This is a genomic window from Thermodesulfobacteriota bacterium (assembly GCA_035559815.1).
GTDB lineage: Bacteria > Desulfobacterota_D > UBA1144 > Nemesobacterales > CSP1-2 > DATMAT01.
In genome coordinates this window covers 1-57,671 of sequence record DATMAT010000020.1, presented here as the reverse complement: position 1 = coordinate 57,671, position 57,671 = coordinate 1, and the positions used below count along the sequence as shown (strand labels likewise).

56 protein-coding genes and 2 tRNA genes (1 of these 58 running past the window's edge) are annotated in these 57,671 nt (G+C 46.3%); 22 read left to right on the top strand and 36 right to left on the bottom strand.

Going from position 1 to position 57,671, the window contains the following annotated elements; genetic code table 11:
- A protein-coding gene (locus tag VNN20_04880; protein ID HWP91513.1) for an MFS transporter crosses the window boundary here: on the top strand, positions 1-1,247 show its 3' portion. It extends 10 nt beyond the left edge of the window; 1,247 of the gene's 1,257 nt are visible here — the last part of the coding sequence; its start codon lies beyond the left edge, outside the window; it ends in the stop codon at positions 1,245-1,247.
- 269 nt (positions 1,248-1,516) lie between these two features.
- Complete coding sequence (locus VNN20_04875; GenBank protein ID HWP91512.1) at positions 1,517-3,013, top strand: hypothetical protein; 1,497 nt, start codon at positions 1,517-1,519, stop codon at positions 3,011-3,013.
- On the opposite strand, the gene VNN20_04870 is transcribed toward VNN20_04875, so the two are convergent.
- On the bottom strand, positions 2,982-3,284 hold the full coding sequence (locus VNN20_04870; protein HWP91511.1) for a DUF202 domain-containing protein: 303 nt from the start codon (positions 3,282-3,284) through the stop codon (positions 2,982-2,984). The two genes, VNN20_04875 and VNN20_04870, sit on opposite strands and share 32 nt — an antisense overlap.
- 285 nt (positions 3,285-3,569) lie before the next feature.
- Here VNN20_04870 and VNN20_04865 point away from each other — a divergent pair, with 285 nt between their 5' ends.
- Complete coding sequence (locus VNN20_04865) at positions 3,570-4,406, top strand: hypothetical protein (GenBank protein ID HWP91510.1); 837 nt, start codon at positions 3,570-3,572, stop codon at positions 4,404-4,406.
- Between the two features lie 114 nt (positions 4,407-4,520).
- Here VNN20_04865 and VNN20_04860 read toward each other — a convergent pair whose 3' ends face one another.
- The gene (locus VNN20_04860) at positions 4,521-5,516 is read right to left on the bottom strand and encodes a zinc-binding dehydrogenase (protein ID HWP91509.1); all 996 of its coding nucleotides are present in this window, start codon (positions 5,514-5,516) and stop codon (positions 4,521-4,523) included.
- A 197-nt stretch (positions 5,517-5,713) separates the two neighbouring features.
- Here VNN20_04860 and tatB point away from each other — a divergent pair, with 197 nt between their 5' ends.
- The 4 genes from tatB (at position 5,714) to VNN20_04840 (ending at position 10,115) form a co-directional block, all read left to right on the top strand.
- The gene (gene tatB / locus VNN20_04855) at positions 5,714-5,977 is read left to right on the top strand and encodes a Sec-independent protein translocase protein TatB (protein ID HWP91508.1); all 264 of its coding nucleotides are present in this window, start codon (positions 5,714-5,716) and stop codon (positions 5,975-5,977) included.
- A 210-nt stretch (positions 5,978-6,187) separates the two neighbouring features.
- Positions 6,188-7,774, top strand: a complete 1,587-nt coding sequence (locus tag VNN20_04850; GenBank protein ID HWP91507.1) for a molybdopterin-dependent oxidoreductase — start codon at positions 6,188-6,190, stop codon at positions 7,772-7,774.
- A 171-nt stretch (positions 7,775-7,945) separates the two neighbouring features.
- Complete coding sequence (nuoH, locus tag VNN20_04845) at positions 7,946-8,995, top strand: NADH-quinone oxidoreductase subunit NuoH (protein HWP91506.1); 1,050 nt, start codon at positions 7,946-7,948, stop codon at positions 8,993-8,995.
- A gap of 835 nt (positions 8,996-9,830) precedes the next feature.
- The gene (locus tag VNN20_04840; GenBank protein HWP91505.1) at positions 9,831-10,115 is read left to right on the top strand and encodes a hypothetical protein; all 285 of its coding nucleotides are present in this window, start codon (positions 9,831-9,833) and stop codon (positions 10,113-10,115) included.
- Positions 10,116-10,538: 423 nt separating this feature from the next.
- Here VNN20_04840 and VNN20_04835 read toward each other — a convergent pair whose 3' ends face one another.
- The 10 genes from VNN20_04835 to VNN20_04790 all read right to left on the bottom strand — a co-directional run bounded on the left by VNN20_04835 (position 10,539) and on the right by VNN20_04790 (position 21,355).
- Positions 10,539-11,714 (bottom strand): ABC transporter permease, encoded by a 1,176-nt coding sequence (locus VNN20_04835; GenBank protein HWP91504.1) that lies wholly within the window; start codon positions 11,712-11,714, stop codon positions 10,539-10,541.
- 135 nt (positions 11,715-11,849) lie between these two features.
- Positions 11,850-13,016, bottom strand: coding sequence for an ABC transporter permease (locus VNN20_04830; protein ID HWP91503.1), 1,167 nt, complete (start codon positions 13,014-13,016; stop codon positions 11,850-11,852).
- 68 nt (positions 13,017-13,084) lie between these two features.
- Positions 13,085-13,279, bottom strand: coding sequence for a hypothetical protein (locus VNN20_04825; GenBank protein HWP91502.1), 195 nt, complete (start codon positions 13,277-13,279; stop codon positions 13,085-13,087).
- A 15-nt stretch (positions 13,280-13,294) separates the two neighbouring features.
- Positions 13,295-14,050: an ABC transporter ATP-binding protein gene (locus tag VNN20_04820; protein ID HWP91501.1), complete on the bottom strand. Its 756-nt coding sequence runs from the start codon at positions 14,048-14,050 to the stop codon at positions 13,295-13,297.
- A 4-nt stretch (positions 14,051-14,054) separates the two neighbouring features.
- A complete protein-coding gene (locus VNN20_04815) occupies positions 14,055-15,209 on the bottom strand; it encodes an efflux RND transporter periplasmic adaptor subunit (protein ID HWP91500.1) in 1,155 nt (384 codons plus the stop codon).
- Positions 15,210-15,808: 599 nt separating this feature from the next.
- Positions 15,809-18,274 carry a DNA topoisomerase (ATP-hydrolyzing) subunit B gene (gyrB, locus tag VNN20_04810; GenBank protein ID HWP91499.1) on the bottom strand — a complete coding sequence of 822 codons (2,466 nt, stop codon included), beginning with the start codon at positions 18,272-18,274 and terminating at the stop codon, positions 15,809-15,811.
- Between the two features lie 161 nt (positions 18,275-18,435).
- The gene (gene dcd, locus VNN20_04805) at positions 18,436-18,990 is read right to left on the bottom strand and encodes a dCTP deaminase (protein HWP91498.1); all 555 of its coding nucleotides are present in this window, start codon (positions 18,988-18,990) and stop codon (positions 18,436-18,438) included.
- 136 nt (positions 18,991-19,126) lie between these two features.
- The gene (locus tag VNN20_04800; GenBank protein ID HWP91497.1) at positions 19,127-19,996 is read right to left on the bottom strand and encodes a DUF6602 domain-containing protein; all 870 of its coding nucleotides are present in this window, start codon (positions 19,994-19,996) and stop codon (positions 19,127-19,129) included.
- A 386-nt stretch (positions 19,997-20,382) separates the two neighbouring features.
- On the bottom strand, positions 20,383-20,616 hold the full coding sequence (locus tag VNN20_04795) for a hypothetical protein (GenBank protein ID HWP91496.1): 234 nt from the start codon (positions 20,614-20,616) through the stop codon (positions 20,383-20,385).
- Between the two features lie 211 nt (positions 20,617-20,827).
- Positions 20,828-21,355: a GNAT family N-acetyltransferase gene (locus tag VNN20_04790; GenBank protein HWP91495.1), complete on the bottom strand. Its 528-nt coding sequence runs from the start codon at positions 21,353-21,355 to the stop codon at positions 20,828-20,830.
- A gap of 778 nt (positions 21,356-22,133) precedes the next feature.
- Here VNN20_04790 and VNN20_04785 point away from each other — a divergent pair.
- From VNN20_04785 to guaA, 4 genes are all read left to right on the top strand, one after another.
- On the top strand, positions 22,134-24,134 hold the full coding sequence (locus VNN20_04785; protein ID HWP91494.1) for a protein meaA: 2,001 nt from the start codon (positions 22,134-22,136) through the stop codon (positions 24,132-24,134).
- Between the two features lie 422 nt (positions 24,135-24,556).
- Positions 24,557-24,928: a hypothetical protein gene (locus VNN20_04780; protein ID HWP91493.1), complete on the top strand. Its 372-nt coding sequence runs from the start codon at positions 24,557-24,559 to the stop codon at positions 24,926-24,928.
- 6 nt (positions 24,929-24,934) lie between these two features.
- A complete protein-coding gene (gene guaB / locus VNN20_04775; protein HWP91492.1) occupies positions 24,935-26,401 on the top strand; it encodes an IMP dehydrogenase in 1,467 nt (488 codons plus the stop codon).
- Between the two features lie 77 nt (positions 26,402-26,478).
- Positions 26,479-28,011 carry a glutamine-hydrolyzing GMP synthase gene (gene guaA / locus VNN20_04770; GenBank protein ID HWP91491.1) on the top strand — a complete coding sequence of 511 codons (1,533 nt, stop codon included), beginning with the start codon at positions 26,479-26,481 and terminating at the stop codon, positions 28,009-28,011.
- Positions 28,012-28,040: 29 nt separating this feature from the next.
- On the opposite strand, the gene VNN20_04765 is transcribed toward guaA, so the two are convergent.
- From VNN20_04765 to VNN20_04740, 6 genes are all read right to left on the bottom strand, one after another.
- Positions 28,041-28,790: a hypothetical protein gene (locus VNN20_04765; GenBank protein HWP91490.1), complete on the bottom strand. Its 750-nt coding sequence runs from the start codon at positions 28,788-28,790 to the stop codon at positions 28,041-28,043.
- Between the two features lie 86 nt (positions 28,791-28,876).
- On the bottom strand, positions 28,877-29,086 hold the full coding sequence (locus VNN20_04760; protein ID HWP91489.1) for a DUF4177 domain-containing protein: 210 nt from the start codon (positions 29,084-29,086) through the stop codon (positions 28,877-28,879).
- A complete protein-coding gene (locus VNN20_04755; GenBank protein HWP91488.1) occupies positions 29,083-29,292 on the bottom strand; it encodes a hypothetical protein in 210 nt (69 codons plus the stop codon). Before VNN20_04755 ends, VNN20_04760 begins: the two co-directional genes overlap by 4 nt.
- Positions 29,293-29,362: 70 nt before the next feature.
- On the bottom strand, positions 29,363-30,349 hold the full coding sequence (locus VNN20_04750; GenBank protein HWP91487.1) for a methyltransferase: 987 nt from the start codon (positions 30,347-30,349) through the stop codon (positions 29,363-29,365).
- A 57-nt stretch (positions 30,350-30,406) separates the two neighbouring features.
- Entirely contained in the window at positions 30,407-31,327 is a 921-nt protein-coding gene (locus VNN20_04745) for an NAD-dependent epimerase/dehydratase family protein (protein HWP91486.1), read from the bottom strand.
- A 226-nt stretch (positions 31,328-31,553) separates the two neighbouring features.
- The gene (locus VNN20_04740; protein ID HWP91485.1) at positions 31,554-31,754 is read right to left on the bottom strand and encodes a hypothetical protein; all 201 of its coding nucleotides are present in this window, start codon (positions 31,752-31,754) and stop codon (positions 31,554-31,556) included.
- 286 nt (positions 31,755-32,040) lie between these two features.
- Here VNN20_04740 and VNN20_04735 point away from each other — a divergent pair, with 286 nt between their 5' ends.
- From VNN20_04735 to VNN20_04710, 6 genes are all read left to right on the top strand, one after another.
- Entirely contained in the window at positions 32,041-32,448 is a 408-nt protein-coding gene (locus VNN20_04735; protein ID HWP91484.1) for an iron-sulfur cluster assembly protein, read from the top strand.
- A gap of 20 nt (positions 32,449-32,468) precedes the next feature.
- Complete coding sequence (locus VNN20_04730; protein HWP91483.1) at positions 32,469-33,530, top strand: Mrp/NBP35 family ATP-binding protein; 1,062 nt, start codon at positions 32,469-32,471, stop codon at positions 33,528-33,530.
- 95 nt (positions 33,531-33,625) lie between these two features.
- The gene (locus VNN20_04725; GenBank protein HWP91482.1) at positions 33,626-34,081 is read left to right on the top strand and encodes an Hsp20/alpha crystallin family protein; all 456 of its coding nucleotides are present in this window, start codon (positions 33,626-33,628) and stop codon (positions 34,079-34,081) included.
- A 48-nt stretch (positions 34,082-34,129) separates the two neighbouring features.
- Positions 34,130-35,077, top strand: coding sequence for a DnaJ C-terminal domain-containing protein (locus VNN20_04720; protein ID HWP91481.1), 948 nt, complete (start codon positions 34,130-34,132; stop codon positions 35,075-35,077).
- Positions 35,074-35,376 carry a chaperone modulator CbpM gene (locus tag VNN20_04715; protein HWP91480.1) on the top strand — a complete coding sequence of 101 codons (303 nt, stop codon included), beginning with the start codon at positions 35,074-35,076 and terminating at the stop codon, positions 35,374-35,376. The genes VNN20_04720 and VNN20_04715 overlap by 4 nt, the downstream gene beginning before the upstream one ends.
- Positions 35,377-35,382: 6 nt before the next feature.
- Positions 35,383-35,679 carry a DUF1844 domain-containing protein gene (locus VNN20_04710; protein HWP91479.1) on the top strand — a complete coding sequence of 99 codons (297 nt, stop codon included), beginning with the start codon at positions 35,383-35,385 and terminating at the stop codon, positions 35,677-35,679.
- Between the two features lie 37 nt (positions 35,680-35,716).
- Here VNN20_04710 and VNN20_04705 read toward each other — a convergent pair whose 3' ends face one another.
- Positions 35,717-36,454, bottom strand: coding sequence for a CpsB/CapC family capsule biosynthesis tyrosine phosphatase (locus VNN20_04705; GenBank protein HWP91478.1), 738 nt, complete (start codon positions 36,452-36,454; stop codon positions 35,717-35,719).
- A gap of 94 nt (positions 36,455-36,548) precedes the next feature.
- Between VNN20_04705 and rfaE1 the strand changes: the two genes are divergently transcribed.
- Complete coding sequence (gene rfaE1, locus VNN20_04700; protein HWP91477.1) at positions 36,549-38,006, top strand: D-glycero-beta-D-manno-heptose-7-phosphate kinase; 1,458 nt, start codon at positions 36,549-36,551, stop codon at positions 38,004-38,006.
- Here the strand turns inward: rfaE1 and VNN20_04695 are convergent.
- The 12 genes from VNN20_04695 to VNN20_04640 form a co-directional block, all read right to left on the bottom strand.
- Entirely contained in the window at positions 38,003-38,296 is a 294-nt protein-coding gene (locus VNN20_04695; protein HWP91476.1) for a hypothetical protein, read from the bottom strand. The genes rfaE1 and VNN20_04695 overlap by 4 nt on opposite strands.
- A 20-nt stretch (positions 38,297-38,316) precedes the next feature.
- On the bottom strand, positions 38,317-38,991 hold the full coding sequence (locus tag VNN20_04690) for a tetratricopeptide repeat protein (protein ID HWP91475.1): 675 nt from the start codon (positions 38,989-38,991) through the stop codon (positions 38,317-38,319).
- Positions 38,992-39,082: 91 nt separating this feature from the next.
- Positions 39,083-39,985 carry a PfkB family carbohydrate kinase gene (locus VNN20_04685; GenBank protein ID HWP91474.1) on the bottom strand — a complete coding sequence of 301 codons (903 nt, stop codon included), beginning with the start codon at positions 39,983-39,985 and terminating at the stop codon, positions 39,083-39,085.
- On the bottom strand, positions 39,982-40,839 hold the full coding sequence (gene mtnP / locus VNN20_04680) for an S-methyl-5'-thioadenosine phosphorylase (protein HWP91473.1): 858 nt from the start codon (positions 40,837-40,839) through the stop codon (positions 39,982-39,984). Before mtnP ends, VNN20_04685 begins: the two co-directional genes overlap by 4 nt.
- A 183-nt stretch (positions 40,840-41,022) precedes the next feature.
- The gene (locus VNN20_04675) at positions 41,023-41,721 is read right to left on the bottom strand and encodes a hypothetical protein (protein HWP91472.1); all 699 of its coding nucleotides are present in this window, start codon (positions 41,719-41,721) and stop codon (positions 41,023-41,025) included.
- Between the two features lie 256 nt (positions 41,722-41,977).
- Entirely contained in the window at positions 41,978-44,038 is a 2,061-nt protein-coding gene (locus VNN20_04670) for a choice-of-anchor P family protein (GenBank protein ID HWP91471.1), read from the bottom strand.
- Positions 44,039-44,293: 255 nt separating this feature from the next.
- Positions 44,294-44,944, bottom strand: coding sequence for a 16S rRNA (guanine(527)-N(7))-methyltransferase RsmG (gene rsmG, locus VNN20_04665; protein HWP91470.1), 651 nt, complete (start codon positions 44,942-44,944; stop codon positions 44,294-44,296).
- Positions 44,941-45,627, bottom strand: a complete 687-nt coding sequence (locus tag VNN20_04660) for a thermonuclease family protein (GenBank protein ID HWP91469.1) — start codon at positions 45,625-45,627, stop codon at positions 44,941-44,943. The genes rsmG and VNN20_04660 overlap by 4 nt, the downstream gene beginning before the upstream one ends.
- Positions 45,628-45,805: 178 nt before the next feature.
- A complete protein-coding gene (locus VNN20_04655) occupies positions 45,806-47,008 on the bottom strand; it encodes a peptide chain release factor 1 (GenBank protein HWP91468.1) in 1,203 nt (400 codons plus the stop codon).
- 58 nt (positions 47,009-47,066) lie between these two features.
- Complete coding sequence (gene truD, locus VNN20_04650) at positions 47,067-48,263, bottom strand: tRNA pseudouridine(13) synthase TruD (protein ID HWP91467.1); 1,197 nt, start codon at positions 48,261-48,263, stop codon at positions 47,067-47,069.
- A gap of 207 nt (positions 48,264-48,470) precedes the next feature.
- Positions 48,471-49,340 (bottom strand): tRNA (adenine-N1)-methyltransferase, encoded by an 870-nt coding sequence (locus tag VNN20_04645; GenBank protein ID HWP91466.1) that lies wholly within the window; start codon positions 49,338-49,340, stop codon positions 48,471-48,473.
- A 139-nt stretch (positions 49,341-49,479) separates the two neighbouring features.
- A complete protein-coding gene (locus VNN20_04640) occupies positions 49,480-50,673 on the bottom strand; it encodes an MFS transporter (GenBank protein ID HWP91465.1) in 1,194 nt (397 codons plus the stop codon).
- A 128-nt stretch (positions 50,674-50,801) separates the two neighbouring features.
- Between VNN20_04640 and VNN20_04635 the strand changes: the two genes are divergently transcribed.
- The 4 genes from VNN20_04635 to VNN20_04620 all read left to right on the top strand — a co-directional run bounded on the left by VNN20_04635 (position 50,802) and on the right by VNN20_04620 (position 54,304).
- Positions 50,802-50,875: transfer RNA gene (locus VNN20_04635), tRNA-Lys, on the top strand.
- 82 nt (positions 50,876-50,957) lie between these two features.
- A tRNA-Glu gene (locus tag VNN20_04630) sits at positions 50,958-51,035 on the top strand.
- Positions 51,036-51,481: 446 nt separating this feature from the next.
- Positions 51,482-52,360 carry a hypothetical protein gene (locus VNN20_04625; protein ID HWP91464.1) on the top strand — a complete coding sequence of 293 codons (879 nt, stop codon included), beginning with the start codon at positions 51,482-51,484 and terminating at the stop codon, positions 52,358-52,360.
- 324 nt (positions 52,361-52,684) lie between these two features.
- Entirely contained in the window at positions 52,685-54,304 is a 1,620-nt protein-coding gene (locus tag VNN20_04620) for a BON domain-containing protein (protein HWP91463.1), read from the top strand.
- A gap of 7 nt (positions 54,305-54,311) precedes the next feature.
- Here VNN20_04620 and VNN20_04615 read toward each other — a convergent pair whose 3' ends face one another.
- The 5 genes from VNN20_04615 to VNN20_04595 form a co-directional block, all read right to left on the bottom strand.
- A complete protein-coding gene (locus tag VNN20_04615) occupies positions 54,312-54,932 on the bottom strand; it encodes a cytochrome c3 family protein (protein HWP91462.1) in 621 nt (206 codons plus the stop codon).
- Positions 54,933-55,022: 90 nt separating this feature from the next.
- Positions 55,023-56,621, bottom strand: a complete 1,599-nt coding sequence (gene ctaD, locus VNN20_04610) for a cytochrome c oxidase subunit I (GenBank protein ID HWP91461.1) — start codon at positions 56,619-56,621, stop codon at positions 55,023-55,025.
- Positions 56,622-56,686: 65 nt separating this feature from the next.
- On the bottom strand, positions 56,687-57,196 hold the full coding sequence (locus tag VNN20_04605; GenBank protein HWP91460.1) for an MgtC/SapB family protein: 510 nt from the start codon (positions 57,194-57,196) through the stop codon (positions 56,687-56,689).
- 36 nt (positions 57,197-57,232) lie between these two features.
- Entirely contained in the window at positions 57,233-57,448 is a 216-nt protein-coding gene (locus tag VNN20_04600; GenBank protein ID HWP91459.1) for a hypothetical protein, read from the bottom strand.
- Between the two features lie 46 nt (positions 57,449-57,494).
- Positions 57,495-57,629, bottom strand: a complete 135-nt coding sequence (locus VNN20_04595) for a DUF3096 domain-containing protein (GenBank protein HWP91458.1) — start codon at positions 57,627-57,629, stop codon at positions 57,495-57,497.
- Positions 57,630-57,671: the final 42 nt, after the last annotated feature.

Genomic DNA, 57,671 nt, shown 5'->3' with positions numbered 1-57,671 from the left:
GAAAAATTTTCTACGGCTGGTACATTGTAGCCGCTTCTCTAATTTTAATCATTCTTGACGGCGTCCTTCTTTATTCCTTTGGCGTGTTCCTGCCTTACCTAAACGAGGAATTCGGTTTTTCCCGAGCTATGGGGTCTTCCCTGTTTTCCTTTAGGTCATTCGTGCTTGCCTTCTCCCTAACCTTAGCCGGCCGCTTGGTAGATAAGTACGACCCTAGGGCGGTGGTATTTGGCGGAGGAGCTATCGCCGCACTGGGAGTGTTTCTATCCGGACTGGTTACTGAAGGGTGGCAACTGTACGTGACCTATGGATTTATCATCGGACTAGGTGACGGGGTACTTTACATCACCTGCGTTGCACTGGTGAGTAGGTGGTTCATAAAGAAGAGAACCTTGGCTATCGGCATCATTACTACCGGTATTCCATTGAGCGGGCTGATTACGAACCCGCTCACCGCATGGCTCATCTCCTCATTCGGGTTAAGAAATGCCTTCTTTGCCCTTGCCGGTATTATAATGGTCTCCGTTCTCTCCGCCCTCGTGCTCAGGGGATATCCCCAGGACAAAAACCTGAAGCCCTACGGCGCGGAAGAAGAGGAGGAACCGAACGCTTCGCAAAAGAGATCAAATGGCAATAACGACTGGAAAGCGCTCGAGGCAATAGCCACGCCCACCTTCTGGCTACTTTACCTGATGTATTTTCTCGCCTTCACCACCTTTTTAATAGTAGTGGTCCACCTTTTTAACTTTGCCATAGACTTGGGAATTCCACCCCTAGTTGCAGCGGGTGCCCCCGCGGCCATAGGATTGGGGAGCCTATTCGGAAGAGTGATTCTTTCGGCGCTTCTTACCGAGGTTATAGAGAGTCGGAAGGTTCTATTCATCTGCTTCCTCCTTCAAGGAAGCTCTATTTTTCTTCTGCTAAGTTTCGGGGAAGTGTGGGCTTTCTATCTCTTTGGAGTAATGTTTGGATTTTTTTATAGCGGCACAGTTCCCATTTTCCCCTCGCTTCTGGGAAATTTCTTCGGTCTAAGCGCCTTGGGGACGATATACGGGTTCTTCGGCACTTCCTATTCAGTCGCAGCGATAAGCGGGCCGCTCATCGCTGGATATATACACGATATCACCGGCAGCTACTTTTATCCCTTTCTTCTTGCTATCCTCTTCTGTTACGCCGCCTCTATGTTTTCATTCTTCATCAAAACCCCGGAGCGGTTAATCAGGGATACCGCAAAGGCGCCATCATGAAAGTAAGGAACGCATATATGCGTTCCCTGCAATTTGGATCTTCGCCTAAACCCGTGCCTGTACCTCAACACGGTATTAACCACCTAATAAGACGACATGATTTTTTAATACTGGAGATTCAGCCCTCGCCTGAGAAATGGTTTTTCTTTTAGCTTAACATATATATATAATAGAAATACGGATGGGGATATTCTATCACCTGCCCTCTTAACTCTAATACTTTTAACATTTCTCCTTTGGCCATACGATAAGATATATTTAAGTCCGATATGAGTGCACAAACAATCAACGAAATCAGAAAACAGGGTGAGAGATTTCTAAAGGCTTTATATGGAGAGCTTTACTCAAATCTCTCCGGACTGAAAAAAGACATCAACACCAGGTCGATCTATAAATCATATCCGGACCTTGGAGAACCCGAACTATACTTTTCATTAAAAAATATATCTCCAGCAAATAAAGAAGAAGGTAATGCCGATGTAACCTGCAGCGTGCCCTTACTATTAAATTTTCTGGTCCGCTCCTTCATCGGAAGCAAAACAGCAAGGCTGGTCGATAAAATTATGACCACGGAGGGCGGAGAATCCATCGAGGTTGAACGGACAGCCATCCCCTTTCGGTCAGCCCGTGCCGAGATGAAAAAAGAACCGAAAAGAGCAAGAAGAGAGGAAATAGAGCGAAAAAGAAGGGAAGTGGTATTGAAGCTAAACCCCTTATTTCTAGAGTTATATGATAACGCACACACCTCAGCAGCGGAGCTTGGGTTTTCGAGCTATGAAGGACTTTGCGATGAGATAGAAGAGCTAAACTTAACCCAGCTTGAAGAAAAAGCAAAAGCCTTTCTAAACGACACCGAGTACATTTATCGGGATTTTCTATCCTGGTTTCTTTCCAAGAAAATGGAATTAAAGCTAAAAGACGCCAAGAGCTACGACCTGGACTATCTATTCAATTCATTCGAGCTAAGAGCAAACTTTCCAAAAACGAATTTTAGAGCAATTGCTGAAAGCATCCTCGGAGAGATGGATGTAGAGACTGGCGAAAAGATAAAATCAGACATCGAACCGAGAAGAGGAAAAACCACAGAGCCTTTTTGCATGCCGATAGAGCCACCACGAAGTATAACATTCTCCATCCATCCTGTAGGAGGGGTCGAAGACTATGAATCTTTCTTCTACGGCCTGGGTAGTGCGCTTTGCTATGGATACGTCGAAGATGGCGATGATTTTGAGTTCAAGCATCTGAGAGAATCAACGACCGTAGAAATCTATGCCTATCTATTCAATAACCTTATTTATCAGCCTAAATGGCTGAAAAAATATTTGAAAGCGGATTTACATATCGACTTCATAAGATTCTTGTACCTCAGGCAGCTTACGAAGATAAGATATTACGCTGGAAAACTAATCTATGAAATGGCCCTCCACAAAGACGAGGATTTTAAGACTAAGTCCGATTTATATAAACAAACGCTTCAAAACGCCCTGTTCTGTGAACAAGATGAGGTGTACTATCTTATCGACGTTAAACCCTATTTATACACGGCTAGTTGTCTTAAGGGGATCGTAATCGAGGCTTCGTTCAGAAACTACCTGAGAGAGAATTTTGACGAGCAGTGGTGGAGGGAGAAAGAGGCTGGAAATTTTATCCGTAAAATATGGCGAGAAGGCGGAAGAATCGGCTCGCGCGAGATTTCCAAAAGGTTGGGAGTTAATCCCTTTGACTTATCTCCTCTTATGGCTTCTTTTCGAGAAGTTCTTGGGTAGATAAAGCAATTTGCCTTTTCAACCTTCTATATTTCCTTAACCCTACCACAAATGTAATTATCCCTGACAGAACGAATACCCACCCAACTAATTCAATCGAGATAGAGTCGAAAAATTTAATGGCAAACACCCCGGCGGCAAAAAAGCCCAGCGCCGTCCTGATGTAGGCAAGAAATGTTCTTTCATTAGCCAGTATAGTTCGGTCTACAGCCAGTCGGTCGCGAAGAATCAATTCTTCTTTAGTGAATTTGGAATATGGATTCTGGGGCATCGTTTTTTACTCCATACTCTAATCTACCTGGTTTATGATAAATTGCTCTAAATATTATAATCAAAACTCCTTATGCTTTCCCTTAATTTTTCTATTTCGCTACCTATTTATTTTTATATGCCCGTGTCATCATTGGTCGGGCTTTGTTCTACCATTCTCCCGTCCCTATCTGGGACAAGGGCACAAGCGGACCTGCTCATCCCCTTATTTTCATTCCGGTCGACTCCTTTCATCAAAGACAAATTTTTGTTATTGTTTATCCAATTAGACTTCAGGGGGGATTAAATGATCACCGGAATATTTTACAGCCATATATTCAAGACGAGCCCGGGCCCGGTAGTGGGGCCAAAGTTTATTAACTTCCCCGAAGCGCTTGGCGACGTACTCAAATTACCCAACGTTAAATTATTCGAGCACGAGCCTGTAGCCGAGGACCTGGTCTTGAAATTCCACACCAAAGAGATGGTAGAGAACTTGAAGAAAAAGCCCTACGGCAAGAACGCATTTTATTCCACCGGGGCTTGTGTGACCGCGACCGAGAAGATAATGAGCGGTGAGCTGAAGAACGGGCTTCTTTTTAACAGCGCATCCGGTCATCATGCCGGACCCACCTACGCCTGGGGCGGAACCTATATAAATTGTGTTGCTCCGGCCGTCCATACGGTTAGAAGATCGATGGGAGCAGAAAAATTCGTCTTATTGGACACCGATTGCCATCACGGAGACGGGGACAGAGATATGTTCAAGAACGACCAGTCTTTACTCCATGTATGTTTTTGTGATTCATCTTATGTAGATGAGAGTAACGTGTGCGTCGGCGTGGGCTGGACTTCAACCGACACCCATTATATTAATCTCGTAAGAAAGGAATTTATGCCTAGGGCCAGAATGTTTAAACCGGAGATGATCTTCCATTTTCTCGGCCATGACACCTGCCAGGGTGATTATGGAGACATCGGGCTCACCCCGGATTTCTTCATCGAGTTAGTAAAAGAGGTAAAAGAATGCGCCGAGGAGCTTTGTCGGGGGAGGTATTTGATCATAACCGGGGGCGGTTCACGTAGGGATGTGGCCGAGTACATCTTCCCGAAGATTGCCGAGATCCTGGCAAGCCCAATCTAATCATGATGTTTTGCCACGAATTAACACTGATTATCACGAATAAACTAATAGCATTCAAGGATTTTTCTATCCATTCGTGTCCATTTGTGTCAATCTGTGGCTCAACATATTGTCTTATGGGTTCAAAATGACCTTTCCGAACTGATTTCTATCCTCAAGAACCTTTTGTGCATGGGCCGTTTCCTTTAGAGGAAACTTTTTATCGATCACCGGGCGGAGTCTTCCTTGAGCGGTCAACTTCACTACAGCTTCCAAATCCCGGCGAGGGGCATTGAATACAGTCACCCCTACTATGGAAAGATCCCTTACAATGATTGGGCCTAGATTAGCCGAAGCGGTCCCCCCGCCGACAACCCCCACCAGGAGTAACCTCCCTTGTGAAGCCAGCGACTGAAGGTTTTTATCCCACACCGACCCCCCGATCTGGTCGAAAATTACGTCCACCCCTCTCTTATTCGTTATTCTCTTGACCTCCTCCGCAAAGTCAGACGTGTTGTAATTAATGACTTCGTCCGCCCCCAGCTCCTTTGCTTTGGCTAGCTTCTCGTCTGTACCAGCTGTGGCAACAACATAGGCCCCGGATAACTTTGCTACTTCGATTGCCGCACTCCCGGTTCCGCTCCCTGCCGCATGGACAAGCACCGTCTCACCGGGCTTAAGGTTCCCCCGGTCAAAGAGTCCGTACCAGGCGGTCACATAACAGATAGGAAGGGTGCAAGCAAGGTCATACGAAAGATTGTCCGGAATAGGAACAACATTTCCTGCCGGCACCTTCACATATTCGGCAAATCCGCCATACAGGTTGACACCAACAACCTTTACCGTTTCACCGGCTTTCACTGTTGGGTCCACAACCACACGCGTTCCCACTTTAACATCAGTTACCCCCTTCCCTACCTCCGCCACATCTCCGGCAATATCCACCCCGCCGATGTGAGGCAGGTCAACCGGTCTCGGAGATTTTCCGGACCTCAAGCGCAGGTCTAGTTGGTTCAAGGAGGCAGCTTTTACCGAGACGAGAACCTCGTTATCCCCGACCTCCGGTTTGGGTACGTCCTCGTATTTGAGCACCTCGACGCCGCCGAACTGGTGATAAATTATCGCTTTCATATTATTATTCCCCCCTTTAATTTTTTATTATCGACTGGCTATCCCGTCAGCCACTGGAGAATTTCCAGTATCGTACGAAAGGTTTATAGTACCATACATTTTGCCTCAGTACCTTATTAGTATTAATTTGAACAATCATGCCTGATGTGCTAGCTTTTTATAAAACTCGGCGAACAAATATTTCTATTCTAAATACAATGTTCGGCATCGGTACCAGTGAGATACTGATAATCCTTTTAATTGCCATACTTGTTCTTGGGCCGAAGGAAATCCCCAAGATCGCCAGGACAATCGGCCGGGGTATGAGGCAGCTACAGAGAGCCAAGGACGAGCTGAGACAAACCCTGGACAAGGACTTTTATGATGATGAAGAAGAAGACACAAAGCCTACTAGAGAAGATCAAGAAGGGAAGAAACAAAAATTAACAGATGAAAATAGATCCACAAACGAGGATACTTAGGCAAAAATCCTACCTTTTTAATTTTCCATGATTATAAAATTTAACTTCTTTTAACTTGTAGTAATCTCCGTGCAGCCGAACTTAGAATTATTACGTTAAATAAAGTTGAAGAAATTACTGATTCCAATTATCACTCCGTGGCCCGCATAAACTTGCGAATGAAGAGTGGGTCAGATACAATCTTTTTACCCATTCATAACAAGGAACTTTATGCCCAAGCTCACCATAGACGGAAAGGAAATCGAGGTCGAGGACGGTTTAAATCTTATTCAAGCGGCGGCCAGAATTGGAATCGATGTTCCCCATTTCTGTTACCATCCGGCCCTAAGCATCGTGGCCCAGTGCCGGCAGTGTCTGGTGGAGGTGGAAGGCGTTCCCAAGGTGATGCCCGCCTGCAACACCTTTGTGAGAGAAGGGCTGATAGTAAAAACCAACACCGAAAAGGCGATCAAAGCGCGGAGAGCTACAGTCGAGTTCACGCTCATAAACCATCCTCTGGATTGTCCCATCTGCGACAAGGGCGGAGAATGTCCCTTACAGCTCACCACTTTCAAACACGGCCCCGGTTATAGCCGCTTTGACGGGCCCGAGGAGAAAAAGGTAAGAAGAAAGTACTACCTCAGCGACAAGATAATGTACGACCCCAATCGCTGTATCATGTGCACTAGATGCGTTCGGTTCACCGAAGAGGTCACCAAGACCGGCGAGCTTGGTTATCAGTCGCGCGGGTTCAGGAAAAAGATCGTCATTTTCCCCGGCAGGACCTTAGACAACGACCTGGCCGGAAACGTAATCGACCTTTGTCCGGTCGGCGCCCTTCTCGACAAAGACACCCTTCATGAGGAGCGGGTATGGTATTGGAAATTTACCGACTCCGTTTGTCCCCTCTGTAGCAACGGATGCAATATAACGGTGGGAGTTGACCCCAGAAAAGGTCGAGTTGCAAGAATAAGACCCAGGGTAAACCTGGAGGTCAACCAGTACTGGATATGCGACCGGGGCAGATACGGGTTTAAAGAGATTCAAAATGCAAAAAGGCTGAAAGAGCCGATAATCAGGGTCGGAGAAGGCTTTGAAGCCACTACCTGGGATAAAGCACTGGACACAGTAGTGGAAAAGATAAATAGTATAAAAGAAGAGTCTCCCCAATCAGTGGCCATCATCGGGTCGCCCCTTTTGACGAACGAGGAACTCTACCTCCTCAAAAGACTCGCCCAACTTTTGGATGTGAAAAATATCGCGTCAAATACGGGCAGATTAGAAGGAGAAAAGAAGTTTGGCCTGCTGAGTTCTGACACATTTCCAAACAGCGCCGGAGTAGAGGATTTAGGGTTAGCAAGTGGGTTAAGACAGATAGTGCAATCTATTCTAGAAGGAAAAATAAGAGCGCTCTATGTTGTGGGTGAAGACCTCTTCGATGTAGTTTCCGACGGGGAAAAGAATAAAATAACCGAGGCATTATCCAGGCTCTCTTTCCTTGCAGTTCAAGATTTTAAGCTCACGGAGACGGTTAAACTAGCTCATGTAATCCTCTCCGGGGCCAGTCCCTATGAAAAGGACGGAACGTTCACCAACGACCGGGGAAGGGTGCAGAGAGTCAAGAAAGCAATCTACCCACCCGGAGATGCCAAACCGGATTGGGAAATACTCACACTTCTTGGAAACAGGTTTCAGAAAGAAATTTTCCGATATAACAGTCCTTCTCAAATTATGTCGGAGATATCGGAAAAAGTTACTATGTACAAGGGGATGGACTACGACAAAATCGGACCTCTGGGCTTGAAAAAGACGAAATAAATCTGGCACGAATGAACACGGATTTACACGAATAGATATTCAGTTAACGAGTTAGCTTGTTATCCTATTAACGAGATAACACTTTGACCTACGAACTCGTTAACCGGGAAACAATTATGTATCTTCATTCGCTACCATTCGTGTTAATTCGTGGCTAAAAAAGAGAAAAGCATGCTCTGGGTGGAAATCGGAATATCATTCGTAAAAATCGCTTTGGTCTTCTTCGTAGTTCTTACCTTGGTTGCCTATCTAACCCTGGCGGAGAGGCGGATAAGCGCATTCATTCAGGATAGACTCGGCCCTAACCGGGTAGGCCCGTTTGGTTTTCTTCAACCCGCAGCCGATGGAATAAAATTCATATTTAAAGAAGATATCATCCCCAAATATGCCAACAAGCCGTTCTACATAATGGCGCCGGCGCTTTCTTTAGTCCCGGCATTGCTTGCTCTTGCGGTGATTCCCATAGGCCACGGCTTCTATACTGACATTTTCGGACTTCTTAAAGAGCCTATTTTCGTGAAATTTCAAATAGCAGACATAAACGCCGGACTTCTTTTTGTGCTTGCCGTATCTTCATTGAGCGTTTACGGCGTGGTCATGGGCGGCTGGGCGTCGAACAGCAAGTATTCGCTCTTGGGAGGACTTCGGTCTGCGGCGCAGATGATAAGCTACGAATTATCTCTGGGGCTTTCTATACTAGGTGTGATCCTGCTTGCCGGTTCCTTACGATTGAACGATATAGTCGAGGCGCAGCAAAGGATCTGGTTTGCCATACCTCAGTTTCTAGGTTTCATTGTTTTCATGGTCTCCTCTTTTGCCGAGACGAACCGCCTTCCGTTTGACCTGCCCGAAGCCGAGCCGGAGATTGTGGCCGGCTATCACACCGAGTACAGCAGCATGAAATTTGCCATGTACTTTATGGCTGAATATACACATATGATTGTAGCCTCGTGCCTCGTAGTGTGTTTCTTTCTCGGCGGATGGTACCCGCTGCCATTCGGAGGGTGGTTTGGGATAGATATCGAGAAATACTGGTATCTCCCTCCTCTTGTCTTCATCGGAAAGGTTCTTTTCCTCCTCTTTTTCTTCATTTGGGTCAGATGGACAATTCCCCGGTTTCGCTACGACCAGGTGATGAAGCTGGGATGGAAGACCCTTTTTCCGCTGGCGGTCTTGAATATAATCGTGACCAGCGCAGTGGTGGTTTTTTGGCCTAAATAGTACAAGAAATCAGCTCAAATAAATTGTAGGCACGAATTTATTCGTGCAACTTATTCATAGAAAGAACATTAATCATGAAGGGTTATGTATCTCGTAAGGTTGAACTTAAAAGGTTTTATTTGACAGACCATCTTTATTTTATCACCTCTGTTATCGAAAATCGTGAACCCATCTTTATTAATGAAAACCGTGCTCAAATACTGCTTAGGATTTTAAACCACTATTGTAAAAAATGTTCTGTAGAAACTATTGCTTTTGTTCTTCTCCCTGACCATATACATCTGCTTATTTCTCCAAGAGTATTACCGGTTGCACATTGAATATATATATAATAATCCTATAAAACACGGGTTATACGACAAACCGGAAGATTACCGGTGGTCAAGTTATCGTTACTACGCTTTAGGCGAGGATGTTGGTATTTCGATCGCTAAAGCGGCGGTTCTATGAACAGCGAAAGCAGGCACAGAGAAGTCTGTGCCTACAAAAGGGATAAATACCACCGAATTTATCGTGCAGCATGATATGTCGAGGATCTACCTAATCATGCTTGAATATATTTTAAAATGATACAAGCTAAGCTGATTCTCAGCGATCTGCAATATCGAATGTAGAGACGTGATATGTTATTTTCCCAAACGGGTTATCAGCCCTTACATCCTGAGTCGAAGGGTGAAGCATGAGCGTGGAGAAAATTGCTCATACCTCGACTCCGCTCGGTATGAAGGAGGGTATTAAAACCAATAGTTGTACCCCTTCACCCTGAGCGGAGACGAAGGGTGAGTGTCAAGAGACGAACGGTTTACTTAGATGATATAACTTAGCCGAACTGATCATGATAGGACTGGGCATAGTTCTCACAGTACTCACTCTTGTAATTATCATCTTCAGGATAAAAGCGGAGGTCGAACGCAATAGACTCTCGACCAAAGGCGGAATCACCCTCGGTTTAGCCTTTGCTTTATCCCTCACCGCAATTATATCAGTCGCCCTGCTTACCACCGAAGATTCTCTAGGAATACGTCTCTCTGTTTTAGGATTATGTATCGCCCTTGTTTTCTCGTCGTATAAGTTTGCTAAGCGATTAATTCAAAGAAAAACCCCTAATCATAGCAAATGAACAATCGAAAAACTTTAGAACCAATTAACACTGGTACTGTATGGAAATTTGAAAATGGTTTTGACCCTACGGATTTTTTTCAAGCTTTGTAGTTGTTAGTAAATGATAATGCAATAATATATTTAGAATGTTCTACTGGCCACGATGTATTAAGGAATTTAACAGAGTATGATATTGATCCAATGTATGATATTTATCCTGGAACAATTTGGCCACGTACTAATAAGCTTCATCTACCTTTAAATGAAAAAGTCATAAAGAAACTGACTGAAATATCTAAAACGCATGCAACGCCCGAATACGCCCCTCAAAAATTCTAAGGTAGAGACGACCCGGCGGGTCGTCTCTACGATGATGGAATCCTGATCTGCTACGAACGTGCCGAACGACAGATTCAGGCTACAATTTGTTCTCAGACTAGATTCACCCCACCTGCCTGAGGGCCAGAGTAATCTTGGTAAATGCTGCCCGGCTGGCCGGCAGGATTCCGCCAAGCAATCCGGTGAGGACTGAAAAGAACATTCCTATAAGCAAAAGCTTCGGAGTTAACCTGAAGGCAAAAACGACTTCGGAGAACGTATTGAAATTGGTCGTACCGGTAATTCCAGAAAGAGCCAGATTTACGGCTATTATCCCAAACAAACAGCCCAGAATGCCGCCTAAAAGTGCCAGACAAATCGCCTCAACCACAAAGGATATCAGGATGGCCAAACGGGAGAAGCCTAAGACGCGTAGCGTGGCGATCTCCTGAGTACGGGCAGAAACGGCGGCGTACATCGTGTTCATCGCCCCGAAGCTCGCCCCTATAGCCATGATGATACCGATGAAGAAACCGAGAAATTTAATAGGCTCGGCGGTGGAAGTCTGCTCGTCATAGTAAACACGCTCTGATTTTCCTTCGAGATTAAGACGCGGGTCGCTGTTTAATGCCTTTATAATCTGGTCTCGTGCATCGCTATCCGTACTTCGCAAAAGGACCGACGAGTAAGTCAGCCTCTTGAAGTCGGCGAGCGCACCCTCGACATCCGTCCAGATCTCGCTGTCCGGCGCAGTTCCGCCGGCGTCGAATATTCCCACTACGTTCCACTGGTAAGAGCCAAAGCGAATCGTATCCCCGACGCGGCAATTCTTGAATCGCCTGGAGATACCCTTTGAAACTATCACCTCGGAAAGTCCCGGTCTGAACATGCGTCCTTCTATCAACTTGAAATTTGGTCTCAGGATAGGGCCCTTCTCCGAAATCCCTCTGAGGGTAACTATGGACGCCCCCCCTTCTATTTTCTCCAGGTTTAAGCCGACCACCAACTCCGGAGAAGCCAGCGGGCTTCCGTCTTTGTCCCGCTCGATTCCGGGCAAGGTCATGATGAGCGGGACCTGGTCGCGTGTAACACCGGATTGGATTTCCGATTGAGAGTTTTGGCGAAGAACTATGATGTTTCTCTCCGAGCCGGATGATTTGAAAACGCGTGTTAACCCCTCGGCCAGGGACATGACGCATAGAAAAACAGCCACAACCAGGGCGATTCCCAAAACCGTCAGCCCGGTCGTGATCTTTCGGACAAGCAGGTTACGTATGTTGTATTTGAGCGGAATAGCCATTACATTGCTTCTTTTCTTTAGCCACAAATGAACACGAATTAACTCGAATTAATTTTTTTAAAGTTTCAAATTGAATGTTTTATCAGTGCTCATTCGTGATAATTCGTGGCTAGTTGACTTGTTTTTATTTGAGTTTCATCCCAAATGCCTGAGGCCCTCGGTGATCGGACGCTGGCTGGCGCGAATTGCTGGGCCAATACCGGAGAGAAGGCCTACCAAGACCGTAACACCAAATCCCACGACCAATACCTCCGGGAAAAGCATTATGGCCGACGCAAAGCCGGAGATCGGGGTATTAACCAGGCTTGCCTTGAGTGGCTTTAGACCCACCACAAACATCCCCAGGCCCAGTAAACCACCGATCAGCGCCATCGTTAGGCTCTCCCCAAGAATCAGTAAAAGAATCATGCGCCGGGTAAATCCAAGGGTGCGCAAGACCGCTATCTCCCTCACCCGTTCGCGTGCAGAGAGCGCCATGGTATTGGCAGCGATAAGAATGATGACCAGCACTATGATGACGCCTAAGGACGTTATCAGGAGTTTTACGTTCCCTAACATGGAGACAAAGCCCATCTGGAAGGCCTTTTCGCTCTCGGTCTTGGTTGGATATGGCGAGTTCTCGAACATCTGGTCGATCTGATTGGAAAGGCGATTAGCCGCCTCTCCATCCCTGCACTTGGTCCAGATGGTCCCCACAACCCCTTCAAAACTGGGAAGCGCCTCCTCCAGATACTTCCGATTGAAAAATAGCCCGTCCGAACCCCCGTAGGAAACTCCATAGACCGCACGTATGGTAAGCTGTAGGGTAACCGGATAAATATCCCCGACCAGGACGACCTGGTCTCCCGGCTTCCAGCCGTACTTTTTCATCAGGTCCTCCCCCACTAAAGCTCCGGCCCGGTCGCTCATCCAGTCCTCTATAGAGCCTCTGGTCAAGCTGGCATCGTCGAATACCTCGAGAAAGGTCTCCGGCTCCACGGCAAAACGGGCGAAGAAATTCCGGGCGCTGTTATCAATGTATGTGCCTCCAAACCAGTCGAAGGTGGTTACCGCCAATGCGCCGTCTAACTGTTCGATCCTTTCCGCATAGCTAATCGGCAAGTCGCTGGTCAGCCCGACCTTGTGCCGGGTTACTATGCGAAACATGCCTCGCGTCTCGGCCGGGTCGGGTGCATCAAGGGCCTTTAAGAAGCTTCCCATGATGCATATAACTAAGAGAGGAAGAATAATCGAACCGATGGTCAGAATCGTCCGGGTCTTCTTCCTAAATACATTCTTCAGCATCAGGGATAGAAACTTCATTTACGTTTAGCTTTTATTTAAAGCTGTTCCTTTTTGATAGACGCCGTAGTAACGACTGCCCTGCATCGTTAAATATTTTTGCACCCAGCGGATGAATATCCGCTCGTAACAACAAGGTCGAAGGATGAATGATTAGAAAACCCGTTCTTCGACAGGCTCAGAACGAACGGATTATTCACCGGTCTTACTAATACCTCCTTAAACCACCTCCTCACAAAGGAGGGGACGAAGTGGAGGTTAAAATCAGGCTTAGAACTATTCATTTCACCGTCCCCTAATCATTCCGATTCTGCGGGGCCAACAGAAGCATCAATTACATCAGCAGGCCCAGGAGAACCAATACCATTCGAATGGTTGTCTTCAATCAAGATTCCTTTTTCCAAACGTACCAGCCGGCGTGCGCGTGAAGCCGCCTTCGGGTCGTGCGTCACCATGACTATGGTCTTCTTGAACTCTAAGTTCAAGCGCTCCAGAAGGACCAGTACCTCGTCCGCACTTTTAGCATCCAAGTCCCCCGTCGGCTCGTCGGCTATGAGAAGAGTAGGATCAGTCACTATTGCCCTGGCTATAGCCACCCGCTGCTCCTGTCCGCCGGAAAGCTGGTTTGGATAGTGGGACATTCGGTCGGCTAACCCCACTATGTAAAGGGCAATCTCCACGTGCTTTCGCCGCTCCGCTTTTCCCAGGGGTGTTAGTAATAAAGGAAGCTCCACGTTCTCAAAAGCAGTCAGAACCGGAATCAGATTGTACGTCTGAAAAATAAATCCAATGTGACGGCTTCGCCACTCGGCCAACTCCGACTCATTCATGGCGGAGATGTCCTCTTCCCCCACGTAGATATGCCCGGAGGTAGGGCGGTCTATTCCGGCAATCAGGTTAAGAAGCGTAGTCTTACCGGAACCCGATGGCCCCATCAGCGCTACGAACTCTCCTTCCTCTATGTTCAAGTTGAGGCCGTTTAGAACCAGAAGCTCTTCTGCACCGCGGTGATATTTCTTGACTATATCTAAAACTTGTATGAGAGGTTTGGCCAACGGTTCACTCGCTTTTCCTTCTTACTTTCTGGCCGTTTTCGAGATTATTATCAGCCGCCTCGACAACTATCTCCTCCCCGCCTGAAAGCCCTTCCATAACCTCTATCTGCGAGCCTACGGTGTTACCCAATGCAACTGGCTGGAACCGAATCGCATCCCGGTTGAGCAGAAAAACCCCTTTCTCTCCGTCCATATCTATCACTGAAGAAACCGGTATCATCACCCTGGACTTTCCCTCTGAAAGGATTTCCCAATTCTGAAAGTAGACCCGGCAGGACATCTCCGGTAAAACCCTTTCATCCCTCTCCAGAAGCTCTATTTTGACCTTGACCGAGCCCTTTTGCCTATCCGCCGTGGGGACAATCTGGCGCAATCTGGCCTTGTAAGAACGATCCGGGTAGGCATCAAGGGTTACTTCGGCAGGCATTCCTAGCCTAAGCTTTGAGACGTTCTGCTCGTTGATATCCGCCTCCATCTCCAGTGAGTCTAAGTCGACAATTACCGCAAAGGTAGCCCCGGCAGAACCGGCCCCAAACCCTTGTGGGGTAACGGTCTCTCCCAGAAACGCTTTTTTCACGGTAACCACCCCGTCTATGGGAGCGTAAATCTCGGTGTTACGAATCTGCTCCTCGATGTAGTGGAGCTGGGCCTCGAATATCTCCACCTGTGTCTCTGCGTTGTCCAGAGACTGTTCCGTAGTAATCCCCTTGGCAAAAAGCTCCTTCTGCCGTACCAGTTCCCTCCGGGCGTTTGCCAGGTTCGCCGATGCTTCAGCCTTCTGCGCAATTAACTCCTGATTTTCCAGACGCGCCACCAGCTCTCCTTTTTTCACCCTTTGTCCCTCTTCCAAATTGATCCAGGCGATACGGCCCACTGTCTTGGGTGATATCTCTGCCTTGCTTCTTGCCACTATGTAGCCGGAAGCGGTCAGTACTGTGGCAGCTTGAGAGGGAGGAACGAGTATGGCACGGGCTACCGAGACCTCCGGGCTCAGGAAAGCAAAGTGCCGCGGCGCAACACGAAAAAACAAGAAAAGTACCAACAACAGAATCAATACCCCGGCCGAGAGTTTCAGGAAGCGCCTCCTTGACTGAGGCTTGTCCCGGTCAATCCTTAATGAAGAAAGGTCAACGGTTCTATTAGTTGGGTCGGTGGTCATGATTTAACTGGATTTTAATCGATGCCGATCATGCATCAGACGGAAACGAGAGGGAATGAATAAGCCATTGAAGTCTTGATTTAATAGTATGTATTAGCACCTAAGAATGTCAAATGAAATTGCGTGAGCGAAAACCAGCTTTAATAATTGCCCTGAATTGTGGATTAGCCTAGTTGCTAAGTTTTTGAAGAAATAATTGTAATAATCAGAATTCGAGATTTCAGCAATGCAGGCATAGGTTGTATCTGGCAGTAACTTTCAACGCTGTCACTCTGAGCCGAAGGCGAAGAATCTAATTTTAAGATGCTTCACTTCGTTCAGCATGACTACTTAGGGCCCTCGCAGATTCTATTCCTACGCTTTGCTCTGGACAAGCTCTGAATGTTATGATGAGCTCAGAGTAACTGAACCCATTCTATTAGTTACAAATTTCTAAAGCACTGCCTGTTTGATTAGTTCTCGCTATTACAAGTTAAAATATAGGATTGTAAGAAACACATATATGCGTTCCCTACATTGGGTTTAATCTTAGTAAGGCATATATTCAAAGACCACAACTCAATAAACTCGGCAATCTCTGTGGCAAATAAATTCTTGGATTATATATCCAGGTTTCTTACGTTGAGCGCATTTTTCTCGATGAACTCTTTTCTGGGTTCAACCTGGTCGCCCATCAAAATGGTAAAGATTTCATCGGACTGGACGGCGTCCTCAACCCTTACTTGTTTGAGCACCCTTGTCTCCGGGTTCATCGTGGTCTCCCAGAGCTGCTCCGGGTTCATCTCGCCAAGCCCCTTATACCTCTGAATGAACATACCTTTCTTTGCCAGCGATAGAATATGCTCGGTCACTTCCCTCAGGTTCTCAAGCTTTGTCTCCGGACCGCCGTTTTCCTGGATGAAATAGGGCGGCTCGCCCGCAGCCCGGATACCTTCGTGAAGGTTCTTAAGCTCGCTAAAGTCGGGAGAGTTCAAAAAATCAAAATCAATCACCGTGTTTCTGTTCCTGCCATTCTCCTTGAAGTGATAAATGATTCGGGAGCAGTTATGCTCTTCGTCTTCCCCAAGCTCCCAGTCTAGTGCGGTGATCTCGGAGTGCCGTTTTTCGATCCACTTTTTAATCTCTTGCAAATGTGTATCTAGCTCGGTTTCGTTTCCAACTTTGAGATGGCTCTTCCTAAATCCGTCTCTACTGACGAACGCTTCCACTATCCTCGTATCTCTTCCCCACCTTCCCAGTTTTTCCAGGATCTTTCCATAGGAAATGTATTTTTTTATAATCTCAAGGAGTCTATTTCCTTTGATCTCTCTCAGTTCCTCATCCCTACTTCCTTTCAACACCAATCCCTCAGTGCCGATCTCCAGGAGATAGTTCTCAAAACTTTGTTCGTCCTTCAGGTATCTCTCATCCTTTCCCCGTTTCACTCTGTATAGAGGCGGCTGAGCCACGTAAAGGTATCCCTTTTCGATAATCTCCGGCACCTGCCTGTAGAAAAAGGTCAGGAGCAGTGTCCTTATGTGGGAACCATCCACATCGGCATCGCTCATCAGGATTATCCGATGATAACGAATCTTGTTGACATCGAAATCATCGCTCCCTATTCCAGTGCCGAGGGCGGTAATCATGGTCCTTATTTCCTCGTTGCTGAGCATCTTGTCGAACCTGGCCTTCTCCACGTTAAGAATCTTTCCCCGGAGCGGAAGCACCGCCTGGTTGAACCTGGCTCTGGCCTGCTTTGCCGAGCCGCCCGCTGATTCTCCCTCCACTATGAAAAGCTCCGAATACTGAGGGTCCCGTTCCTGACAGTCGGCCAGTTTTCCCGGTAGCGACCCGGATTCGAGAGCGCTTTTTCTGCGCGTTAACTCCCTGGCCTTTCTCGCTGCTTCCCTTGCCCTGGCCGCCTCCACCGTCTTCTCGATAATCTTTCTGGCTACAGACGGATTCTCCTCAAAGAAGGTTCCCAGCTTGTCGTTGAGAAGCGTTTCCACTATACCTTTGACCTCGGTGTTTCCTAGCTTAGTTTTCGTCTGCCCTTCAAATTTAGGATTAGGCAGCTTGACGCTTATTACGGATGTGAGACCTTCCCTTGTATCTTCTCCGGTCAAATCGACCTTTGCATTCTTGAGAAGCCCGTGGTCCTCGGCATATTTGTTCACGGTCCTGGTGAGTGCGCCCCTGAAGCCGGTAAGGTGCGTGCCGCCTTCGAGGTTGTTTATGTTGTTTGCGTAGCAGAATATGGTCTCGTTGTACCCGTCGTGATATTGAAGGGCAACCTCGACTATAATATCGTCCTTCTCGCCGGAGACGTAAATCGGTTTGGGATGGAGGGTGTTCTTATTCTTATTAAGCTCTTGGACAAAGGCCACTATTCCGCCCTTGTAATAAAATTCCTGTTCCTTTCCATCGCGCTCATCGGTCAGTTTAATTTTGAGGCCGCTGTTTAAAAAAGCGAGTTCCCTTATCCTGTGGGCAAGTGTATCGTAATTAAACTCGTTAATCTCAAATATCTCTGAGTCAGGTTTAAACCTGATCTTGGTACCGCTTCTTTTCGTCTTCCCGGTTTCCTTGAGTTCACTTACCGGCTTTCCCCTCTCGTATCTCTGAAACCAGACCTTTCCGTCTATCCTTATCTCCAGGGTCAGGTATTCGGAAAGAGCGTTGACTACTGTAACTCCGACTCCGTGAAGACCTCCAGAGACCTTATATACCTTTCCCTCGAATTTTCCGCCGGCGTGAAGCGTAGTCATCACCACTTCGGCGGCAGATTTACCCGTTTCCTTATGTGTACCGACCGGAATTCCGCGCCCGTTATCCTCTACCGTAACGCTTCCATCCACGTGGATAGTAACGCTTATCTCGTCGCAAAACCCGGCAAGCGCCTCGTCGACGCTGTTGTCGAGAACCTCAAACACCAGGTGATGAAACCCCCTGGTGCTGGTGTCCCCGATGTACATATCCGGACGTTTCCTCACCGCCTCGAGCCCGGGAAGCACTTTAATGGCCTCAGCAGTGTAAGAATTACCCTGTTTATACAGTTTTCCCTCTATATCCTTATCCGCTTCCAACTACACAACCTCCGGTAATAAAATAAATCTTAACTAATATACCATAAAAACCAACAAAAGTAAATGATATCAGGAACTTTTGTGTAGGTTTATAAAGTAATTTCTATACCTAAAACCGTTTCATTTTAGGGCAGTTAGCAAACCGCCCCGGATTAATTTCATCAAACCTTAGGAGGGGTAATCCCTACCTGTTTTTGGTACTTCCCTTTCTTGTCAGCGTAAGACACCTCGCACACCTCATCCGCCTCGAAAAATATAACCTGAGCAATTCCTTCATTTGCATAAATTTTTGCCGGAAGTGGGGTTGTGTTAGAAATTTCTAGGGTTACAAATCCCTCCCACTCGGGCTCAAAGGGCGTAACGTTCACTATTATACCACACCGGGCGTAGGTTGACTTGCCCACGCAGAGGGTGATCACACTACGGGGAATTCGGAAATATTCGACTGTTCTGGCCAGGGCGAATGAATTAGGGGGAATCAAGCAGACATCGGCTTTTATGGACACAAAGGACTTCTCGTCAAATCCCTTGGGGTCTACAACCGTGTTGTAAACATTCGTAAAAACTTTGAATTCATCGCTCACCCGGATGTCGTACCCGTAGGCGGATAGACCGTAAGATATGGAGCCCTTTGAAACTTGCTCCTCGACAAACGGCTCGATCATCTTATGCTCGAGTGCCATTCTCCTAATCCAGTGGTCAGGCTTTACCCCCATCTCTTCATTTCTCCTTTTTGATGGAATTTTGGGAAGTATGGGATAGTACCATAGAAGCAGGGGTTACTCAATTTAATTAGAATGGAAAATCTAAAAGCAGTTTTCTCAAAGCCAATTGTCGCTGAGAGTCAGTACCCTACTTACTACTCTTGAGTCTCTGGCCTTTTTTGTTAGTATTTCTCTTCAATCTCAGTTTGTCACTTGTTTCTCCAATAATTTTTTTAAGCATATTACTCCTATAGCGTGAAAAATCAGGCATTAATTTCCTTGAACGCAAATTATTAGTAGTCAATTCCAGGATTAGCCAAACAGCTAATGGAAGAGACTTTAGTTTTAACGGATAATGTATGAAATCTGTATCATTCGGCCAGTATAAAACTAACTCTCTATGTGGTATGCATATGAAAACAAGGCCTTCACAAAATTTTTGTAAAAGAGCGCGAAGCGTCTTTCTTTGAAGAGCATTAAAAGTAATGATTCCGCTCCATAATTTACCAGGAACGTTATCCTGCGCACTATAACCTTCTTCTTTTGAGTGAACCAAACTATTGTCTACAGATTTATAAAATCTACGCATCTCATCAAGCTGTTCGACTGCTTGAATAAAACTGTTGTAGTTGTTTAAATCAAGCCTCGATTTAACTTCGATAACACCATATACAGCCTCTACTGGTATTATTCTCCTACCTGCCAATGCCATCATCGGAACAACGTCAAAACGCTCAGAAATGATGATGTCAAATTCACGAGAGAGTCTTCCTTCGCTATCAAAAATTTTTCCACGGTCCACGGAGAAACGCTCGGGAAGAATTTGTCTGAGATATTCTCGAACAATATCTTCTAGCGCATCCCCAACGCCGGTAGGGTGCTTATAATATTTAGCCTTTGATATACGGGCCTGAAATTCCGCTCCAACCGCCTCTAAAAATTTTGTATAATTAATTCGATCCATAAAGCACTGACTTAGTAACTGCTTCACTGGAAACATCATATGTACAAACTTCAAGCATAATATCCTGGAATTCTTACAAAAAACCTAATTATTGACGAATATAAAGTAAAAGGCATCGCAAGTCAAAATTGAGAGGCATTAAAGGGATCATCGTAAATATATTCTTGGGGTACGGTAGAAAGCTCTTGTATTTTCGAATTATTTCGATACCCTCAACAACGCTTTCTCTACTGCAGGAGGGAGATCGACAAAAACGAAATAATCCGCAGGGTATAAATAATCTTCGCCCTCATTATCTATCACACGAACATAGTTAGACCGTGCTGCATTATTGTCAGGTAAGATTCGATAAATCATCCGTGGGGTCAATAAGTCTGGGTCATCTGTACTAATACATATAGCGAATTTCTTTTTTTGGTTTTTATTTTTTACCATAGTCTTTAATCTAGAAATCTCTTTATTCTCATTTTCCTCTTGCCTATGCCATGCGCTTCAAACCAGTGTACTTCAGCTATCCGTATTTGTCCATCGGGCAAAAGAACAGTAGCAATTCCTTTTAACTTTCTCCATCGTCCCTTGCCGTATCGCTTTCGCAAAACTGGAAGGATACGAATAGCACTGCCTACAGCAATTATTTCAATATCGGTAATTTCTCCGACGATTTCGAAGTGCATCAAAGTGCGTTGTATAAATAAAAGAATACAGTATTCAAATAACGTACAGGTTAATTAAATTTTTGTACCATGTTTAGCCCAATCGCAATATAAATATCCATTTCAAGTCAAAATCTGTTAATCCTATTTATCTCTCAAAAAAAGGGATTTCCAGAAGCTCCTATAAGAACTCGCAAATGGGCGTGAAAATAAATCCATGGCATGAGATTGTCTATCTACAAATCAGGTTCAATTCCGCATTAACTTCCAACTCCATCGGCACATATCGCACCCCATTCTGGATGCGTTGGGAATGGGTGGGGACGAAACCTAGCTTCTTGTAGAATTTAACCGAGTTCGGAGCGGAATTGACCGAAACGACTTTAAGGAAAGGGTCTATTTTTAAACAGCGCTTGACAGCAGCATTAATCAATTTCCTGGCAATCCCCTTGCCCTGATACTCGCCGTCAACAAACAGCAAAGATATATGGCCCTCTTCCTTTACCTCAATCATTCCAACGATTTGTCCCTTCCATAAAGCGAGAAGAATAAAGCAACCTTCTTCCAGCCGTTCTTTCAGTCTCTCGGCCTTGGCATAGCGTCTGACTTCATGAGTACCCCGGTTGGAAAAAATAGGAGCAATAAATTCCATGAAGACGCGGTCTACCAGTCTGGATACTTCAAATTCTTCTCCGGCTTCAATTTCCCGTATCACCAAGCCGTTCTTCAATGAAGCTGGAGATACCTTCCGCTTAATCATAGCTTAAGTTTAAACCCAAAAATTACTCTCGAAATTACTGCTGTCCAAAGTAATGGTTCATACTTATAAAACAAGGCCTTTAAATAGATAAAATGGTCTTTTTAAAGTCAGGTCACCCTCTTTTATGTTTCTCATGCAAGCACCGTCCTAACCCTATTTGTTGAAATAGCCTTTTTAATCCTACTCACCCTTCATCGTAGTTTATTCTGAGCCTTTCGGCTTAGTTTATGCTGAGCGAGGTCGAAGCACTCAAGATAAACTAAGCCGAAGGACTCACCCTTCGATTCCGCTCAGGGTGAAGGGCATGGCATTGCTACAAGTTTTATATCTGCCTTCATGGTGAGCCCTTCGATAAACTCAGGGCAAACTCTGTCGAACCATGGATCATTCTAACCCTAATCTCTTTTTTTCAAGGGATTGCTTCGTCGCTTCACTCCTCGCAATCACAGGACATGGGTTGTCATTGCGAGCGAAGCGAAGCAATCTCTTATTTTGGACAGATATGTCTCGGAATAAGACCTTACCATGAGCAAGTTAATTTCTCTATTGGATGAGATAGATGTAGGGGCACGCCGCAGCGTGCCCCTACATCTATTATCATAGCTGTCCAGAGTAATCAGAGGTTCAAAGACCATACTTTCCTCTCCTCCTACTTTTCTGATAACATTATTGTGTATCGTGGCAGTAGTAAGGGCAATCAGCTTCGCCTAAAGCAACCGACCCAATTATCCCCCTACTGCCAGTGATTTGTGCTTCTATTATCAGGGGGAGAATTAGTATGCCTTCAAAGCCGGACCAGAAATCGAAAAGACGAGTGAAAGACAATCCCTGGATAATGAGGACCTATGCCGGGCATACGACCGCCGAAGCCTCTAACGAACTATTCCGGAAAAACCTGGCCAAGGGACAAACCGGCTTAAGCATCGCCTTTGACCTTCCCACTCAGACCGGTTACGACTCCGACCATCCCCTGGCCGAGGGCGAGGTGGGCAAGGTAGGAGTCCCCGTCTGCCATATCGAAGATATGGAAGCCCTTTTCTACCAGATACCACTAGAAAAAATGAACACCTCAATGACCATCAACGCCACTGCCGCCTGGCTCCTTTCCCTGTACATAGCACTAGCCGAGAAACGGGGAATAGATATTTCCCTTCTCCAAGGAACCACTCAAAACGATATTTTGAAAGAATACCTCTCACGCGGGACATACATATTTCCTCCAAGACCGTCCATGCGCCTTATCTCCGACATGATTTCTTACACATCCTCTAAAGTACCGGCTTGGAACCCGATTAATATATGCAGCTATCATCTCCAGGAAGCCGGGGCCACCCCGGTGCAGGAGATTGCATTCACACTAGCAAATGCAACCACCGTGCTCGATTCAGTTCGTGAAAACGGGCAGATTCCTGAAGAGCAGTTTCCACAAGTTGTGGGCCGCATCTCCTTTTTTGTGAACGCCGGGATTCGTTTCATCGAGGAACTCTGCAAGATGAGGGCATTCACCGAAATGTGGGATGAGCTGACCTTGAAAGAATACGGGGTCAAAGACGAGAAGTACAGACGTTTTAGATACGGAGTTCAGGTGAACTCCCTTGGCCTCACCGCACAACAACCGGAGAACAACGTCGCCCGGATAATAATCGAGATGCTGGCCGTAACCCTTAGCAGGGATGCCCGCGCCAGAGCAATTCAGCTTCCCGCATGGAATGAAGCCCTGGGGCTTCCCCGCCCCTGGGACCAGCAATGGTCACTCCGGTTTCAGCAGATTCTAGCCTACGAAACCGACTTGCTGGAGTATCCGGACATATTCAACGGCTCATCGGTAATCGAGGCCACGGTTAAAGAGCTAAAAGACGCCGCATGGAAAGAAATAGATAGGATCCGGAAAATCGGCGGCACGCTCGAGGCAATCGAATACATGAAGATGGCGCTGGTCTCGTCTCATGCCGAGCGTGTTCGAGCAATCGAATCCGGGGATATAAAGATAGTCGGGGTTAATTGCTTTACCGAGACGGAGGTATCTCCTCACACCCAATCTATAGAGGAGTCGATACAGAAGGTTGAGCCGGAGATGGTTAAAAAACAAATAGAAAGGTTAAGGTCGTTCAAAGTCAGGAGAAACCAGAAGGCAGTCAAAGATGCCCTGGAAAGATTAAGGGATACAGCCAAAAGCAGTGAAAACATCATGCCCGCTTCAATCCATTGTGCCCATGCCGGTGTTACCACCGGGGAATGGTCGGACACACTTCGCCTGGTCTTTGGCGAATACCGGGCCCCGACCGGGACTTCCATCCGGCTTCAAAGGGAAACCGATGACATAACTCGAATAAGAAGCGAAGTTAAAGCGCTCGGAGAAAAGCTGGGACGCCCGATTAAGATACTTATCGGGAAGCCGGGGCTCGACGGTCATTCAAACGGCGCCGAGCAAATTGCTGTTCGAGCAAGGGAGGTAGGTATGGAGGTCATTTATCAAGGTATTCGCCTTACCCCCGAGCAGATTGCCAGAACCGCGGAAGAGGAGAACGTGGACCTAGTGGGGCTGAGCATTCTATCCGGCTCACACGACACAATCATCCCCAAGATAATAGGCTTGATGAGAAAACGGCAGCTTGATGACATACCGGTAATCGCCGGCGGCATCATTCCGGACGAAGATGCTAAACTACTCATCAAGGCCGGCCTCAGGCGCGTCTACACCCCAAAAGACTATTCCCTTAACCGGATAATGCACGATATAGTGGAAATTGTGAAGGAATCAAGGGGCCTTGATTCGTGATCGTCTGAGTTACTCACCAACTAACTATTATAAATCACTGGATTTTTATCTTATTCTCTCCTAAATTAACCTTAACTGGAAATCGAGAGGTTCCTAAGACTTATACGGTTACTCTATCCATGCCGACAGTAAACCCCGCACCACTTAACACCTATCTGACTCCCTAACACCCGTGGCCTTTCCGGGACGAGACTGGCCGCTTCCGCTCGCTGCCTAACTATTGCTATTTGCATCAATTAAAGTAAAATACTTTAACAATAAAGGTAAGATAAATTGGGAGCGTAATACAAGATCTCTCCTTTTATTCATTCTCACAAAAGAGAACGGAAAATTCACCGCCATAATCAATTAGAGTTAAAATTAAAGCGCCCTTTTTATCAATTGAAGGCGGAAATGTACTTAATTAGGGGGTGAAATACAGGATGAAGTCTACGCGTCTAAAGATAAGCGTAAGCCAGGACGGCTTGCTTCCGCAGGAGACGGCGGACATAGCGACGTTGGAATTTCCGGTCCTTCCCAAGAAGCTTCTTAAGGCTCTTGGGTTCGAGCGTGTGGATGCAACTACCTTCGTAGGTGTACTTCCTGTTTTTATAAATCTTGGAGAGAAAGAGCAGGAGATCGAGATAGAACTGGGTGTAACCCTGCCGGAAATGAGGAAACAGGTGATAGAGATCGTCAAAGCTCCGACCAAACTGATTTCCACGCCCACTCCTTCCAAGCCGAGGAAAGCCGCTAATAACCGGGGTACAAAATCTACGATAAAAAAAGCAAAGGCCAAAAAATCAAAAAGGTAACATATCATGTCCGAGGATAGAATCGACGAAAGTTTGACGTTCGACGACGTTCTTCTAGTTCCGGGATATTCCGAAATTATGCCGAGCGAAGTCGACGTCTCCACCTATTTGACCCCTAACATCAAGCTCAATATTCCCCTAATCAGCGCGGCCATGGACACGGTAACCGAGGCTAAGACGGCTATAGCTATGGCCCAAGAGGGTGGAATCGGCATAATTCACAGAAATATTGATATCGCCTCTCAAGCCGCAGAGGTAGAGAGGGTCAAAAAGTACGAAAGCGGAATGATAGTCAACCCCTTGACCGTTCGTCCTTATCATAAGGTGAGAGAAGCATTGGATATCATGCTTAAGCATAATATAACCGGACTGCCCGTTACCGAGGAAGACGGGGGATTAGTGGGCATAATCACCAACAGAGACCTGAGACTGGAAAAGAACCTTGATTACCGGGTTGACCAGCTCATGACTGCCAAGGACAAGCTTATTACCGTTAGAGAGGGAATTACACTGGAGAGCGCAAAAGAGCTTCTTCACAAATATAAAATCGAGAAGCTCCCGGTAGTAGACGAAAAGTTCAGACTCCGCGGCCTTATAACCATGAAAGATATAGAAAAGATAGAGAAGTATCCCCATGCCTGCAAAGACGGAATGGGAAGATTGAGATGCGGAGCCGCCGTCGGTGTCGGGCCGGATAGAGAGGAAAGGGTTGACGCCCTAGTTAGGGTCGGATGTGACGTGGTAGTAATAGACACGGCACACGCCCACACTAAGAGGGTGATCGACGCGGTAATATCCACGAAGTCTAATTTCCGCAAAATAGACTTAATTGCCGGAAACGTAGGCACTGCAGACGGAGCCGAGGCCCTGATAAAAGCCGGGGCAGACGCGGTTAAAGTCGGGGTCGGGCCTGGTTCTATATGTACTACCCGGGTCATTGCCGGAATAGGCGTCCCCCAGGTCACCGCTATATTAGAGGTGGGGAAGATAGCCCATAGACACGATACCCCTATAATTGCCGATGGCGGGATCAAATATTCTGGCGATGTGACTAAGGCTCTGGCAGCGGGAGCATACTCGGTCATGATAGGTAATTTATTTGCCGGTACTGACGAAGCTCCGGGAGAGGTTGTGCTGTATCAGGGTAGGACCTACAAGGTTTATCGGGGGATGGGCTCGATAGAAGCCATGAAGAAAGGAAGCCGCGACCGTTATGCACAGGACGAGATGATAGATGCCAAGCTCGTTCCGGAGGGTATCGAAGGAAGGGTCCCATACCGAGGTTCGATAGGGGGAATGATTTATCAGCTCGTTGGCGGATTAAAGGCCGGTATGGGTTATACCGGATGCCGTACTATTCATGAACTGAGAAAGAATGCAAAATTCATAAAGGTAACCCACGCCGGGCTTCGTGAGGGCCATGTCCACGATGTAATCATAACCAAAGAGGCACCAAATTACAGAATCGAATAATTTTAGTTGTAGGGAACGCATACATACGTTCCTTACCTTTCAGCGGATCCATAACCACGTAGCCCTAATTCACAATAATGCGTGAAACAGTTTTAGTCCTTGACTTCGGATCGCAGTACACCCAGCTTATCGCCAGAAGAATACGGGAGATCGGCGTTTACTCCGAGATTAAACCTTTTCTTTTTCCTTTAGATGAAATAAAGAAGGCCGAGCCAAAGGCAATTGTTTTATCCGGCGGGCCGGCCAGTGTCTGGGACGAGGGATCACCGTCTTTAAACCCGCAGATATTCGACCTGAATATCCCCATATTGGGAATCTGCTACGGGATGCAACTAACCGCCCAACTCCTCGGCGGGAGGGTTGAACGGTCGGAAAGAAGGGAATTCGGGCCTGCCGAGATTAACATCACGGACGATTCCGACATTTTCCACGGTATTCCACCGAAGACCAAGGTTTGGATGTCCCACGGTGACCGGGTGCTCGGTCTTCCGGAAGGATTCACCACCATTGCCACCAGTGAAAACTCACCGGTAGCCGCCATGAAGGATAGAAACCGGAGAATCTTCGGCGTCCAGTTCCACCCGGAGGTGGTCCACACCGAGTTCGGCAAGGAAATACTATCAAACTTTATTTTTAGGATTGCCCAGTGCGACGGCTCGTGGACAGCCAAATCCTTCGTGGAATCGGCCATAAAAGACATCAGAAAAAAGGTGGGGGACTCCAAGGTAATCTGCGCCCTTTCCGGAGGGGTGGACTCAGCCGTGGCCGCTTTAATCATACAGCGTGCTATCTGGGATAGGCTCCAATGCATATTCGTCGACACCGGGCTTCTCCGGAAGAATGAAGCCAGCCAGGTCCTGGCGGCTTTTAGCGATTCAGGGCTAAACCTTATTCCTGTCGATGCCAGCAAACGTTTTCTTCAAAAGCTGGAGGGCGTAGAGGACCCGGAGCTCAAGAGAAAAATTATAGGGGAGGAATTCATCCGGGTATTTGAAGAGGAGGCCCTTAAGATTGATGGGGCCCGCTTTCTTGCCCAGGGAACCCTATACCCGGATGTCATCGAGAGCGTGAGCGTCAAAGGCCCCTCGGCAAAGATAAAATCTCACCACAATGTGGGCGGTCTGCCTGAAAGAATGAACCTAGAGTTGATAGAACCTCTCCGTGAATTGTTTAAAGACGAAGTAAGAGCGGTAGGGCGTGAGCTTGGGCTTCCCCCGGAGATCCTCGACCGCCATCCGTTCCCCGGGCCGGGATTAGCAATAAGGATTATGGGCGAGGTAACTGAGGAAAAACTGGAAAAGCTTCGCCTGGCAGACGCGATTTTTATAGAAGAAATAAGAAGAGCAGGAATTTATGATGAAATCTGGCAGGCCTTTTGTGTCTTCCTCCCGGTAAACACCGTCGGGGTCATGGGGGATGAAAGGACTTATGAGAATGTCATAGCACTCAGGGCGGTGACCAGCCTGGACGGCATGACTGCCAACTGGGCCCGTATCCCTTATGAAGTACTGGAGAAGGTCTCCGTCCGCATAATTAACGAGGTAAAGGGCATCAACCGCGTCGTGTATGACATATCCACCAAGCCACCCAGCACCATAGAGTGGGAATAGGGTCAAAGCCATCTATACTCTCCGACTGGTCAATCAAGGCTAAACCAAATATGGTCGTAGGAGCTGCGTTCTAACTTAACGGCTATATCTCCGGGCAGCGACCCTTGTATGGTTTTAGCCAGCTCTTCAGCGCTAGCCTTCGAAGACAACTGAAAGGAAACCTCTCCTCCCGGTTTAAAAACCCTCTTTCTTATGCTGACCCCCGAGAGCGACTTCGCTATTATTTTATCTATACGCTCGTACTGAACATAACTTCTAAGACCGCTGAACGAAACTTGTATAAACTCTGCTCGGGCTGCCTGCCTGTTTCTTTCCTCCAATTCCGACCTCAGCTTTCTTGCGGCGCCGGCACCGGCAACCTTCAATGCCTCCAGACTGGAATCACCGACGGTCGAGCCAGTCTTATAGGAGCTGTCTCTTACCTCGGTTATTAACTCTCCTCCCCGGTCTTTAGCCCGGATGAAAACATCGGCAACCGTATTGTAAGTAACCCCTGCCGCCTTGTTCTCTGTGGCCCTTATACCCACGTAGACTTCCAGCATGATGTCGCTCGACTGTTCTAGCGTCAGTCTATATCCCGAGCCTATGAGCACGGTAGAGATCTCTCTTTCGATATCCGCCTTGGGAAGAGTTTTGATAACAGGATTGCTTTCCGGGTTTTCCAGGACCCTTATCGATATAGATGGCTTTTCGGAAAATGCGGGCGTGGAGAGAGAAAAAAGAATGAAGAATAATGAGACAAATATATAGTTAAATAATTTTAAGCTCGCACGGCTCATAGCCTTCGTTTAGGTCAATATCTCCAGGGAACACTCAAAGGACAGCGCTTCTTGGCTTTGAGTTTATAGCGTGACGCTCGGGCAGGTTAAACCTGCGACCTCTTGAACACCCCAAATTCCCCCAATATCGCCACGAGCTCCCAACCATCCGCCCCCAGTTTGTTCAGGTTCTCTTCGAAGCCTCTCCCTAATTTTGACCTTCTGGTTGTGGCCGCCAGCTTAGATACAGCAATATCATGGTCAACGTGCTCCGGAAAGAGCTCATCTATAGAAACTACCCTATACTCCCACTTCATACTTCTTCTCCAACATCTTCTTCCGGTGTTTTAGCGGTGTGCCCTTCTTTTGCTTCCTCATCGACCAGCAAAGGGCATCCCTTATCCGAAACATCGGGTAGCTTTTTAATATACTGTTCGTAGTCATCCTTGGTTATTACCCCTTCACGTATGTATCTATCGGCCACCCTCACATCATAGACAAGCTCGTTTCTATCTTTCATCATTTACCCTCCAAAAAATTTTAGGATACCTGCTAAATCTGGATTGGCAATCTTATGTCTGAGCACCCATCGCCTATTTCCAACCGGTAACCAGAGAAGAGGTAAGAGGAGTCGGGAGGCCGATACATACTATCTTATTAAACCCCGCCTCCTCGAGCCAGAGCTTGACTTCAGTGAAGGAATAATCTCGCCCCCGGGTGGCTAATAGCATTTGAACGGAGAATATAGCCCCGACCGGGGGATGGGTGAGAGAATCGTCGAGGATGTGGTCTTTAATTATGATCTCTCCTCCCCGGTTTAGTGCATCAAAAACCTTTTTCATTAGCTCTTTATTCGTATCCTCGTTTTCGCTGTGGATTATATTGGAAAGAAACGCCACATCAAAACCGGCGGGAAGCTCATCTCTGTTGTAATCCCCCTCCACCATCTTTATTTTCCCGGCCATCCCTTCTTTCTCCAGGAATCTCTTTGTTACCCCGAGTGTACCTGGAAGGTCAAATACGGTGACCTCAAGATGTGGATATTTTTTTAAAAATTGAATGGGATAGGTTCCCGGGCCGGAGCCTATGTCTATCAATTTCTCTGCCCATTTCAAATCCAATATATCACCTAGGACTTCCGCATCCCCCCTGGCCGTCACCAGCGAGTGCATCGCCGCTATGAATTTTTCCGTCTCGTCCTGTTTTGTCTGGAACATATCCGGATTCTTTGCCGGATTGCCGGTGATAACCGAGTCCTCCAGCCTTTCCCATAAATTCCAGAGCCCTTCTTCGAACAGGATCATACTGCCGTAATACTTGGGAGAGCTTCTTACCAGGTAGGTCAGAGAAGCCTCCGTATTGTGGAATCTGCCCTCTTCTTTCGACAGTAACCTCATTGCCACAAGCGCGTTAAGAAAAATCTCTACCGCTCTATGATTGGCACCTAGGGCCATGGCGATTTCCCCGGAAGTGCTTCCCCCGCTCTTTACCGAGTCAAATACGCCCAGCTTGACAGCAACCTGGAGGATTCTCGACTGCGTAAATCCACTGCTTATTCGATTGATCTCAGAAAAGTCCATTATCAGTAAAGTTTAGAGTGAAGAGTTAAAAGATTTAAGGAATACTATTTTTAACTCTCAACTCCTTTCCACAAACCACTTCCAGGTTTGAGCTATTCCATCTTCGAGGTCTACGCTTGGAGACCATCCCAGCACCTGCCTACTCATGCCTATGTCCAGAGAAATCCTCTGCACCTCTCCAAGCCTCGCCGGCGCATACTCCACCCGAAATTTCCTTCCGGTAGCCTTTTTTAGGGCTTCAACCAGGTCGTTTACCGATGTCTCTTTTTCAGTGCCAATGTTATAACTGCCTACCGGGGCATTAAGGGCGAAGATGTTAGCCCTGGCCACATCACCAACGAAAACATAATCCCGGGTTTGATTACCGTCTCCGTATACTTGACATGGTTTTCCGGATATTATCTTGTTGCAAAAAATTGCTAGAACGCCGGCTTCCCCGTGCGGGTTTTGTCGAGGTCCATACACGTTAGCATATCTGAGCGCTACATATTCGAGCCCGTAAACGGCCTTGTAGCAGCCGAGATATTTCTCCACTGCATACTTTGAAGTTCCGTAAGGAGATATGGGCATAGGGGAAGTATTCTCGTCCGCAGGCAGCTTCTCCGGCTCCCCGTAGATTGCACCGCCAGTGGATGCAAATATAAATTTCTTAACTCCGCTTTTAACAGAGAGTTCAAGTAGGTTTATGGTCCCTATTATGTTTACCTCAGCATCATAGACCGGGTCGTCGACAGATACCCTGACGTCCATCTGTGCGGCGTGGTGATTTATCACCTCGGGTTTAAAATCAGCAAAAACCTTCTCTAGTAGCTTGCGGTCTCTAATATCACCCTCGATAAAATCAGCCTTTCTCGGAACATTGTGCCCGAACCCGGTAGACAGGTTATCTAATATCAGAACCTGGTGTCCCTCTCCGATAAGGATATCGGCTACCCAAGACCCGATAAACCCGGCACCGCCTGTGACCAAAATCTTCATTTAAAGAAATCCCTCCGGTTTAAGTTTATGAAACCCGCTTTCTTTTACAAATCGGCAAGAAGTTATGGTCTCACGAAATATAATCCGTTTCCCGAATAGAATAAAACACATCCCGATAGCAAGAGTTTTTATCTCAGACTGTCCGCTTAATTTATGGGATTGGGTTTTATGGAGGAGTTAAAAGCCTTTCTCCATAATTTTAGCCATTTTTTATAAGGACTAGACTTTACTTAGCCGCACCTATGGCTTGATTTTTACACGTATTACACTGGCAGCCAACCATCCAACCATATACCCGAGATTCCTTCTTGCATTCCGGGCAGTTTATTCTAATCAAGTGACCCTCACCGGTACTGGACTCGGATATAACCCTCCATTCGCGAACCGGTGCATCCGGACAATCCCAGCAAATCCTTCTTATAGTCATCTTATTTCCTCCTTCAACATTAAACTACTTTGCCCGGATGAATACTTTGGCACTAAATTGTCTCCTTGTCAATCACAGACCTTTATTGTTTTTGCAAAGTGATAATGTCACTAGTTTATTTGACACACCATCCTTTTACTGGTTAAATGGGAAATACCCTATTCGTTCAACACACCCAAAACTCGGCAAGGGTTGATCTTCGGTCCTGATTCTCCACCAGCTCAACCCGAATGAGTATTTTAAGGCTATCGATATACTAGGTATTATTAATAATAGGAGGTACCAGATGGGAATGAAAAAAATTATCAGCATAACTAAGGAAGATTCCAAGGGAATAGGGGAGAGCAAGGTCACACTTACCGGGTTTCAAAAATCTAAAGGTTCCGATGAGCAAATAGAGATTACGGAAGAAAGGGTGTTTGAGACACTGAAATCGGTCTATGACCCGGAACTCCCGGTAAATATCGTCGACCTCGGGCTTATTTATGACGTGCAAATCTCTGGCAGAAATGTCCAGGTTAAAATGAGCCTGACTACGCCTGGATGCGGCATGGGAGCGGTGATTGCCAAACAGGCGGAAGACGCCATAAAAACACTCGGAGCTAAAAATGTAATGGTTCAAATCATATGGGACCCGCCATGGAATCCGGACATGATGAGTGATGAAGCAAAGCAGAAACTAGGCTTAATCTAGTTATCAACCGGGAGGCATGAATGGAATTAAACCCAGAGGGGATACGGAACATCCTGAGAAAAGTGAAGTATCCCGGTTTTACCAGGGACATAGTCTCATTCGGGGTGGTGAAGGATATAGAGATTGAGGGTTCCAGGGTTAGAGTTCATCTCCTTCTTCCCAAGCCGGATGAGAAAGTGGAATCGGAAATAAGAAACTCGGTCAGCAAAACCCTTTTAGAATCCCCCGGGGTTTCGGAGGTGGATATAAGGGTGGGGGCCAGAGAACCTAAAGCCGCCCCCGGCCAGCCAAAAACAGCAGAGAAGGCAAAGCTGCCAGATATAAAATACTTCATAGCGGTGGCTAGCGGGAAAGGCGGCGTGGGGAAATCCACGGTAGCGGTTAATCTTGCCCTAGCCATCTCTAAGATGCGAAATAACGTCGGTCTCCTGGACGCTGACATCTGGGGGCCGAGCACCCCAATAATGATGGGGATAAATGAAAGGCCCTTGTCCACCCCCGACCAGAAGATTATTCCCCTCAAAAAGCATGGGCTGAAGCTGATGTCCATAGGGTTTCTGATAAATGAGGATGATACGGTGATCTGGAGAGGACCCATGGTGCACGGTGCGGTAAAACAATTCATAGAGGATGTAGAATGGGCAGGGACGGATTACCTTATAGTCGACCTTCCACCGGGTACCGGAGATGCCCAACTCTCTCTCATTCAAACAGCGCCGCTTAGCGGAGGGGTAATCGTCACCACACCCCAGGATGTAGCCCTGATCGACGTCAGGCGGGGAGTGCAGATGTTCAGGAAACTTAACGTACCGGTTTTAGGAATTATAGAGAATATGAGCTACCTCAACTGTCCGCACTGCGGAGAAGAAATCGACATATTCAGCAGGGGCGGCGGGAGAAGAATGGCCGAGAAGTTCAACGTGCCTTTTTTGGGAGAAGTGCCTATCGACCCGGAGCTTAGAAAGGGCGGAGACGAAGGAAACCCGATAGTGATATCCAACCCGGACAGCCCCACCGCCAAAGCATTCATGATAATAGCCGAGGAGATACTAAAAAACATAGAAGAATCTGTTGGACATTGAGTTTAAATACTTCTAATTTTAGATAAACCTGCCTTGACTCATTCTATATGATGACTATTTTTAGAATGAAAAATATAAAAAGGAGGTAGGTTAAAATGGTAAGGTTAATGGTAAGAGACCCGTGGAAAGATTTTGGTACACTTCAGGACAGAATAAACCGGCTTTTTGACCAGACGCTTAGGACATTTCATCCAGAAGGGGAGGAGGAATTAGAGAGGGGAACATGGGTACCAGCAGTTGATATACACGAGACCGACGAGAGCTTCGTGGTGAAAGCCGACCTCCCCGGCATGAATAAAGAGGATATTCAAATAGACGTAAAGGACAGCACTCTGACCCTCAAGGGAGAAAAGAAGTTTGAGCAGCAGGTCTCTAAAGATAACTACATAAGGGTCGAGCGTACGTATGGGACATTCATTCGCAGTTTCACCCTTCCCCAGAATGTAGACCCGGATAAGATTAAGGCCAAGTATAAAGACGGTGTCCTGGAGCTCACTCTTCCCAAGAAGGAAGAGGCTAAACCGAAACAAATTAAGGTCGATGTTAGCTAATGACTGAGGCTACCCTGCCCCGGCAGGCAGGGTAGCTTTTAATAAAATATGGCCACAAACAAGGATTACTACAAAACACTGGGTGTATCCAGAAATGCTACGACTGAGGATATAAAGAAGGCTTATCGCAAGCTGGCTAGACGATACCACCCCGATTTAAACCCTGGCAACAAAGAAGCTGAGGAGAAATTCAAGGAGATCCAGGAAGCATACGATGTCCTGTCCAAAGAGGACAAGAGAAGGATGTATGATACGTACGGCTCAGCCGGGTTTCAGCCAGGATGGGCAAATCAAAGAACCTGGACCTGGCCTGAAGGATCGCCGGAAGGCGGGTTTAGATTCAGCTTTGGAGATATGGGAGGATTTTCCGGACTAGACGATATTTTCAGCGAGATATTCGGGGCCAGAGAACCAACCGGCAGGCCCAGAAGAAGCCGTGATATCGAATACGAGATTGAAATAGACTTCGAGACGGCTATCAAGGGCGGGGTCCGGGACATCAAGCTCAGCAGAGAAACCGCCGACAGGAAGATGGTCACCGAGACTATTTCCGTAAAAATTCCACCGGGGGTTGACGACGGCTCTAGGATTAGGGTGGCCGGAAAAGGAGAGATCGGCGGTAGGGGAAACAGCGGAGACCTATACCTCCGGGTGAAAGTAAGACCGCACCCTATATTTATACGTAGGCAAGACGACATATATGTAGAGGTCCCTATTACATTTTATGAAGCCGTTCTCGGCGCACAAATCAACGTTCCGACCATAGATGGAAGCGCCACCGTAACAATACCACCGGGCGTGCAAAATGGTACCAAACTTAGGCTTAAAGGTAAGGGGGTTCCAAACATAAAGAGCAGGGAAAGAGGAGACGAATACGTGGTAGTCAAAATCGTAATGCCTGAGCATGTCAGTGAAAACGCGAAAAGGTCTTTTGAAGAGCTGGCCAGGACGGCTCCATATAATCCAAGAACGCATCTGGAAAAATATACGAAATGAAACTTTATTCTTTAAGGTCAATGGTAGAGATTGTCGGCGTAAGCCCCGGCTTCATAAAAAGGCTTGAGGAGACGGAGCTCATATCTCCTATCGTGGTAGAGGACAGTACCTTTTACACTGACCGGGACTTGAGGAAGCTCTTTCTGGCCAAAGACTTGAGAGAAATGGGAATAAATTTCGCCGGGATCGAAGTCATACTGGAAATAAGCGACCGTATGTTAGCTATGAAAAAAGAAAATGATGAGATTCTATACAAACTTCTACAGTACGTCGACCAAAACATAATAGAGAAGAGGTGAAACCCCATGAGCGAAGAAATAAAGAAAGACACCGAGCAAGCCGGCCTTTTTAAGATGGATTTTTCCACCTTTGTCCTTTCCCTGAATGCCTCTGCCCTGATCCATTTAGGCGACATTCCCGACCCTCAATCCAAGGAGAGAACCGTGAACCTGCCGGCGGCAAAACACACCATCGAGATTCTAGAGATAATCAAGAGCAAAACCAAAGGGAACCTGGACCGTGAGGAAGAGAAACTACTCGACGATGTACTGTTCAACCTGAGGATGAAGTACGTTAAAGATGTCCAATCCGAGAAAAAGTAACTTTCATTCCACCCGCCCGCAGCCACAATTTATAAGATTACGACCCATTTCTTATAAACCTTTTGGCATTACTGATTAGTACCTTAACCTCATCTATACCGATAATGTCTTCTAAAACCTGTAAACCCTCCGTTACCAGTGGAGGCCTATTATGGGAGTTATGGGCATCGGAGGCTACGGCGTGTATCACTCCTTGTTTGGCCAGGTCGAATAGACAACGTCTGGCGCTGTCCCCGAAATATCCACAGGCGCTCCCCGCTGTAACCTGGACAAAAGCCCCGGCACTGACTAGCTCCTTCACCCGGCTTGGACTCTTTTGAATCTCCTTATTCCTTTCCGGATGGGCTAGGATTGGCGAAACCCCCACGGTCTTAAGGTTGAATATTATCTCCTCGATTCCGTAGGGTAAAGAGATAAACGGTATTTCCAGCAGGATAAAATTACTCTCCCCCAGGGGCAGAATCCGGCCCGCAGAGAGAAGTTCGGGCAAATTTTCCGAAATCCCGATTTCCATCCCCGGCAAAACGGTAAGGGGTATTTCATTTGCCCTGAGTTTTCGATTTAATTCTTCAACTTTATCTCTTATTACCGCCGAATCGGGCTCCCATCTTGTTCCTTGGATAAAGTGTGGTGTTGTCACCGCAACCCTGATACCGTCCTGATAAGCTATTCTGGCCATCTCCAGACTTTCCTCCCAGGTGTTAGGGCCGTCGTCTACATTAGGAAGGAAGTGGCAGTGAATATCCACTATTTCCTGGTAAGTATCCCTTTCCATGAGTCTTAAGTCTACTGTGATTTACACCCTCGAACAACTTTATTATAATAAGTACCGATTGAACTGACCGAGACCGTTAAGGACATCAAGATACATGGCATCAATAATTAAAGATTTTTCGGCGCTCAAGATAATGGTCGTAGGCGATGTTATGCTCGACCGTTACGTCTTTGGAGAAGTGAAGAGGATATCACCAGAGGCACCCGTGCAGGTACTAACAATCTACCGGGAAGAATCTTCTCCGGGAGGGGCAGCGAATGTGGCAAACAATTTAAAAAGCCTGGGCGCTTCGGTGGAAATCTATGGAGTGATAGGAGATGACCCCGAAGGAGAAAAATTACTGGAGCTTCTGCAGCGTCTCGAAATAGGGTCGAAGGGGCTTATCCTGGACCCGAAGAGGCCGACAACCACTAAAACGAGGCTCATTGCCGGAAATCAACAGGTCATTAGAATGGACAGAGAGGTGACTTGCTATATCTCCGGTCAGGTTGAAGACCGGATTTTAGAAGCTATCATTCAATCGCTTGGGGAAAATCCGCCAGACGGAATAATAATCTCCGACTACGCAAAAGGGCTAGTCAGTAGAGACTTATCAACCAGTATAATCCAAATGGCAAAGGAGAAGGGCATCTTCATTTGTATCGACCCAAAGGGAAAGGACTTCACCAGATATCGGGGAGCCGATGCCATTACCCCCAACCAGAGGGAAGCAGAAGAGGTATGCGGGTTCCAAATCGAAGATGAAGAAAGCCTTCAAAGAGCGGCCCAGATTCTGATTCAGCAAACCGAAGCCCAGGGCGTTTTAATCACCAGGGGAAAGAACGGAATAAGCTACTACGTCAGGGAAGACAAAGAGTTAAAAACGATTTCTTCTGACGCCCGGGAAATATATGATGTCACTGGTGCGGGCGACACGGTTGTGAGCACATTTACACTCGCCTTCATTAAATCCAAATCCTGGGAAGACTCGGTCAAGATAGCTAATAGGGCGGCGGGAATAGTGGTCGGCCGTATCGGAGCCGCCACCGTCACCAGGGAGGAGTTAATAAACAGTTATAAAGAAAATAATCAGAGAACCAAAGGAAAGCTGCTCAAGATAGGCCTGCTTTTGAACGCTATTTCCAAGCATAAAGCAGAGGGGAAGAAGATCGTCTTTACGAACGGTTGCTTTGACCTTTTTCACGCCGGGCATTTAGCACTCCTGAGACAAGCTAAAGAACTAGGCGATGTGCTTATCGTCGGGATCAATAGCCAGGATTCGGTGAGGAGAATAAAGGGAGATGGGAGACCCTATATCCCGGAAAGCGAAAGAGCGAACATCGTGGCGGCTATAGATTGTGTAGATTATGTGGTCGTATTCTCGGAGGATACCCCGCTTGAACTGATTAGGTTAATAAAACCCGATGTGCTGGTGAAGGGAGGAGATTATTCCCCGGAGGAGGTTGTAGGAAGAGATGTGGTAGAAGGCTATGGCGGCCGGGTATCCATCGTACCCCTGGTAGAAGGAGTTTCCACCTCACTATTAGTAGATAGAATACGAAAACGAAATTAAGACGGCTGTTTATATCCGGAAGCTTTAGACCTTGAAGGCCTGGTCTTCTTTACTCCTTCTAGTTTCTCAATCCTCTTTTCTAAGGCCTTAATCTTCGCATTAATTGCGCTCAGGTCCTTTTTGGTGGTGATATTGAGCCCCTTTCTGGCCTTCTCCAAATTTTTATCGAAAGAATCCCGGGCCACTTTGAGCTGCTTCTCGAATCTCTTCTCTAGATCTGTGATCCACTTCTGGCTGCCAAGGAAATCCATAAAACCCTTTTTCTTTTCCCGCTGAGTATTCTGAGCCATATGTTCACCTCCTATTGGATTTAACTTTGTTTATTACATACAGTAGATAAATAACTTTTAGAATTTAATCCTAGGACGCTGTTAGGGGAAATCTCCACGACGCGGCTGAAGGATAGACAAGCATCCGCCGTTTTCCCCACCTTTAGATAGGCCAGACCCAAGTTGTAATAAGCTTCATCGTATAGGTTAAAGCCGTCAACGGCTATTTTGAATTCCTTTATTGCTTCTTCTTCTTTTCCGGTGGCCATATACAGCTTTCCCAGCTCGTTATGAGTATAAACGAATGCCGGATTAATCTGAAGCGCCTGGTCATAGTAATTCTTAGCTTTATCAACATCCCCTTTTCTGAAATATACCGTTCCCAAAAGGGTGAGAGCATTGACCCTCGATTTATAAACCGGGTCAGACGCCGCTTTAGAGCATTGCTCGATTGCCCCATCCAGGTTGCTGAGGGTAAAATACAAATTGCATAGATTTAACCTAGCCTCGGAATAAGAGGGCTTAAGTTCTATGGCCTCCTTATAAGAAGCTTCCGCCTGGGCATAATCCTTCAGGGCAAAATAGATTAGTCCTTTTATTAGATGAACATCGGGGTCGTTCTTATTCATCTCCTCCGCTTTATTTATATCCGTAACAGCCTGTTGTAAGTTTCCTCGACGAAGAGAGGCCACCGCCAAGGCCTTTTGGTCGCTCAACAATGTCTCCTCCCGTCTTTCTTCAACCCTCCTGCCACCACAGGAAGAAATCAAAAACGAGATTCCCAGTAAAAAAATCAATATTCTCATATCAGTCAAGATTAGAAAGCTTCATGAAGGCCCTAAACCTTGTGCTTACATCGTCTTTTTCCAAAAAGGTCAATCTGCTTACACTATAATCCTCTACCGTGTATGAAGCAATAACACTCCCGTAAACAACCGCCTTCTTAAACTCGGTTAAATCAGAGGTATCCTGGCTGGAAACATATCCCAAAAACCCGCCGGCGAAGGTATCACCAGCCCCGGTTGGGTCAACGACCTCTTCCAGAGGATAACTGGGAGCCCAGAATATCCCGTCTTTGGAGAACATTAACGCTCCATATTCCCCTCTTTTCACGATGAGAACCGCGGGCCCCATATCCAGCACCTCCCTGGCCGCTTTTATTATCTTCGGTTCATTGGCCAATGCCCGGACCTCCGAATCATTTATTATAAGCATGTGAACATGCCTGAGCACTTCCTTCAACTCAGCGGGCTTATTTTCTATCCAGTAGTTCATGGTATCACAGGCAACCAGTTTGGGCTTCTGGACCTGTTTGAGGACTTTGAGTTGGAGCTCAGGGTCTATATTTGCCAGGAAGACATAGTCCACCTCCCGGTAGTCCTCCGGCAATTTGGGGTCGAAATTTTCGAAGACGTTGAGATACGTGCCCAACGTATCCGGGTCTCCCAAGTCGTATCCGTACCGTCCGTGCCACCGGAATGTTTTTCCGGAGGTCTTCTGAACCCCGCTCAACTCGATTCCCTTGGATTGGAAAAGTCGAATGTACGCATCCGGGAAATCTTCACCCACTACCGCTACAACCTTGACTTCGGTGAATAAGCTCGCCGCAAGAGAGAAATAAGAAGCAGAGCCGCCCAGTACGTCCTCAACCCGTCCAAACGGGGTCTCCACGGTATCTAAGGCCATTGACCCTACTACCAAAACGCTCATTTAATATACCTCTCGACTATTATGTCCAATCTTCTCTTTGCCTCCTCGGTTATTGCCTCCTTTGGCGTGATAATCGCATTCTTGAGCGCATCAGGACAGGGACAGTCTTCCCTTCCCGGGATCATCGAAACGACCGCTTTTATGACCCGCCTAGCCAGCTTCACGTTCTTGGTGAGCGTCTCGATGATATCCTCCACGGTGACATCTGCATGAGCTTCGTGCCAGCAGTCGTAGTCGGTGGAGAGTGCCAGTGTAGCATAGCAAATCTCCGCTTCGCGTGCAAGCTTTGCTTCAGGCATGTTGGTCATACCAATAACATCAACTCCCCACTTCCTGTATATGTTGCTCTCCGCTCTCGACGAGAACTGGGGACCCTCGATACAGATGTAGACCCCACCCCGGTGCGCAGTTGCCCCTAGGTCTCTTGCCGCCGTGTAGAGAGCCTGGGAAAGACGGGGACAAACCGGGTCAGCCATGGAGACATGAGCTACGATACCATCACCAAAAAAAGTGGATATCCTTCCCTTGGTTTGGTCGAAAAACTGTGAAGGGATGACCACATGACCGGGAGCAATTTCCTCCCTCATACTGCCCACCGCACTGACTGAAATTATCCAACTGACACCGAGCTTTTTCATGGCATAAATGTTCGCCCGGTAATTCACCTCTGAAGGCATTATTTTATGACCACGCCCGTGTCTGGGTAGAAAAACCATTTTGGTATCGCCCAGCTTTCCCTCCATTAGATCATCGGAGGGACTTCCCCAAGGCGTCTCCACCTTAATAGAACGAAGATCGGTCAACCCCTCCATTTCATAAAGGCCGCTGCCACCTATCACTCCGACAGTTTTCATAGCCACCTCTTTTAAAAAATTATACTATTTTACCGCTTAGATATACCCTCGACTATTTTGGTAAGAGTTTTACTTCTAACTTATGCTATCACCTTCATCATTCAAATTTAAATCAAAAGCTTCGTAAGCTAACATTCAAACAAATTCCGGTCAAGGCTTAATAAGAACAGCTCGAATCGAATCTTACACCCAGTGCCGCTGGTTAAATCCCAGCCGATAATCGTTGTGTTCTCCTCCTACCCCCAAGAGCAAGTTCAGCGAAAACCGGAGATTATCGTATTTTCTAATGGCAAAATTATCCCAGAACACACAGGTCCCAAGGAGTATAAACACACCCTCCCCTACCTTTACTTCAGCAGCGATAACCGTCTCCCTCCTAGAATATCGTGATCTTTCTCTTAGAATAATTGGGGTTCCTCCGGTTCCTTTAATGCTTACCGAAGCGGCACAGGGAAAAAAAACCCTACTCACAGAATGGTTATAAGATGACACCCGGGAGGTCACCACTAAAAGTTGGTCGCCGTCCTCGTTATTCAGTTTATCCTTTATCTGGTCCTTGTTTAAAGAAAGTCCAAAGTCCCGGGAGAGGGTGTTGATACGGTCGGCAATTCTATCCTCATTGTTATAATAGCCGGCGATAATGACCTTATTGCCGCCCTCGATGTATCGGTTTATGAGTTTTGCTTCCATTCTGGTGAAGGGCTTTTCGGGATAATTCAAGACCGCCACGTCATACTTAATTATGTCCTTGAGAGAATTGACCTCCTTAACAACTGCCCCCGATCTTTTAATCTCCGATTTCAGAATGGAGAAATAATAGTGGTCTTCGATTGTAAATTCGAGGTGGGATATATCCCAGGCTATCTTTATTTTTCTGGGCACGACAGTTTTCTTCTAGTCCGTATTGCAGGGAAACCACTTAGATATCCCCTATACCATAACCGAGCGAAAGAATTATAGACGGGCTTACTCTTACCAGCAAGACCAGGGGGCGCGAAGGAAGGTCTAGGACGCATAGAACTACATGTACTTACCTCCTTTATGAAGGGAAGATTCAAATCGGCGGCGGGTGAGCTATCCACTCATCCCACCGCCGGTAGGTCCTGATTTTCGGGTCCATTACTCCAGAAGAACAGAATTAGTTACAGCTTATATCGGAGTGGGCCGAGGCGATAATCACGTTAACCGGGTCGGGAAGTTCGCCTACTCCTGGCACAATTATGTGTAGGGCGTTGACTGTGATATCGCCTACACCGTTGTTAACCGTACGAATCTGCTCATTGATTATGATTTTTGCCGGTCCGATTTGTATTGTCTGATTTGCTGCACCGGTAATGTTAATAGTGTTTCCATTAATTACCAAGTCGGTTATGATGGATTCCCCATTCACTGACGCTTTTCCGTTGACATCGCATTCAGCAGTTGTCTCAGCAGTTATAACCGTAGCAGATGTAATCAGGCCGGCCAAGGACAGATTAAGCTCTAACTCTTCCACCGTAGCCTCGGAACTGCTTTGATTCCCTGCACCCATGGTGGAAGCAGCACCTGTTCCAGAACTGAACACACCGGGTATGTCCAGAATAACACCAGTCTCCTCTAACTTTCCACCTGAGGATGGAAGAGGCCCGGTATCACCCAAAACCACGTTAAGTGCATCTAGAATTGAGACCCTGGCCACTGTTGCTCTACCACTAAATGTATTGGCCTCTTCCGCCGTAGGTAGGGTAAATGCGGCAAGAACCCAGACCAAAGAATCACGCCCGGTTAAGTTACTTTTACTGTCCTTCTTCGATTGTACCTGAACTGTTACCTTGGATACTCCAGCCGGAACCGGGACAGATATAGTTTCGGTGTCCCATTGCGAGCCGTCAGAGGCATCAAGCCTATCAATTAATTTTATAGTCTTAACTAGGTTGCCGCTGGTGTTGAAAGTCTTGATTAAGATAACATCAGGACGGGTCTGTTGAGCGTCCCCTACAAACAAAATCATCTTGGCTATACGGTCAAAATCGGTGGCATTAAATTTGAATGCCTGCGTTTTCGTGGTACTTAGTTCGATTGTTTCTCTCTCAGCACGCGCAAAATCATCTCCATCGCGTATTATAATGATGTCTGACTCATCAGTATCACATACTATATCGGCATATGCCGAGGAAATTACGATATCTGCAACGGTAACAGTACCAACAAGTGGGATATTTGTACTGAGGGTTATGTGTAGTGCATTTACCGTTATTTCTCCTTCGCCTCCCATCGCAGAGCCGGTCTGCTCGTTGGCAACAATCTTTACCTGTCCTAAGCCCGCTATATTCAGGTCGGCTAATACCGTATTTGGTGGAAAGCTTACCGGTATGTTTACAGGGCCTAGAAGAGTGTTAATAGCTAGGTCGGCTATTTCCGAATTGCCGCTCACAGAAGCATTACCATCTGGATCACATATAGCTTCAGCCTCCGCCCTTATAACTGAGGCTCCCACTAGAAGGAGACTTAATAAGTTGAGATTCAGGTTCTGCACCTCGGCTTCGGAAAAACTCTGGCTCCCCGCGCCGATCGTCAATGCACTAGCAGTTCCGGACGTAATCGCACCATTGCCCACGTTCAGGTTTGCTACGCTATCTGAATCGGAGCCGCCTTCCGGTGGAAGTGGACCAGCCGTAACCTCGGTTGTGTCGATTTGAAGGACGGTAAGATTAACAGATGCATCCAAAACCGTCGCTTCGCCGCTGAATTCTGTGGCAATCCCCTGGTCAAAAATTACCAACACGCCTGCGCCGTTGTTGGCAGTAACATCACAATTCAAGCCCTCGACTGTCAGCGTGTTAGCCCCCGGTGTAATGAGACCGGTAATATCCGACCTGAAGCTCCTGCTGGGAAACTGGTTGTCGGGGTTCGGGCCCCCTATCTTTTGACCCACGACATTAATGTTTCCATTAACAATAACATTTTTGTCTTCGTTCCCCCGGCATTCCCAGTAAAGGAGCGCTTGTTTAACGACTGAATCCTCGGGAACATTGACGTTAATAGTTCCGGGCTGAGTAATTAACCCGGTACCGGCAGCGGTCATTCCAGTGCCGGACTGAATAGTTATACTTGGCTTCCCTAATGTTTCCGTCCCGTTTGCCCAAACCCTGTTTGTTTGAGCCGCCGGCATGAAAACACACATTAACAACAATAAAGTTAGAACCCATGTTTTCCTCATGGTCTCGTACCTCCTTTAAAATGGTATGGGTACATTTATAAAAAATTAGGCAGGTCAAAACAATTGGGCTTAGGTAGTATTTTGGGAAGAAATTCGGGAATACCCGGGAAGCATCTTATGCTGAAATAGCTAGTAAGAAGGTCTAAGGAAAGTACTAGTACCGAAGTAAGACCAAAGCTTAGGCATCATCCTTTTTTGATATAGTTGACTCTTCTGCCGCACTCCGGAATGTTGCATACTTTCCCCAAAAATAAACTATGATGTTGAAGTGATGACCAGGACCACTCGACGATGTCCGGTGAAAGGCAAAGACAGGCTTTTAGACTCTGACAACCTAAGCCTCAGGGCACTTTTATGAGTTAACTGCTCCCATTCCTTGAGTCCGTTCGGTCCTCTCATAAGGATAATCTTTCCGTTCTCACCAAGATATGGGATACTCAGTTTAGCCAGGTCTTCAAGTTTACCCACCGCTCTTGAAACCACGAATTGAAAATGGCTTCTCGGAACGCTGTTATTAACATCCTCCGCCCGGCCGCACACGGCCTCGATCCCGGTTAAACTCAGTTTTCTAATTGCCTCTCGCATGAAAAAAACCTTTTTACTCGCCGAATCGAGAAGTGTTATGATTAAAGTAGGCATCACGATCTTGAGTGGGATACCGGGAAAACCAGCCCCGGAGCCAATGTCGAGCAATCTTGAACCCTCGGAAATGAACGGCAGGATGGTCATGGAATCGAGAAAATGATTTATTATGATATCCTCATCATCCCTAGTTCCGGTAAGATTAATTTTCTTGTTCCAGAATTTAAGGTTATTCAAATATTCGAGAAAAAGACTGACCTGGGCCGGCGTTAGCAATACTCCCAATTCCCTGGCCCCGGCTGTTAAAACCTCTTCCGTCCTCACCGGAGTTCCCTGATTAAAATAGGATGGCCTGCCACTATTTGCGGCTTGCCCCTATACATCTTCACCCTGCCTACAACTTCAACCGGCTTTCCCGGATAATATTTCTCCGGCACTATTCCGAAGAAATCAAAATTTCCCCAATCACCCGAGAATATGACCACGTCCATTTCATTTTCCATCTCTAGAACTATCACTTTATCCGATTTTCGAAAATCGGTTATTTTACCCCTTACCACCACCCGTTGCCCGATATAACGGGATGCCTGGGATGGCTTGATCAAGAATCGGACATTTTCATCAGGCGGCTTAAACCCTCTATGATCTCCCCAGATTCCCTTTCTTCCCCGCCTTGCCTGCTCCTCTGCCTCATAGATGATTCTCTCGTGTTTATCATTGGGCTTTATTATGAAAGCCCTGGCCAGGCCGCTTCTGACCATTTCTTGGTTGACAAAAAGTTCGTCTACATAAACATAAGCCAACATTCTCCCGTAATAGTCATACTTCTCTTCATCAAATTCTAATCGAACTGTCTTACCGCCAACAAGGCTTTCGTTAAATCTCTTAGCCTCAAGAGAAAGGGGGTCTCCTGGCGATTCCTCAGTGGGAATCTCCGGAGCGTCTATTGCTAGATACCTGACCTGGGTATTAACACCTTCGAGCACAATCGTATCGCCATCAATCACGCTCAATACCCTATGTTTACCGGTAGTAGTTAACCCGAACCTTGATCCGGTTTTAACAAAAAATAGAAATAATGCTAGGATTAAGGCGAGAAATAAATATAGCCCTTTTCGACTTTTAAGAAGAGCTGTTTTTTTTTGAGTAAAACCAAAGGAGTCGACATTGCTCAAACCTTATATATTAGAGTTTGAACCGTAGAATCGCCCCGATCCCTTCTATTTTTTTCTTGGCGTCCTGGTCGAAAATCACCTCCACCTCGGCACCCTGCCCCAGCGCTTCCTCAATAGCCTCATCCACGATATCCTCCACCGGTATAGGGGTTTTCCCCTCCGGACAAAGGCTATCCCTTTTCTCCCAGACCAAAACACCGGATTCCGGGCAAATAAACCCTGATTGAATAAACCCTTCCGCTACTATTAGTACCCTCACCTGTCCCATCATAAGGGCCTTTAAAGAAGATTCTAGCCCATTTACTGCAAACCCCAGATGAAGCTTCTCTTCAAACTCTTTAATTATCCTGGCTTCGTTTCTACGTTCCATAGAATCCAAGAGCTCGAGCGATTTCTCCACGATTTCATCAAACTTGGCTGAGTCTATATCTTCTAACACAAACGAACCCAGAGACCTTTCCTTCAGATAAGTGTGGATATGATGAGAGAAATCGGTGATGACCGATTCGGCGCCGCCTATTACCAACCAATCAAACTTATTCTCCTTGTAATAGCCGAATAATTTATCGGATACGTATCTAAAATGCTGCTGAATTTCATTCTCTATCTTTCTCTGGAAGCCGTATTCGCCAAGGCCATGGGGCACTTCGCCACCTCCGACTGCGGGCGACACTCGTTGTTTGAATTTCCCTTCCTGCGAGCGGAATTTAGTGCTGCGAGTGGCTTCCGGATAAAAATAACCAGCCACCTCACTTGCTCCATTTAATCCTATTCGGAAAAGCCGGGCTTTTTTACGGTCTATTATCACCACCGCTATATCCCCAAACTCATCGCTGATTGTAACCAGTTGCCTAATAAGTGGAGACCAATCTACAACTAACCGATTGCGGTATAGCAAGGGCAGCTTGAACACTTCCCAAACATCTGCGCCAGTGGAGGAAAATAGTGCTATACCTCTGCAACCGGTGATCTGGTCTGTGTTTTCGATATAGCCAGCGATTTTTTTTAAATCAGACTCTACTGACTCAATGGCTTGCTTGGTAAAGCCACCTTTGTCTAATCTATCCCTTTGTTCCTTTATGAGATTTTTCAAGGTTATTCTGTATTTAAAATTCTCTCTCTCTTTTGGTCCCAGTTTCAAATAAAGAGAGGTAATTGGATATTCTTTGCTTTTAAACTCCAAGAGTTTATTGACCCTGCTTTCAAAATTCATAAGTATCCCTCCTTAGGAAAAATTAGCTTACATGTAAGCGGAAAAGAAGTAAAACTTTCTATGTTATTCCATTCACTTTTTGTATTTCCCTATCTTCTATCCTCCTCAGGAGCACACTGGCATAACTCCCCGAGGGCAGAAAAAAAGATAAAGTGAGCTTGAATTTACCCTTATAGATTTCGTCGGGAAAAATGTCAGAAATTTCCAATTCCTCCGGGAAAACGATGAGTTTTCTAGGTGCCGATTTGAAGAAAGCCCTTTTTAGCTTTTTTAACCTAAATTCTTGAATAGCTATTCCCTCTCTTGAAAGCACCTTCTCTGCAATTTCTTTCGTTGAATTTTCCGAGAATTCTACCTTGTGGTCTATCAGAGGAATCTCCATCTTTATAAACCGGTCAAACAGCTTATCCGGAAGCTTCTTGTAAAAGACCATCTCCCCGGGTTTGTAGCGAAATCTTATTAACTCAACCCCATTCAAATCCGTCTTGATGAATTCCGATGCCATCTCGTTCCATAAATAACTTTGATAGGCAGCCACGTAAAGAAAAAGCAGCCTGGGATTTATCATGTTTATAGCGTTTAGAAAGGCCCCGGGATGGTCTCTCAAATAAGAAATTATGGCCCTTACTCTATTACGTCCAGCAACTCTCAGGCACTCATCCCAGTCTCCCCAATGGCTGAGAACAAACCTCTTGAATTTCTTGTCTACAGCTCTATCCTCGGTTGACCAGCGGGAAAGATAAAGCTTCAAGGCTCCCTCGTAATCTTCATGAATCAGGAGCTTTGCTAAAAATTCCCCTCCATGTCTTACCGAACCGAATCTTTGCTCTCCAAAATAGTTTGGAAACCCGTATTTGGAGACTTGGTCTAGGCTGATAATTATATTCTCGACCGAATCTTTTTCTAAATCCCTTAGCGTAAGTCTAAACTTATTCTTGCTGAGCAAATCCGGCCCTACCGGACGTGTGGAACGACCGAGCGGGCTCAATCCGAAATTTCTCTCCTTAATTGCCCTTGCCTCTCTGACTCTCATGCTCAAGTATTGAGTTGTATGAGCATATTTGTCTTTCAACCCGGCAAAACTTATGTCCCGATCCGGTATTTTGTATCTCCTGGCGAGCAACTCCACTACCTCAAGCGTAGAAAGTCCTCTCTTTTCTAATTTATAGATAACGTAAGAACCCTCCGGCGTAAATTCGGGAAGCTCCAAAAACTCTTCGACCACAAAATCCTCTGGACGCGACTTTATTTTCATCTAGGATCACTGCCGCCCAAAAATAATTAGAAACCAACATTCACACTCGTGAAACAAGGCCTTTAGATAGATAAAAACATCTTTTTAAAATCAGGTTCCGTTCTTTTATGTTTGATATGCAAGTCCCCGTCCTAACATGTGTTTTATTATTTGTCCGTCATTGAAGTCATTTAATTGCCGATCAAAACTCGAAATCCGAGACTGATTTTAAATCCCCCCCTCTACGTCGTTAAGCAATTCAGCAACCTGAAGCCCTTCATCCTCTTCCGATATTGTGGAGGTCTTGATCGCTTTCCTCCCAAAGGTGAGAAACCCGGTATGACTGACCATCCTCTCATACGGCCTGGTTTTGCCGAGACGAACGAGCATCCGGCGAACCAGAACCTCCAAAGTTTCGATGTAAACAAAACCATGTTCGCTCAAACTCTCCACCGTTTTTTCTACCTGATTGTATGTAGGGGACAAACTAGTTATTCTTCCACCGCCCCGGATCGAGCGCGCGGCAGCAGGAATCCCTTCCCAGGGAGAAGGAAGGTCAAGCACCACCACGTCCACATCCGATTCATCAAACCCCTGTCCTACCTCTCTCGACTTGAATTCCACGTAATCGGAATAGCCCGCCTCATATACGTTTCTCCTGGCATTTTCCAGAAAATCCTCTCTTCTGTCATACGCATACACTTTCCCCGCCGGAGCTACTGCGCTGGCCAGGGCAATGGTGAGAGCACCCGAGCCCGAGCCACATTCGATTACCCGTGTCCCCGACCGGACCCCGGTCTTAAGCAAAATCATAGCCGCATCCTTGGGATAAATTATCTGAGTGTGTCTCCTTACCTTCATCATCTTATCCTCGAGCGTCGGTTCCAGGAGAATGAACGGCTTTCCCATCTGCGAATAAATAACCTCGCCATATCTCTTGCCAATTGCGTCCCTGAGCGCAATATTACCGAGATGGGTCCCAAAGATTTTTTCCTCATTTACTCTGATAAGAAAGGTTTTACCGTCCGAAGACAGAAGGAAAACGAAATCGCCCGATTTTATCTCCATATCAACCGGAAGAGTAAATAATAAAGCCACGCTTTTCAAGGTAGACGCTTAACCACTAAGACACAAAGGCACCGAGTGAGAGAATGGATTTTTTGAAAAGTACCCAAGTATCCGTAAGCCAGGAGAAAAAACTTCTGAATTCCGACTCCTGACTTCTTTCCCCTGGATTCTAACTTTGTATCTTAGTGTCTTTGTGGCTAAGCGTGTGAAAACCTTGTTCAGTTTCAAAGATGGTAAAAATCAAAAAGCCGATGAACACAAAACTGGCGGAGGTTAGATACATGCCATCAAACCCGAAATTCTTGGCAATAACTCCAAAGCCGAATGTAAGAATGTTTGTTCCGATGCTGAAGCTGGCGTTGAAAGCCCCCATAACCTTACCTCTTTCGTCTGGACCGGCCTTGTCTATAACCAGGGCACTTAAAGTCGGATAGAGCATCCCATAGCTGATGCTGAAGAGGAAAGATATTAACACCGTCTCGTAAACCGAATTTATGAAGATCATAGCCACTAGGGATAGGGAGAAACAAAGGAGGCTTGGAGAGGCCACTTTTTTCCTTCCAAACACGTCCGAAATCCCTCCTCCGAAAACCCTGATTGCGGCAATCGTTACCGTATAGGTAATAAAGAAATAAAAGACATCCAATCCTTTGGGCTTGAGAAAAGCAGACACAAAATTCAATATGGACCCGAATCCACCGGCCAGAATGAGGTTTGTAAGAAGCGGTATGGCAAACTTTCTGGAAAAAGCCAGGCGGAAAAAACCAAGGCCGTAACGGTCCTTGGACTGCTTAAAATCGGCGTCCCTGGTAGGATAGACCAGTATAATGGCAATCAGGCTGAATGACGAGGCATATATAAAGAAGGAGCGAAACCCGAGATACTCTATCACACCCTCTCCAACAGTCGGCCCCAGGGCATAAGATGCAATAGTAAACGCCCCGAACAGGCCGAGCCCCTGCCCTCTCCTTGCTTCCGGGACAAAATCGGCGGCAGCGGTGCCGGAAGAGGTGAAAAAGAAGGCGAACCCTACTCCTTGAAGTAACCTCAATAGATAGAAAACGTAGCTTAGCTCGGTGATCAGGAGATAACCGAGCGAAGATAGATACATGACCAAGGCGCCGAAGAGCATGAATCTCCGCCTTCCGTATTTATCGATGAGAAACGATACGAGCGGAATCGAGCCAAGGGAAGTGATGCCAAAAGAGCCCATGATAAAACCGATGTTTGCTTCGTTCCCTCCAAGGCTCTTTATGAATAACGGGAGAAGAAAGAAGGAAGAAAAATTACAGAAAAAGAAAAAATTGGCGATGGTTATTAACGTAAAATTTTTAGTCTGAGTCTTGTCCAGTCCGGAAATCATCTAGAACCTTCACATCCAAAATTTCAAGCGTTAATCCTGATTAAATAAGGAATGTTCGATGTAGGCAAAGAGTATATAGGATTTTTGACAAAGGTTAATGCCATGTATATATTTTTTAGGTTTATTTTGAGCCGTTAGCTCAGGCTGGTAGAGCATCTGCCTTTTAAGCAGAGGGTCGCAGGTTCGAGTCCTGCACGGCTCATTTTATTTTGGAATTCGGATTTATGATTTCTGAAAAAATTTTTTTAAATCCGAAATCCGCAATCGCCAATCTGCAAATCAGTGTCCCCGTCGTCTAGCTCGGCCTAGGACACCGCCCTTTCAAGGCGGTAACACGGGTTCAAATCCCGTCGGGGACGCCAGTGATTAGAAGGATTCACAAACTACTAGCGTTACCTCCCCTCTTCCATGTCTGTAAATTTGTCAGTAACTGAGTAAGAAATTTGGGCTAAGATGTCAGTAGCTCTCTTTACGCTATTCCGGTTGAACATACCTTTCAGTTATTCTAATAAAAAATGGTTGCGTCTCCTTTTTTCTTCTTTTTCAGACCAGCTTGTAGAGAAAGGAGATTAGTTTATTCATTTAATATAAGTGAGTTATTATGTATATAGTTGTACACTAGAAAAATTAAATAGTTTGGCTATAATTTGAAGCACAACTGGGGAGGGTCAAAAGCACGAATAAGTTTTATGTTTTCATAATTTTTTTTATACTACTACTTTCCTACAGACTGCTAGCTTCTGCTGCCGAACCCGAAGTTAAATATAGTGACCTCGACGGAAGCTATCTTCTTCGTTCTTCTTCCGATATGATACCAAAGGTCGTCTACCCACTACGTCCCCTAGCCTATAGTCATAATTTATCCAGTAAGAATAATGGTAGTTTCTTCTCTCAAAGCCTGAGCATAAAAACGAGGAATTTAAGGCCATCCAAGCCGGGAGACCTACTGACCCCAAAATCCTTAGCCGTAGAGAACAAGTTCACTATCTCGCAGGCACTTAATATTCAGGGTAATTTTGAGAGTGTAATACCAGAAAACATAGACTCGGAGATAGAAGATTACTCACTTCGAATAGGCTCCTCCGTTAAGACCAAAGACTTCAGGGCGGGTGCCGCATACCGGAGGAGGGTTCCCACATTACTAGAAGAGAGCCAGGGCTTGTTCTTTAACCTCGACTATCAACCGTGGAGGTTTGTTTCTCTCAGCACGAACGTAGATAGACAGTGGGCGGACACCGATAATAAGATAAGCCACGGTCTATTCAGGTTGTCGATTAGCCCTCTCAGCTTCGCCTCAGTAGTTACAGGAATGGAATTTAACGACGGAGATTTCTACACAAAAACTCTGACCACAGAGATAAGAAAAATCTGGGATGATATAGAAACCTGGATGAAGGGAGGATTAATTTATAAAGAAGCAAAAGCCGACGAAAATCGACATTTTGCCGAGTTTGGTCTTAATTATGGTCCCTCCAGAAATTTCCACCTTCAGTTCAACAATGGCTACGAGAAATGTAATTCATTCAATAACAGCGCCGAGCTGATAAAATTCGGCGGAGGGATTAACTTCAAGCTGCCCCTGCCCACGGGCATGGAATTTCAAAACTCCCTGAACGTGGATAAGGCAATAGAAGAAGAGGATATAAACTATCAATTCCTGTCCTCGATAACCATTCCCAGGTCTTGAATCCCATTCCCTGTTCTTTCTCCAATGCTCGGAATAGCCTTATGAGAGAAATTCCTGAGCGGTAGGGGAAGCACGGGGGCCCGGGAAGAGCTATCCCCTTATATTCTTACTTCTATAAAATAGTTATACATGTTAGAATTAATCTACATATTTACCGCATGCAAAATACAGGAATTCCGTGATTGATGTGTGCTCCAAGATTCGAGACAATTAGATAAAATTATCATTACTAGATTCATATAGGTGGTCTTTTACGGGAGAAGAGAGAAAAGGAGTAGCAGGCCCGAAAGCTTTAAAATATAATCAGGGATCAAACCGTTAAACATGAATCAACCCGTCCGAACACTACTAGCTTCAAACTCAAGGTTCTTCCTTGAAGGAATACGGAAGATTCTGGGGAATGAAAAGGGTATAAAAATAGTAGCCGAGGCTTTAAATCGCGAGGAGATGGAAAAGCATCTTATCTCCTTAAAGCCCAGGCTTCTACTCCTTGACAATAGGACACTAAGCCTGGATATCCATGAACTCCTTAATTTAACCGGCAAAAATGGCCTCGATGTAAGGGTCATTGTTTTAGGAAAGAACATCGAAGAAGAGCCGGTGTTGCCGAATATTCTCTACATAGGCAGGGAAACGAGTTCCTCAGAACTGATAAGGGCTATAAAGGAAACCCATGACAAAAACACCCAGAACAATAGGAAGAACGAAATTCCGGAAGCCCTGCCCATTCTATATGTCCCTGATATCGTAGAGCTCACCGAATCGGCTTACGGTAGAAGTAACGAAAGGAAAAAACAGATTGGGAGGGAGAACCGGTCATCCGTAGAAGCATCAACACCGATTCGAGAAGAATCAGAGGAAATCACTCAGCCTCGCACGGAGGCGGGCAGCACAAAGAAACATCTTCAAGAAGAAAGGGAAATACCCGGTAGAGAAATAAACCTCCATGAAAAAAGGTATGAAGAGAATTGGAAACTCCTCAGTTTGCCGTACAGGCAGCTCAGTCATCCGGCCACATGGAAGAGAAGAATTTTATCCTCTTTTTCCAGAGAAGTTAACCGGGTAGTTGTGCTTCTTCTCCTGATATCCGGATTTACATACATCGGTTCCAATTACTTCGACGGGAGAGCGGAGCTTGCCAGATTCATAAGGGAGCTTATATCTCCCATAACTACTTCAAAGATTAAATCCGATATCGAAACCAACCTGGGTAAACTATGGGAGCAGGGTTATGAGGATATTAAACTAAGCGTTATAAAGGGCAAAGCTGTATTAAGAAGCAAAGCTTCCGCCGTGGGTGATAGTGCTCAAACCCAGCTTATCCAGAAAGTTGAATACGGTAAAGCTAATCACCTCAACGGCCGGTTCACCCTTAAAACGCTGATGGACCAGATCCTATTTCCTCCCACCGATTCCAGTGTTAAATCCAATATCGAAACCGAGCTGTGGAAAAAAGGCCATAGAGATATAAAAGTAACCGTTACGGACGGAAAAGCCGTGGTGAGCGGGAAAGTCACCACCCAGGAAGACCGCCAAGCCATCCAGAACATTGCAGAAAATGTCCCGGGGATAAAGCAAGTTGAAAACGGCATAGTGGTGGAGGAAATAATAAGCGACCAAAAAATCGCTTCCGGGATCAGAAAGGAATTAGATGATAAAGGGTATAAGAACATAGAGGTAACCGTCATTAACCGAAAAGCCATATTGAGTGGGACACTGTCCAACCAAGATGAGAGCAAAGTAATAAAGGATATCGCCATAAATATCGAGGGGGTGGAAACCCTAGAAGATAACCTGAAAATCCAGCCCAAAAAAGAGAAACGGCGCATAGTAAAAAGGGTAAGTACAATTAAAAAAGACCGTCATCTTGCTTATCACGACAATATCGCTTTCACAGACAAAACACATACAGAGACTAAAAGCGAATGGAAAATCAGGAAGTAAACTCAAACTAATAATGGCAAGTCAGGCAATCCTTTAGCTGGGTAAGCTCTTTCTTATCCCTGGCGTTTTCTTCGTGACATCCTATGCACCAGCCCATCTCCAGTTTCTGAACCCGGTATACTATATCCATCTTCTCCACCTCTCCGTGGCAGGTTTTACACCCAAACCCGCGAAGAACGTGCCGTTTATGACTGAAATGAACGAATTCGGGCAGATAATAAACCCTCACCCATGGAATAGATTCCTTTTGGCCCAGGTAGTGGAAGTCCTTTGAGTACTCTTCCCCGTCTAATACTCCCTTTTCCTGACTCTTCTCCCAATACTCCCTCAACTTTTCAATTTCCCCTCGAATATTTATAGCCTTCTTCCCGAAATAGTAATCAGCATCCTGTCCGGCAATTATCAAATGGCATCCCATACACTTCTGAATGGAGGGCATCCCCGCCATCGGGGATTTCGTAACATAGCTGTGACAGTACTGACAAGGGATTTGGTTCTGCCCCGCATGTATTTTATGGCTGAAAAAGACAGGCTGTTGCGGCGCCTCAATCCTGATTGCCACGACATATATATAAACGGCCAGAAACATAAGAACAGGCAGGAGAATAATTAAAGTCCGTCTGCTCATCTCTCTACGCTGGTTTTATTACGGCTTTCCCAGGATGTCAAAAGTAACACTTTTCTCCTTATCGGTAAGGAGCTTTCATCTCATCAAATTTCATTTTTTCCCGTATCCGTAAGTCCAGTCCTTTACAACCGGTATCTCCTTGAAATTCTCGTGCGGCGGGGGCGATGACACCTGCCATTCTAATGACAGGGAATTATATGGGTTGGCCGGAGCCTCCTCACCGTCAAAAAGCCCTCTTACCAGGTTTACAAACATAATGAACATGCCTATAGCCAGAACCCAGGAACCGATAGTCGAAACGAGGTTAAGCAAATAAAAATCGGAAGGGTAGTCGGCGTACCTCCTAGGCATACCCTGAACCCCCAGAATAAACTGGGGGAAGAATGTAATGTTGAACCCGGCAAATATGAGCCCCCAGGCCGCCCGGGCCATCTTTTCGTTAAACATCTTCCCAAACATCTTCGGATACCAAAAATGAAGCGCAGCAAAGAAACCCATCACCGTCCCGCCTATCATCACATAGTGCATATGGGCAACCACAAAATAGGTATCATGAAGATGAACGTCGGCGGCAAGTGCACCGAGGAAAACACCGGTGAGCCCACCAATGGTAAATAGGAATATAAGAGAAAGCGCGTAGAGCATCGGGGATTTCAGGTCTATCGAGCCTTTATACAGAGTGGCCACCCAATTGAAGACCTTAATGGCCGTAGGTATGGCCACCAGCATGGTAAGGAAAGAAAAGATAGTCGCGGCAACTTCCGACATGCCGCTTACAAACATATGATGAGCCCAAACAAGAAAACTGATGAATGCTATAGCCAGAAGCGAATACGCCATGACTTTATAGCCGAATATGGGCTTTCGGGCAAAGACCGGTAGCACCTCCGAGATTACCCCGAAAGCGGGGAGTATCATGATATAGACGGCGGGGTGAGAATAGAACCAGAAGAAGCTTTGAAACAAAATGGGGTCTCCGCCCTTTGCCGGGTCGAAGAAACCGATGCCCAGAACCCTCTCCGCAATGAGAAGTAGCAGGGTAATACCTAAAACCGGAGTAGCCAGGAGCTGGAGGATAGCAGTTGCGTAAATAGACCATACAAAGAGAGGGAGCCTGTTCCAGGTCATACCCGGCGCTCTCAACTTGTGTGTGGTCACGATAAAGTTAAGCCCGGTAAGAATGGAGGAGAAACCTACGACAAAAATTCCCAGGGTGATCGTAATCACACTCGTTCCTGATTGTACGCTATAAGGGGTGTAATATGTCCAGCCGGTATCCGCAGGTTGAGAAAGGCCAAAGAGTATAATGAGTGTGCCCAGCAGGTAAATCCAGTAGCTCCCCAGATTAAGGCGGGGAAAAGCCACATCCCGTGCCCCTATCATCAGTGGGAGAAGAAAATTCCCCAGGGTTGCGGAAATACCAGGCACGATGAAAAAGAAAACCATACTGGACCCGTGAAACGTGAAGAGTACATTGTAAGTATGAGGGTCCACAATTTGTTTATGCGGCGACATAAGCTCGAACCTCATCAGGAGCGCCACACTGCCAGCCAGAATAAAGAAAGCAGTTATGGAGACAAGGTACATGATGCCTATGCGTTTATGGTCGGTGGATAGAATCCAGGAGAGTAATCCCTTCTCCTCCAGGTACGGAACAGATAACGCCTCATGAACAATGTGATTTGCCATAATCTCCCCTTACCGGCTTAAACGCTGTTCTTTTTGCATTGGTGAGTATTAACCGCGAAGTCACTTTATCCGTCTTGTTTAGATTTTTCTGTGTCTTTTTTTTGATGCTGGAGACCCATCCACTGCTGGAGCAGGTGCACACCCCGCAATATGATTACCACTAAAACAGTGCTGCCCATCGCCAGTGAAATTTGAGACAGTGCCACGCATATTCCTACCGCTGCAACAAACAGTATAGAAGCAGCAGTGGTAAGCCCTGCGATATTATCGGAACCACGACGTATAATTGTTCCCGCTCCTAGAAAGCTGACCCCAGTTATCACTGCCTCGATAATTCGAATTGGGTCCGATTGGAGCATATTATTAGGCAGATTTTGGTCGAAATGCCGCACCATAATATCGCCAAGTGAGACCAATAAAGTAGATGCGCCACATACCAGCATGTGCGTACGCAATCCCGCAGGTTTATCAGCTATCTCTCGATCAATCCCGATCACCGCACCCAGCAGCATCGCCAGCACAACGTAGGCCAGTGTTTGGAGCTGAAATTGATTGTATAGAACGCCAAATTCCATAAAAAATGCTTTTAATTGACCAGATTAAGAACGAGTTTATTTATCGGCGGCGTCTTCTGCTTTGTCACCGGCTTCTTCCATGGCCTCTCCCGCCTTCTCACCCGTTTCCTCCGCCTTTTCACCGGCGTCCTCGACTGCCTCGTCTATCTTCTCACCAGCACGTTCGGCGGGCCCTTCTTCCGGGCAGCCGTTGAGCCCGACGATGAAGAATGCCGTGATAAAAATTAAAAAGAGCTTTTTAATGATAAACATATCAATCTCCTTAATTTAAAAACACTATGCTGAAAACACAAACAGCCTAGCGGGCTACCCCCAGAATACCGATCACGATCAAATATATAGCAACGATGTAGTTCAATAACCGGGGCATGAACAGGATCAATATGCCTGCTATTAAAGACACTACTGGTTCTAAAGCGAGATTAATCTGCATATGTATCACCTCGTTATCGATTTAGTCAACTGATCATCAGCC

Coding starts and splice junctions, on each gene's coding strand:
- VNN20_04730 (HWP91483.1), top strand. CDS start 32,469: ATGGAATTAAACCCAGAGGGGATACGGAACATCCTGAGAAAAGTGAAG.
- VNN20_04865 (HWP91510.1), top strand. CDS start 3,570: ATGATCACCGGAATATTTTACAGCCATATATTCAAGACGAGCCCGGGC.
- rfaE1 (HWP91477.1), top strand. CDS start 36,549: ATGGCATCAATAATTAAAGATTTTTCGGCGCTCAAGATAATGGTCGTA.
- VNN20_04790 (HWP91495.1), bottom strand. CDS start 21,355: ATGATTAAGCGGAAGGTATCTCCAGCTTCATTGAAGAACGGCTTGGTG.
- nuoH (HWP91506.1), top strand. CDS start 7,946: ATGCTCTGGGTGGAAATCGGAATATCATTCGTAAAAATCGCTTTGGTC.
- VNN20_04705 (HWP91478.1), bottom strand. CDS start 36,454: ATGGAAAGGGATACTTACCAGGAAATAGTGGATATTCACTGCCACTTC.
- VNN20_04755 (HWP91488.1), bottom strand. CDS start 29,292: ATGATGAAAGATAGAAACGAGCTTGTCTATGATGTGAGGGTGGCCGAT.
- VNN20_04710 (HWP91479.1), top strand. CDS start 35,383: ATGAGCGAAGAAATAAAGAAAGACACCGAGCAAGCCGGCCTTTTTAAG.
- VNN20_04615 (HWP91462.1), bottom strand. CDS start 54,932: ATGAGCAGACGGACTTTAATTATTCTCCTGCCTGTTCTTATGTTTCTG.
- VNN20_04725 (HWP91482.1), top strand. CDS start 33,626: ATGGTAAGGTTAATGGTAAGAGACCCGTGGAAAGATTTTGGTACACTT.
- VNN20_04605 (HWP91460.1), bottom strand. CDS start 57,196: ATGGAATTTGGCGTTCTATACAATCAATTTCAGCTCCAAACACTGGCC.
- VNN20_04825 (HWP91502.1), bottom strand. CDS start 13,279: ATGAATAGTTCTAAGCCTGATTTTAACCTCCACTTCGTCCCCTCCTTT.
- guaB (HWP91492.1), top strand. CDS start 24,935: ATGTCCGAGGATAGAATCGACGAAAGTTTGACGTTCGACGACGTTCTT.
- VNN20_04740 (HWP91485.1), bottom strand. CDS start 31,754: ATGACTATAAGAAGGATTTGCTGGGATTGTCCGGATGCACCGGTTCGC.
- truD (HWP91467.1), bottom strand. CDS start 48,263: ATGAAAATAAAGTCGCGTCCAGAGGATTTTGTGGTCGAAGAGTTTTTG.
- VNN20_04620 (HWP91463.1), top strand. CDS start 52,685: ATGAATCAACCCGTCCGAACACTACTAGCTTCAAACTCAAGGTTCTTC.
- VNN20_04750 (HWP91487.1), bottom strand. CDS start 30,349: ATGGACTTTTCTGAGATCAATCGAATAAGCAGTGGATTTACGCAGTCG.
- VNN20_04795 (HWP91496.1), bottom strand. CDS start 20,616: ATGCACTTCGAAATCGTCGGAGAAATTACCGATATTGAAATAATTGCT.
- VNN20_04670 (HWP91471.1), bottom strand. CDS start 44,038: ATGAGGAAAACATGGGTTCTAACTTTATTGTTGTTAATGTGTGTTTTC.
- VNN20_04625 (HWP91464.1), top strand. CDS start 51,482: ATGATACCAAAGGTCGTCTACCCACTACGTCCCCTAGCCTATAGTCAT.
- VNN20_04715 (HWP91480.1), top strand. CDS start 35,074: ATGAAACTTTATTCTTTAAGGTCAATGGTAGAGATTGTCGGCGTAAGC.
- mtnP (HWP91473.1), bottom strand. CDS start 40,839: ATGAAAACTGTCGGAGTGATAGGTGGCAGCGGCCTTTATGAAATGGAG.
- ctaD (HWP91461.1), bottom strand. CDS start 56,621: ATGGCAAATCACATTGTTCATGAGGCGTTATCTGTTCCGTACCTGGAG.
- VNN20_04600 (HWP91459.1), bottom strand. CDS start 57,448: ATGTTTATCATTAAAAAGCTCTTTTTAATTTTTATCACGGCATTCTTC.
- VNN20_04640 (HWP91465.1), bottom strand. CDS start 50,673: ATGATTTCCGGACTGGACAAGACTCAGACTAAAAATTTTACGTTAATA.
- VNN20_04595 (HWP91458.1), bottom strand. CDS start 57,629: ATGCAGATTAATCTCGCTTTAGAACCAGTAGTGTCTTTAATAGCAGGC.
- VNN20_04830 (HWP91503.1), bottom strand. CDS start 13,016: ATGAAGTTTCTATCCCTGATGCTGAAGAATGTATTTAGGAAGAAGACC.
- VNN20_04685 (HWP91474.1), bottom strand. CDS start 39,985: ATGAGCGTTTTGGTAGTAGGGTCAATGGCCTTAGATACCGTGGAGACC.
- VNN20_04860 (HWP91509.1), bottom strand. CDS start 5,516: ATGAAAGCGATAATTTATCACCAGTTCGGCGGCGTCGAGGTGCTCAAA.
- VNN20_04765 (HWP91490.1), bottom strand. CDS start 28,790: ATGAGCCGTGCGAGCTTAAAATTATTTAACTATATATTTGTCTCATTA.
- VNN20_04875 (HWP91512.1), top strand. CDS start 1,517: ATGAGTGCACAAACAATCAACGAAATCAGAAAACAGGGTGAGAGATTT.
- VNN20_04760 (HWP91489.1), bottom strand. CDS start 29,086: ATGAAGTGGGAGTATAGGGTAGTTTCTATAGATGAGCTCTTTCCGGAG.
- VNN20_04735 (HWP91484.1), top strand. CDS start 32,041: ATGGGAATGAAAAAAATTATCAGCATAACTAAGGAAGATTCCAAGGGA.
- VNN20_04835 (HWP91504.1), bottom strand. CDS start 11,714: ATGGCTATTCCGCTCAAATACAACATACGTAACCTGCTTGTCCGAAAG.
- VNN20_04780 (HWP91493.1), top strand. CDS start 24,557: ATGAAGTCTACGCGTCTAAAGATAAGCGTAAGCCAGGACGGCTTGCTT.
- VNN20_04745 (HWP91486.1), bottom strand. CDS start 31,327: ATGAAGATTTTGGTCACAGGCGGTGCCGGGTTTATCGGGTCTTGGGTA.
- dcd (HWP91498.1), bottom strand. CDS start 18,990: ATGGGGGTAAAGCCTGACCACTGGATTAGGAGAATGGCACTCGAGCAT.
- VNN20_04655 (HWP91468.1), bottom strand. CDS start 47,008: ATGAATTTTGAAAGCAGGGTCAATAAACTCTTGGAGTTTAAAAGCAAA.
- VNN20_04720 (HWP91481.1), top strand. CDS start 34,130: ATGGCCACAAACAAGGATTACTACAAAACACTGGGTGTATCCAGAAAT.
- VNN20_04695 (HWP91476.1), bottom strand. CDS start 38,296: ATGGCTCAGAATACTCAGCGGGAAAAGAAAAAGGGTTTTATGGATTTC.
- VNN20_04840 (HWP91505.1), top strand. CDS start 9,831: ATGATAGGACTGGGCATAGTTCTCACAGTACTCACTCTTGTAATTATC.
- VNN20_04870 (HWP91511.1), bottom strand. CDS start 3,284: ATGCCCCAGAATCCATATTCCAAATTCACTAAAGAAGAATTGATTCTT.
- VNN20_04850 (HWP91507.1), top strand. CDS start 6,188: ATGCCCAAGCTCACCATAGACGGAAAGGAAATCGAGGTCGAGGACGGT.
- VNN20_04785 (HWP91494.1), top strand. CDS start 22,134: ATGCCTTCAAAGCCGGACCAGAAATCGAAAAGACGAGTGAAAGACAAT.
- tatB (HWP91508.1), top strand. CDS start 5,714: ATGTTCGGCATCGGTACCAGTGAGATACTGATAATCCTTTTAATTGCC.
- guaA (HWP91491.1), top strand. CDS start 26,479: ATGCGTGAAACAGTTTTAGTCCTTGACTTCGGATCGCAGTACACCCAG.
- VNN20_04815 (HWP91500.1), bottom strand. CDS start 15,209: ATGACCACCGACCCAACTAATAGAACCGTTGACCTTTCTTCATTAAGG.